60 protein-coding genes (2 of these 60 only partly in view) are annotated in these 57,671 nt (G+C 68.4%); 7 read left to right on the top strand and 53 right to left on the bottom strand.

Annotation, left to right across the window (positions count from 1 at the left end):
- Nucleotides 1-194, top strand: partial view of a 3D-(3,5/4)-trihydroxycyclohexane-1,2-dione acylhydrolase (decyclizing) gene (gene iolD, locus VFA08_09455; GenBank protein ID HYZ13815.1) — the final stretch only. 1,654 nt of this gene lie to the left of the window's left edge; 194 of the gene's 1,848 nt are visible here — the last part of the coding sequence; its start codon lies beyond the left edge, outside the window; the stop codon is at nt 192-194.
- A 1-nt stretch (nt 195) separates the two neighbouring features.
- Nucleotides 196-1,260 (top strand): LacI family DNA-binding transcriptional regulator, encoded by a 1,065-nt coding sequence (locus VFA08_09450; GenBank protein HYZ13814.1) that lies wholly within the window; start codon nt 196-198, stop codon nt 1,258-1,260.
- Nucleotides 1,261-1,266: 6 nt separating this feature from the next.
- Here VFA08_09450 and VFA08_09445 read toward each other — a convergent pair whose 3' ends face one another.
- The 3 genes from VFA08_09445 to dapA all read right to left on the bottom strand — a co-directional run bounded on the left by VFA08_09445 (nt 1,267) and on the right by dapA (nt 6,085).
- Nucleotides 1,267-3,363, bottom strand: a complete 2,097-nt coding sequence (locus VFA08_09445) for a DNA translocase FtsK 4TM domain-containing protein (GenBank protein HYZ13813.1) — start codon at nt 3,361-3,363, stop codon at nt 1,267-1,269.
- Nucleotides 3,364-3,489: 126 nt separating this feature from the next.
- The gene (locus VFA08_09440) at nt 3,490-5,217 is read right to left on the bottom strand and encodes a ribonuclease J (GenBank protein ID HYZ13812.1); all 1,728 of its coding nucleotides are present in this window, start codon (nt 5,215-5,217) and stop codon (nt 3,490-3,492) included.
- The gene (gene dapA, locus VFA08_09435) at nt 5,201-6,085 is read right to left on the bottom strand and encodes a 4-hydroxy-tetrahydrodipicolinate synthase (protein HYZ13811.1); all 885 of its coding nucleotides are present in this window, start codon (nt 6,083-6,085) and stop codon (nt 5,201-5,203) included. The genes VFA08_09440 and dapA overlap by 17 nt, the downstream gene beginning before the upstream one ends.
- Nucleotides 6,086-6,128: 43 nt before the next feature.
- Here dapA and VFA08_09430 point away from each other — a divergent pair, with 43 nt between their 5' ends.
- A complete protein-coding gene (locus VFA08_09430) occupies nt 6,129-6,728 on the top strand; it encodes a cob(I)yrinic acid a,c-diamide adenosyltransferase (GenBank protein HYZ13810.1) in 600 nt (199 codons plus the stop codon).
- 2 nt (nt 6,729-6,730) lie between these two features.
- On the opposite strand, the gene VFA08_09425 is transcribed toward VFA08_09430, so the two are convergent.
- Nucleotides 6,731-7,201 carry a hypothetical protein gene (locus VFA08_09425; protein ID HYZ13809.1) on the bottom strand — a complete coding sequence of 157 codons (471 nt, stop codon included), beginning with the start codon at nt 7,199-7,201 and terminating at the stop codon, nt 6,731-6,733.
- Between the two features lie 94 nt (nt 7,202-7,295).
- Between VFA08_09425 and VFA08_09420 the strand changes: the two genes are divergently transcribed.
- Nucleotides 7,296-7,754, top strand: a complete 459-nt coding sequence (locus VFA08_09420) for a histidine phosphatase family protein (GenBank protein ID HYZ13808.1) — start codon at nt 7,296-7,298, stop codon at nt 7,752-7,754.
- A 1-nt stretch (nt 7,755) separates the two neighbouring features.
- On the opposite strand, the gene VFA08_09415 is transcribed toward VFA08_09420, so the two are convergent.
- From VFA08_09415 to VFA08_09330, 18 genes are all read right to left on the bottom strand, one after another.
- Nucleotides 7,756-8,967, bottom strand: a complete 1,212-nt coding sequence (locus tag VFA08_09415; protein ID HYZ13807.1) for a GNAT family N-acetyltransferase — start codon at nt 8,965-8,967, stop codon at nt 7,756-7,758.
- A gap of 11 nt (nt 8,968-8,978) precedes the next feature.
- Complete coding sequence (locus VFA08_09410) at nt 8,979-9,758, bottom strand: PIG-L family deacetylase (protein HYZ13806.1); 780 nt, start codon at nt 9,756-9,758, stop codon at nt 8,979-8,981.
- A 1-nt stretch (nt 9,759) separates the two neighbouring features.
- The gene (gene dapB, locus VFA08_09405; GenBank protein HYZ13805.1) at nt 9,760-10,566 is read right to left on the bottom strand and encodes a 4-hydroxy-tetrahydrodipicolinate reductase; all 807 of its coding nucleotides are present in this window, start codon (nt 10,564-10,566) and stop codon (nt 9,760-9,762) included.
- A 46-nt stretch (nt 10,567-10,612) separates the two neighbouring features.
- The gene (locus VFA08_09400) at nt 10,613-11,881 is read right to left on the bottom strand and encodes a pitrilysin family protein (protein ID HYZ13804.1); all 1,269 of its coding nucleotides are present in this window, start codon (nt 11,879-11,881) and stop codon (nt 10,613-10,615) included.
- A gap of 11 nt (nt 11,882-11,892) precedes the next feature.
- Entirely contained in the window at nt 11,893-14,166 is a 2,274-nt protein-coding gene (locus tag VFA08_09395) for a polyribonucleotide nucleotidyltransferase (GenBank protein HYZ13803.1), read from the bottom strand.
- Between the two features lie 244 nt (nt 14,167-14,410).
- Nucleotides 14,411-14,680, bottom strand: coding sequence for a 30S ribosomal protein S15 (gene rpsO, locus VFA08_09390; protein HYZ13802.1), 270 nt, complete (start codon nt 14,678-14,680; stop codon nt 14,411-14,413).
- A gap of 55 nt (nt 14,681-14,735) precedes the next feature.
- Entirely contained in the window at nt 14,736-15,680 is a 945-nt protein-coding gene (locus VFA08_09385; GenBank protein HYZ13801.1) for a bifunctional riboflavin kinase/FAD synthetase, read from the bottom strand.
- A 17-nt stretch (nt 15,681-15,697) separates the two neighbouring features.
- On the bottom strand, nt 15,698-16,546 hold the full coding sequence (truB, locus tag VFA08_09380; protein ID HYZ13800.1) for a tRNA pseudouridine(55) synthase TruB: 849 nt from the start codon (nt 16,544-16,546) through the stop codon (nt 15,698-15,700).
- Nucleotides 16,543-17,520 (bottom strand): bifunctional oligoribonuclease/PAP phosphatase NrnA, encoded by a 978-nt coding sequence (locus VFA08_09375; protein ID HYZ13799.1) that lies wholly within the window; start codon nt 17,518-17,520, stop codon nt 16,543-16,545. The genes truB and VFA08_09375 overlap by 4 nt, the downstream gene beginning before the upstream one ends.
- Nucleotides 17,517-17,876: a 30S ribosome-binding factor RbfA gene (gene rbfA / locus VFA08_09370; GenBank protein ID HYZ13798.1), complete on the bottom strand. Its 360-nt coding sequence runs from the start codon at nt 17,874-17,876 to the stop codon at nt 17,517-17,519. Before rbfA ends, VFA08_09375 begins: the two co-directional genes overlap by 4 nt.
- Nucleotides 17,877-17,883: 7 nt before the next feature.
- Complete coding sequence (locus VFA08_09365; protein HYZ13797.1) at nt 17,884-18,177, bottom strand: DUF503 domain-containing protein; 294 nt, start codon at nt 18,175-18,177, stop codon at nt 17,884-17,886.
- Between the two features lie 68 nt (nt 18,178-18,245).
- Nucleotides 18,246-20,324 carry a translation initiation factor IF-2 gene (gene infB, locus VFA08_09360; GenBank protein ID HYZ13796.1) on the bottom strand — a complete coding sequence of 693 codons (2,079 nt, stop codon included), beginning with the start codon at nt 20,322-20,324 and terminating at the stop codon, nt 18,246-18,248.
- Nucleotides 20,321-20,605 (bottom strand): YlxR family protein, encoded by a 285-nt coding sequence (locus tag VFA08_09355; protein HYZ13795.1) that lies wholly within the window; start codon nt 20,603-20,605, stop codon nt 20,321-20,323. Before VFA08_09355 ends, infB begins: the two co-directional genes overlap by 4 nt.
- Complete coding sequence (gene nusA / locus VFA08_09350) at nt 20,602-21,774, bottom strand: transcription termination factor NusA (protein HYZ13794.1); 1,173 nt, start codon at nt 21,772-21,774, stop codon at nt 20,602-20,604. The genes VFA08_09355 and nusA overlap by 4 nt, the downstream gene beginning before the upstream one ends.
- Nucleotides 21,771-22,307 carry a ribosome maturation factor RimP gene (gene rimP / locus VFA08_09345; GenBank protein ID HYZ13793.1) on the bottom strand — a complete coding sequence of 179 codons (537 nt, stop codon included), beginning with the start codon at nt 22,305-22,307 and terminating at the stop codon, nt 21,771-21,773. Before rimP ends, nusA begins: the two co-directional genes overlap by 4 nt.
- Nucleotides 22,308-22,445: 138 nt before the next feature.
- Nucleotides 22,446-22,730, bottom strand: a complete 285-nt coding sequence (locus VFA08_09340) for a hypothetical protein (protein HYZ13792.1) — start codon at nt 22,728-22,730, stop codon at nt 22,446-22,448.
- A gap of 9 nt (nt 22,731-22,739) precedes the next feature.
- The gene (locus VFA08_09335; protein ID HYZ13791.1) at nt 22,740-24,449 is read right to left on the bottom strand and encodes a proline--tRNA ligase; all 1,710 of its coding nucleotides are present in this window, start codon (nt 24,447-24,449) and stop codon (nt 22,740-22,742) included.
- A gap of 51 nt (nt 24,450-24,500) precedes the next feature.
- Nucleotides 24,501-26,093: a hypothetical protein gene (locus VFA08_09330; protein ID HYZ13790.1), complete on the bottom strand. Its 1,593-nt coding sequence runs from the start codon at nt 26,091-26,093 to the stop codon at nt 24,501-24,503.
- Nucleotides 26,094-26,395: 302 nt separating this feature from the next.
- Here VFA08_09330 and VFA08_09325 point away from each other — a divergent pair, with 302 nt between their 5' ends.
- Nucleotides 26,396-27,931, top strand: coding sequence for an anthranilate synthase component I family protein (locus VFA08_09325; GenBank protein ID HYZ13789.1), 1,536 nt, complete (start codon nt 26,396-26,398; stop codon nt 27,929-27,931).
- Nucleotides 27,928-28,494 carry an aminodeoxychorismate/anthranilate synthase component II gene (locus VFA08_09320; protein HYZ13788.1) on the top strand — a complete coding sequence of 189 codons (567 nt, stop codon included), beginning with the start codon at nt 27,928-27,930 and terminating at the stop codon, nt 28,492-28,494. The genes VFA08_09325 and VFA08_09320 overlap by 4 nt, the downstream gene beginning before the upstream one ends.
- Nucleotides 28,495-28,507: 13 nt before the next feature.
- On the opposite strand, the gene VFA08_09315 is transcribed toward VFA08_09320, so the two are convergent.
- The 17 genes from VFA08_09315 to VFA08_09235 form a co-directional block, all read right to left on the bottom strand.
- Nucleotides 28,508-30,313 (bottom strand): S8 family serine peptidase, encoded by a 1,806-nt coding sequence (locus VFA08_09315; GenBank protein HYZ13787.1) that lies wholly within the window; start codon nt 30,311-30,313, stop codon nt 28,508-28,510.
- Between the two features lie 418 nt (nt 30,314-30,731).
- Nucleotides 30,732-31,886, bottom strand: coding sequence for a flavodoxin-dependent (E)-4-hydroxy-3-methylbut-2-enyl-diphosphate synthase (gene ispG / locus VFA08_09310; GenBank protein HYZ13786.1), 1,155 nt, complete (start codon nt 31,884-31,886; stop codon nt 30,732-30,734).
- A 20-nt stretch (nt 31,887-31,906) separates the two neighbouring features.
- Nucleotides 31,907-32,356, bottom strand: coding sequence for a secondary thiamine-phosphate synthase enzyme YjbQ (locus VFA08_09305; GenBank protein HYZ13785.1), 450 nt, complete (start codon nt 32,354-32,356; stop codon nt 31,907-31,909).
- A complete protein-coding gene (locus tag VFA08_09300) occupies nt 32,353-33,702 on the bottom strand; it encodes an ATP-binding protein (protein HYZ13784.1) in 1,350 nt (449 codons plus the stop codon). The genes VFA08_09305 and VFA08_09300 overlap by 4 nt, the downstream gene beginning before the upstream one ends.
- 19 nt (nt 33,703-33,721) lie before the next feature.
- Nucleotides 33,722-34,417 carry a response regulator transcription factor gene (locus VFA08_09295; protein HYZ13783.1) on the bottom strand — a complete coding sequence of 232 codons (696 nt, stop codon included), beginning with the start codon at nt 34,415-34,417 and terminating at the stop codon, nt 33,722-33,724.
- 78 nt (nt 34,418-34,495) lie between these two features.
- Nucleotides 34,496-35,608, bottom strand: coding sequence for a M50 family metallopeptidase (locus VFA08_09290; GenBank protein HYZ13782.1), 1,113 nt, complete (start codon nt 35,606-35,608; stop codon nt 34,496-34,498).
- Nucleotides 35,609-35,617: 9 nt separating this feature from the next.
- The gene (gene dxr / locus VFA08_09285; GenBank protein HYZ13781.1) at nt 35,618-36,778 is read right to left on the bottom strand and encodes a 1-deoxy-D-xylulose-5-phosphate reductoisomerase; all 1,161 of its coding nucleotides are present in this window, start codon (nt 36,776-36,778) and stop codon (nt 35,618-35,620) included.
- 118 nt (nt 36,779-36,896) lie between these two features.
- Nucleotides 36,897-38,426 (bottom strand): phosphatidate cytidylyltransferase, encoded by a 1,530-nt coding sequence (locus VFA08_09280; protein HYZ13780.1) that lies wholly within the window; start codon nt 38,424-38,426, stop codon nt 36,897-36,899.
- The gene (gene frr, locus VFA08_09275) at nt 38,426-38,947 is read right to left on the bottom strand and encodes a ribosome recycling factor (GenBank protein HYZ13779.1); all 522 of its coding nucleotides are present in this window, start codon (nt 38,945-38,947) and stop codon (nt 38,426-38,428) included. The genes VFA08_09280 and frr overlap by 1 nt, the downstream gene beginning before the upstream one ends.
- A gap of 35 nt (nt 38,948-38,982) precedes the next feature.
- A complete protein-coding gene (pyrH, locus tag VFA08_09270) occupies nt 38,983-39,693 on the bottom strand; it encodes a UMP kinase (protein ID HYZ13778.1) in 711 nt (236 codons plus the stop codon).
- 49 nt (nt 39,694-39,742) lie between these two features.
- Nucleotides 39,743-40,351: a translation elongation factor Ts gene (gene tsf / locus VFA08_09265; GenBank protein HYZ13777.1), complete on the bottom strand. Its 609-nt coding sequence runs from the start codon at nt 40,349-40,351 to the stop codon at nt 39,743-39,745.
- Nucleotides 40,351-41,136 carry a 30S ribosomal protein S2 gene (gene rpsB, locus VFA08_09260; protein ID HYZ13776.1) on the bottom strand — a complete coding sequence of 262 codons (786 nt, stop codon included), beginning with the start codon at nt 41,134-41,136 and terminating at the stop codon, nt 40,351-40,353. Before rpsB ends, tsf begins: the two co-directional genes overlap by 1 nt.
- Before the next feature lie 146 nt (nt 41,137-41,282).
- Nucleotides 41,283-42,269, bottom strand: coding sequence for a hypothetical protein (locus VFA08_09255; protein ID HYZ13775.1), 987 nt, complete (start codon nt 42,267-42,269; stop codon nt 41,283-41,285).
- Nucleotides 42,266-43,753, bottom strand: a complete 1,488-nt coding sequence (locus VFA08_09250; GenBank protein HYZ13774.1) for a PQQ-binding-like beta-propeller repeat protein — start codon at nt 43,751-43,753, stop codon at nt 42,266-42,268. Before VFA08_09250 ends, VFA08_09255 begins: the two co-directional genes overlap by 4 nt.
- Before the next feature lie 59 nt (nt 43,754-43,812).
- A complete protein-coding gene (locus VFA08_09245; protein HYZ13773.1) occupies nt 43,813-44,343 on the bottom strand; it encodes a M23 family metallopeptidase in 531 nt (176 codons plus the stop codon).
- 99 nt (nt 44,344-44,442) lie between these two features.
- The gene (gene whiG, locus VFA08_09240) at nt 44,443-45,351 is read right to left on the bottom strand and encodes an RNA polymerase sigma factor WhiG (protein ID HYZ13772.1); all 909 of its coding nucleotides are present in this window, start codon (nt 45,349-45,351) and stop codon (nt 44,443-44,445) included.
- Nucleotides 45,351-46,280, bottom strand: coding sequence for a tyrosine recombinase (locus tag VFA08_09235; GenBank protein HYZ13771.1), 930 nt, complete (start codon nt 46,278-46,280; stop codon nt 45,351-45,353). The genes whiG and VFA08_09235 overlap by 1 nt, the downstream gene beginning before the upstream one ends.
- An 85-nt stretch (nt 46,281-46,365) precedes the next feature.
- Between VFA08_09235 and VFA08_09230 the strand changes: the two genes are divergently transcribed.
- A complete protein-coding gene (locus VFA08_09230) occupies nt 46,366-47,736 on the top strand; it encodes an MBL fold metallo-hydrolase (protein ID HYZ13770.1) in 1,371 nt (456 codons plus the stop codon).
- An 11-nt stretch (nt 47,737-47,747) separates the two neighbouring features.
- Here the strand turns inward: VFA08_09230 and dprA (VFA08_09225) are convergent, their stop codons facing one another.
- The 14 genes from dprA (VFA08_09225) to VFA08_09160 form a co-directional block, all read right to left on the bottom strand.
- Nucleotides 47,748-48,560, bottom strand: coding sequence for a DNA-processing protein DprA (dprA, locus tag VFA08_09225; protein HYZ13769.1), 813 nt, complete (start codon nt 48,558-48,560; stop codon nt 47,748-47,750).
- Nucleotides 48,557-48,895, bottom strand: a complete 339-nt coding sequence (locus VFA08_09220) for a hypothetical protein (protein HYZ13768.1) — start codon at nt 48,893-48,895, stop codon at nt 48,557-48,559. Before VFA08_09220 ends, dprA (VFA08_09225) begins: the two co-directional genes overlap by 4 nt.
- Nucleotides 48,885-49,667: an ATP-binding protein gene (locus VFA08_09215; protein ID HYZ13767.1), complete on the bottom strand. Its 783-nt coding sequence runs from the start codon at nt 49,665-49,667 to the stop codon at nt 48,885-48,887. Before VFA08_09215 ends, VFA08_09220 begins: the two co-directional genes overlap by 11 nt.
- Nucleotides 49,561-50,082, bottom strand: a complete 522-nt coding sequence (locus tag VFA08_09210; GenBank protein HYZ13766.1) for a hypothetical protein — start codon at nt 50,080-50,082, stop codon at nt 49,561-49,563. The genes VFA08_09215 and VFA08_09210 overlap by 107 nt, the downstream gene beginning before the upstream one ends.
- Nucleotides 50,083-50,341: 259 nt before the next feature.
- Entirely contained in the window at nt 50,342-51,277 is a 936-nt protein-coding gene (dprA, locus tag VFA08_09205) for a DNA-processing protein DprA (GenBank protein HYZ13765.1), read from the bottom strand.
- A 352-nt stretch (nt 51,278-51,629) separates the two neighbouring features.
- Nucleotides 51,630-52,001 (bottom strand): hypothetical protein, encoded by a 372-nt coding sequence (locus tag VFA08_09200; GenBank protein ID HYZ13764.1) that lies wholly within the window; start codon nt 51,999-52,001, stop codon nt 51,630-51,632.
- Nucleotides 52,002-52,057: 56 nt separating this feature from the next.
- Complete coding sequence (locus VFA08_09195) at nt 52,058-53,521, bottom strand: terminase large subunit (GenBank protein ID HYZ13763.1); 1,464 nt, start codon at nt 53,519-53,521, stop codon at nt 52,058-52,060.
- Complete coding sequence (locus tag VFA08_09190; GenBank protein HYZ13762.1) at nt 53,508-53,978, bottom strand: P27 family phage terminase small subunit; 471 nt, start codon at nt 53,976-53,978, stop codon at nt 53,508-53,510. The genes VFA08_09195 and VFA08_09190 overlap by 14 nt, the downstream gene beginning before the upstream one ends.
- Nucleotides 53,968-54,240, bottom strand: coding sequence for a hypothetical protein (locus tag VFA08_09185; GenBank protein ID HYZ13761.1), 273 nt, complete (start codon nt 54,238-54,240; stop codon nt 53,968-53,970). The genes VFA08_09190 and VFA08_09185 overlap by 11 nt, the downstream gene beginning before the upstream one ends.
- A 134-nt stretch (nt 54,241-54,374) precedes the next feature.
- Nucleotides 54,375-54,596 carry an HNH endonuclease signature motif containing protein gene (locus VFA08_09180; GenBank protein HYZ13760.1) on the bottom strand — a complete coding sequence of 74 codons (222 nt, stop codon included), beginning with the start codon at nt 54,594-54,596 and terminating at the stop codon, nt 54,375-54,377.
- Between the two features lie 283 nt (nt 54,597-54,879).
- On the bottom strand, nt 54,880-55,068 hold the full coding sequence (locus VFA08_09175; protein HYZ13759.1) for a hypothetical protein: 189 nt from the start codon (nt 55,066-55,068) through the stop codon (nt 54,880-54,882).
- Nucleotides 55,046-55,957: a hypothetical protein gene (locus tag VFA08_09170; GenBank protein ID HYZ13758.1), complete on the bottom strand. Its 912-nt coding sequence runs from the start codon at nt 55,955-55,957 to the stop codon at nt 55,046-55,048. The genes VFA08_09175 and VFA08_09170 overlap by 23 nt, the downstream gene beginning before the upstream one ends.
- Entirely contained in the window at nt 55,954-57,321 is a 1,368-nt protein-coding gene (locus tag VFA08_09165) for a DUF3631 domain-containing protein (GenBank protein ID HYZ13757.1), read from the bottom strand. Before VFA08_09165 ends, VFA08_09170 begins: the two co-directional genes overlap by 4 nt.
- Nucleotides 57,318-57,671, bottom strand: partial view of a hypothetical protein gene (locus VFA08_09160; GenBank protein ID HYZ13756.1) — the 3' portion only. The gene runs 87 nt beyond the window's last position; only the last 354 of its 441 coding nucleotides appear in the window; its start codon lies off the right edge, out of view; the stop codon is at nt 57,318-57,320. Before VFA08_09160 ends, VFA08_09165 begins: the two co-directional genes overlap by 4 nt.

The following is a 57,671-nucleotide window of genomic DNA, read 5'->3' as shown; positions in this document are numbered from 1 at the left end:
TGCGTGACGCGCTGAAACGCGCTCGGACCGCCGATCGCACGAGCGTCATCGTGATCCGAACCGATCCGAACGCTTGGACCGGCGGAGACGCGTGGTGGGACGTGGGGGTCCCCGAGGTCTCCGAGCGCGACGAGGTCCGTGTGGCCAAGGCCGAGCACGAGGCGGAGCGCAAGCACCAGCGCCCGGGCGTCTGACGTGCCGTCGGGGCGCCATCCCACGATCCACGACGTCGCCGCTCGCGCCGGCGTGTCGAAGTCTCTGGTGTCGCTGGTGATGCGCGGCGCGCCCCAGGTGAGCGAAGAGCGCCGACGCGCGGTTCTGCTCGCGGCGAGCGAGCTCGGCTACCGGCCGAACGCCGTCGCCAGGAGCCTAGTTCGGAACCGCAGCAACGTCCTGGGCGTAGTGCTCTCGGATCTGCACAATCCGTTCTTCGTCGAGGTGGTGGACGGCATCGAGGAGGAAGCGATCGCCTCGCATCACCGCGCGCTGTTCAACACGGGCAGCCGGTCTCCGGGGCGTGAGTCCGAAGCGCTCGAGACGCTCCTGCAGCTCCGCGTCGACGGAGTGATCCTGGCAGGGACGGTCCTGCCCCCGCGGGCGATCGTCGCTGCAGCAGCGAACGCCCCGGTCGCACTCGTCGCACGCGCCTCACGGTGGCCGGCGATCGACTCCGTGACGAACGACGATCGGGCGGGCGCACGGCTGGCCGTCGATCATCTCGTATCGCTCGGGCATCGGCGGATCGCGCACGTCGACGGCGGTCGAGGCGCTGGCGCCGCCGACCGGCGGAGCGGATTCCTGACGGGCATTCGGCGCCACGGCCTGACGTCGGAGGCCGTCGTCGTCCCCGGCGCATTCACGGAGGACGGCGGCGCCGCAGGCGTCGACCAACTGCTCAAGCAGTCGAGGCGCGCGACCGCCGTGTTCGTCGCGAACGACCTGGCCGCTGTCGGCGCGCTTCGCGTCCTCCGAGAGCATGGCTTGGAGGTCCCTGGCGACGTCTCCGTCGTCGGCTACGACAACGTTTCGATCGCCGGACTCGACCACGTCGATCTGACGACGATCGAGCAGCCGAGGCGCGAGATGGGGGCCGAGGCGGTCCGTCTGCTGCTCGATCGCCTCGATGGCGGACGTGGGCAGAGCCGCCACGTCGTGATCCCTCCAACCCTCGTCGTTCGGGGCTCGACGGGCCCGCCGCCGGCTCGCTCGGCCCCGAGCGACACGCGTCCGTCCGAGACCGAGCGAAGAACACGGTCCTAGGCGAGCTCACCCGACTCGGCTCGGGTGTGACTCCTCCCACTCCTCTGGCGTGAGGAGCACGTCACGCGCCTTCGACCCGAGGGACGGTCCAACGATCCCCCGCTCCTCGAGAAGGTCCATGAGCCGGCCCGCGCGCGCGAACCCCACCTTGAGCTTGCGCTGCAGCATCGACGTCGAACCGAGCTGCGAGCGGATGACCAGCTCGGCCGCCTGCTCCAGAAGCTCGTCGTCGCCGCCGAGCCCACCGTCGTCGGCGTCGTCGGACGCCGCCGGCTTGGCCAGCCCCTCGACGCTCACCGCGTACTCGGCTGGGCGCTGCTCCCGGATCCACTCGGAGATCGCGCCGATCTCCTTCTCCGTCACCCAGGCGGCCTGGAGGCGCGTCGGTTTCGACACGTTCGAGGGCGCGAACAGCAGGTCGCCGTGGCCGACGAGCTTCTCGGCGCCGTTCATGTCCAGGATCACCCGCGAGTCGGCCTGCGACGACGTCATGAGCGCGATACGGCTGGGGATGTTCGCCTTGATCAAACCGGTCACCACGTCGACGCTCGGACGCTGGGTCGCCACCACGAGGTGGATGCCGACGGCCCGCGCCATCTGTGCGATCCGGCAGATCGCATCCTCGACGTCGCGAGGAGCGACCATCATCAGGTCGGCGAGCTCGTCGATCACCACGAGGAGGTAGGGGAACTCGGTGACGCGGTCGTCCTGGCCCGGCGGGATTCGGAGCGTTCCCTCGGAAAGACCCGCGCGGTAGCCGTCGAAGTCGCGTACGCCGACCATCGCCAGCACCTCGTACCGCAGCTCCATCTCACGAACGACCCACGACAGCGCCTCGGCTGCGCGCTTGGGGTGCACGATCACCGGCACGAGCAGGTGCGGCAGGTCCGCGAAGTGGATGAGCTCGACGCGCTTGGGGTCGACGAGCACGAGCTTCACGTCGTCGGGCGACGCGCGCATCAGCACCGACGTGATGAACGAGTTGATGAGGCTCGACTTGCCCGCCCCGGTGGCGCCGGCGATCAGCAGGTGGGGCATGGACGTGAGGTTCACCAGCTGCGCGCGCCCGTGCACGTCCTTCCCCAGCGCGACCGAGAGTGGGTGCGTGTCGTCTTGCGCTGCGCGCGAGCGCAGAACGTCGCCCAGCATCACGAAGTCGCGAACCCGGTTGGGCACCTCGACACCGATCGCGGACCGGCCCGGGATCGGCGCGATGATGCGCACGTCCGGCGTGGCCAGCGCGTACGCGATGTCGTCGGCCAGGCCGAGGACCTTGTTGACCTTCGTGCCGGCCTCGATCTCGACCTCGAACAGCGTGACGGTCGGCCCGCGATGCGCCGCGGTGACGTGCGCCGGTACGCCGAACGTATGGAACGTGCGCTCGAGCGCTTCAGTGGTGTGCGCCTCGTCCCGTTCGCTCCCGGCCGAGGGTGGTGACGTCCGAAGGAGCTCGAGGGACGGCAGCTCGTATCGGCCGCCGGATGGCTTCACGCGGGCGATCTCGGGGATGTCGATCGGGACGGGCGCGGGCAGTTCCTCTTCCTCGATCGGCGGCTCCTCGAGGAGCTCAACGATCGGCACCTCGGTGTTGATCACCGGGCCGTCGCGGCGCTTGGCCGTCTCGGCTGCGGGTTCAACCTCCTCGTCCTCGTCGCGCTCGAAGCTGAACGCCTCGCGCACGCGGTTCCACGCGGCCGCTAACGGCGTTCCGGTGAAGATCACCAGGCCGAGAACGATCCCCCCGAGCCACACGATCGAGACGCCGACCTTCGACACGAGCTTGCCGAGCGGCCACGCCGCGAACGCGCCGATCACCCCGGCCGCATCCCGCAGCCTCTCGTAGCCGGCGAACGGCCTGGGGTTTCCCGACGCGAGCGACATCAGCGCGAGCACGCCGATGAACGCGAGCACGAACCCGATGAGCATCCTGACCTGGTCGTCGGACGCCCCGGCGCGGAGCAGGAGCGCCCCCCAGTACAGCGCGAGGACGGGGAAGGCGATCGCCGCCGATCCGATCGTCGCGTGGAGCAGCCATTCGAGCCCGGTCCCGACCGGCCCCGCCGCGTCGAACCACAGGCCGAGCACCGTAAGCAGCGCGAGCACGACCAGACCGATCCCGGTCGCGTCTCGGGCCCACGGTCGGAGGTGCTGACGAACCGGCGTGCGTGCGCGGGCACGGCTCGCGGCTGCGCCGCGGGGTGGGCGGGGCCGAGTAGCCTTGGACGTCAACTACACCTCCAGAATGACGGGCAGGATCACGGGCTTGCGCTGGGTGACGTCGTAGAAGTACTTCGCCAGCGCCCGGCGCACGTTCTGCTCCAGGACGCCCCGGTCCACGACCTCGGCCACGGCGGACTCCCGCAGGGAAAGCATGACGCGTTCGCGCGCCTCTTCAAGGATGTCGCCCGACGCCTCGTCGAACACGAACCCTCGGTTCACGATGTCGGGGCCGGCCACGAGCTGCCCGTGGTGGGCGTCGATGGCGATGACGACAACGACGACACCCTCCGAGGAGAGCTTGCGGCGATCTCGGAGGACGACCTGGCCGACGTCTCCGATGCCGAGGCCGTCCACGAAGGTCATCCCGGCCGGGACGCGCCCCGCGAGCTGGACCTTCTCTCCCACCTCGACCACGTCGCCGTCCTCGCAGATCAGGACGTGGTCAGCGGGTATGCCCACCTCTGTCGCGATCTTCGCGTGGTGCGCGAGCTGCCGGCGTTCGCCGTGGATGGGGACGAACCAGCGGGGGCGAACCAACGAGAGCATCAGGCGTAGCTCCTCCACCGCGGCGTGGCCGCTGGCATGCACGGGGTACGCCGGCAGGTGGAACACGTCCGCGCCCGTTCGGTACAGACCGTCGATGACCCGGTGGATCGCCGGCTCGTTCCCCGGGATCAGGCTGCTCGAGAGCACCACCGTGTCGCCCTCGCGGAGCTTGACCCACTTGTGCTCTCGCGCCGCCATCAATGAGAGCGCGGAGAGGGGCTCACCCTGCGAGCCGGTAGAGATCACGACGGCGCGCGACGGATCGAACTCGTCGAGCTGTTCGATGAAGATCACGTCCTGCTCCGGCGCATGCAGCAGCCCGAGCTCTCGCGCCGCGTCGACGCTCTGGTGCATCGAACGGCCGAGGAACGCGACGACGCGCTCGTCCGCGCGTGCGGCGTTCACCACCTGTTGGATCCGGTGGATGTGGCTGCTGAAGCAGGCCACGACGACCAGCTGCGGCGCGCGGGCGATGATGTCCTGAAGGACGGGCCCGACGCTTCGCTCGCTCGCGGTATACCCGGCCTCCTCTGAGTTCGTGGAGTCCGACAGCAGCAGGTGGACGCCGCGGCCGGCCTCCTCCGCGAGTGCGTGCAGGTCGGTCGGTCGCCCGTCCAGTGGCGTCTGATCGATCTTGAAATCGCCGGTGTGCAGGATCGAGCCAAAGGGCGTATCGATCACGACGGCCATTCCGTCTGGGATCGAGTGCGCCACCCGGAGGAATCGCATCGAGAACGGCCCCACCGACGCGGCCTCCCCCGGCGTCACCTGCCGGAGCTCGGCACGGTCGCGCACCTCGTGCTCCTCGAGCTTGCGCTCGAGCAGCGCCAGCGTGAACGGCGTCCCGTAGACCGGCAGTTGCCGTTGCGTCTCGCGCAGCAGGTACGGGAGGGAACCGATGTGATCCTCGTGCCCGTGCGTGAGCACGACGGCCTCGACGTCGCCCATCCGTTCGCGGACGTACTCGAAATCGGGAAGGACGAGATCGACGCCGGGCATCTCTGCGTGCGGGAACGACAGGCCAACGTCGACGATCAAGATGCGTCCGCCGAGCTCCACGCAAGCCATGTTCCGGCCGACCTCGCCGACACCGCCGAGGAAGACGACGCGCGCCGATGTCTCAGGTGGCGCGCCTACCGCTTCGCTGCTCGAGGCCCGCAGTCCCTGGTTCGACTCAGAGGAGCGCTGCATCCACCAATGCCTTGCGGATGCGCTCGCGCTCGTCGCTGGTCGCGGGCACGAGCGGCAACCGCGGCGGACCGCAAGGGCGCCCGACGAGTGCGAGTGCCGTCTTCACCGGGATCGGGTTGCTCGTGATGAACAGTGCGTTGAACAACGGCGTGAGCTCCTCGTGGATCTTCCGCGCGCCCGTGATGTCACCGGCGAAGATCAGGTCGCACATCTGCCGGATGCGATCGCCGACCAGGTGCGACGCGACCGACACGATCCCTACACCGCCGAGGCACAGGTACCCGAACGTTGCCCAGTCGTCGCCCGAGTACACCTCGAAGTCGGGCGGTGCCTCGCTGATCAGCTTGGAGATCGCCTGGAAGTCGCCGGTCGAGTCCTTGACGCCGACGATGTTGGGGACCTCGGCCATCTTGAGCAGCGTGTCGTGCTCGATGCGGATCCCGGTTCGTCCCGGGATGTTGTACGCGACGACGGGGACGTCGACCGCGTTCGCCACCCGCTTGAAGTGCTCCAGCAGCCCTCGCTGGGGCGGCCGGTTGTAGTACGGCGTGACGAGCAGCAACCCGTCGGCGCCGAGCCGCTCGGCCTCGCGCGAGAGCTCGAGCGTCTCGGCCGTGTCGTACGTCCCGGTTCCCGCGACGACCTTGCCCTTGCCCTCGGCGGTCTCGATCACCGCGCGGAACAGGTCGAGTTTCTCCCTGTGTGTGAGCGTGGGCGATTCACCGGTCGAGCCGGCAACGACGATCGAGTCCGAGCCGTGCTCGTACAGATGCGCCGCAAGCGCGCTCGCGGCGTCCAGATCGAGCGAGTGATCGTCGCGAAAAGGCGTGACCATGGCGGTGACGACCGCCCCGAACCTACCGGCCATGTGTGCCTCCTGAGGTCGGGTTCACCGGGGCTATCCTAGCCGCGTGCCGCGCATCTACACGAAGACGGGCGACGATGGCACGACGGGGCTCTTGTACGGCGGACGGGTCTCCAAATCGGATGTCGCTACGGACGCGTACGGGACGGTGGACGAGGCGGTCGCGGCCATCGGTCTCGCCCGCGCGCTGAGCGGCGACGAAGACCTTCGCGAGGAGCTCCTCGCGAGGCAGCGTGAGCTGTTCGTCGTCGGCGCCGATCTCGCGACGAACCCCGACGAGCGCCACCGGCTGGAACCGGACGTCTCGCTCGTTACGGACGAGATGGTGGAACGACTCGAATCGTCAATCGACGAGCATGTACGGACGCATCCGCTGCCGAACGCGTTCGTCGTGCCAGGCGCGAACCCGGTCTCCGCTTCGCTCGACGTCGCGCGCGCGATCGTTCGCCGTGCCGAGCGCCGCGTCGTCGAGTGGCGAGGCGCGGCGGGGGCGCAAGAAGCGAGCCACCAGGCGAGCGTTCGCCCCCGCGAAGAGGGTGGCGGGAGAGTGAACGACGCGGTGGTGCGCTACCTCAACCGGCTTTCGGACCTTCTGTTCGTGCTCGCGCGGATCGCCGCCGGGGAGGCCGAACCGAGGAGCCGCTGAGCCTACGCGGTTCGAACGGACGCGCCGTAGTTGTCGCTGCCGAACAACAGGATGAGAAGGCCGATGTTTCGGACCTCGACCCCCTCGAACGCGACGTCGAACGTGCCAGTCTCCCCCGCGGGGATCGGCGCCGGATCGGCGACGTCTCCGGAGATCTCGGTTCCGTCGCGCGCGTCGAGGATGTAGAAGTCGGGTCGCGGCAGCTCGCGATCGGTCCCGTTCTCGACCTCCATCGTGCCCTCGTTCCCGTCGATCGTGATCGTGACGTGGAGGCCGGCGTTGACGTACTCATACGTGCCCGCCGTCGCGGATCCCGACTCGACCGGCGTCGGTCCACCGTTCGTCACGCCGGTTCCGCCGGTCGGTTCACCGGTTGCACCGTTCGGGTTGGAGCCGCCGTCGTCGCCCGTACATGCGGACAGCAGCAACGCGATACCGACGGAGAACACGATGGAACGACGGATAGGCTTCACGGGTCGCGGCATGCTACACGACGCCATGAGGAGATCAGCGTGCAGCGGGTAGCACGATGAACCAAGCTTCGGTTGCGCGGACGCCGGATCGACGATGAGGACGCTGGAGATCCGTCGCCACGCGAAACGGGATCCGGCTGCTGACCGGCTCTCCGAAGCGGGTCGCGCACAGGCCGAGGACGTCGGCCGGTCGCTCGAGCACTCCTACGACGTCATCTTCGTTTCGCCGGCGCAGCGTGCCGCCGAGACCGCGGCGTGGATGCTTCGAGGCAAGGGCGCGCAGCTGCCGCCGCATGCGGTCATTCCGGGGCTCTCGGCGCGCGACAACGACGGTTCGCCTCTGGCGATGGGCGGAGTGCTGTCTGCCCTCGTCGACGCGGTTCCCGAGGGCGGTCGCGGGCTCGCCATCTCCCACATGCCCCTGATCGAACGAGGCGTTCTCGGCCTGCTCGCGCGTGACATCGAGCCGCTCCGCGAGTGCGAGGGCGTCGTGCTGACGAAGCGAGACGATGAGTCCGCCGTGGAACTGGAAGAAGAGCTTCGCCTGCGGTAGCTCAGAAGTGGAGCATCGCCCAAGGCGGCGGGTCCCACGTGAACATCGCGTCCGCCGTCCCGATCGCACCCGCTCGCTCCTCGCTCGCACGCCCGGCGCGATGCAGCTGCGAGAGGGTGGATCCTCCGAGGTACGCGGCGGCGAGCTCGTTCGTCGTGAGGAGCAGGTCGGCGTCGTCCTCGGTCTGTTCGCACGTCGCGCCTTCAGCACCGGACTCCAGCGCATAGCGCCCTTCGTTCCACGGGCAGAACGCGTCGCGCACGTCGAACACGACACGTCCATCGGAGGAGTAGCGACGGGCGGTCAGGGCGCGGGGGATGTCGAGCAGGCGCACCCACATTCCGTCCTTCAGGCGCATGTTGAGCCTGCGCGGCTCGCGCAGCAGGTGCAGCAGCGGCTCGTCGGCGGGACGGCTCCACGCCGTGAGCTTCGACACCAGATCGAGATCGAGGACGAAGCGCCACATCTGGGCATAAACCGAAGGCGTCAGCGCGTCGAGCTCGTAGAGCTCCACGATGTTCTTGGGCACGAGGTCCCACTCGTGCTTGATCGTGTAGACGGCTACGCCGTCGCAGTCGTGCCCCGTCTCGTGCAGAGCGAAGAAGAACTTGCGCTCCTCGCCGAAGTGCTTGTCAGCGAACTCGTAGTCGAACCAGCTCGGCGTCATCTTCATCGCCCCTGGCCGCGTCAGCCGTGAGCGGTCGTACATCGATAGATATCGCTCCTTGGCCGCTTCGCGTTCGAGCAACCGGACCGGTCCGTCGCCGTCGGAGCCGGGGATGAACGCGCTTCTCGATGGCTCGATGTCGACGGACGCATCGAATGTCGCGAGGCCGTAGCCAAAGCGACCGTAGATGCCGCCCTCCGATGCGAACAGCGCCGCGATGGCACATCCCTCGTCCCGGATGTCGTCGAGCTGACGGCGCATCAGCGCCGTGTTGACGCCTCGCCGGCGGTGCGTCGGAACGACGCCGACGCCGGTGATACCGACCGTCGGGGTCGTTCCGCCGGGCACGGTCATCTCGAACACAACGGAGGAGGCGCACCCGACGATGTCTTCTTCGTCGAACGCAGCAAGACAGCGCGCCGGCTCGATCACCTTGCGCTCGTTCTCAACGTCCTCAGAACTGACATGACCACCGAACGCGCTCTCGATGGCCCGCATCCACGTCTCGAACTCGTCCTCGGCGATCGTGCGGATCTCGACGTCCATGGCGGACGAGCTTACGAGCCGGGCAACCCGTCGAACAGGCCGGTCAGCGCGGCAGCTCGAGCGTGTGACTCGGGAAACCCGACGACGAACGCCTCGGTGGCCAGGATCTCGGGCCACACCTCGAACGGGACGTCCTGCAGCTCGGCCTGCGTCCGGTGCGCCCGGAGCGCCTCGAGCTTCCCGTCGTACACGTTCGAGCAGTCGACGATCATCCCGACCGACTCGTCGGGTACGCCGCGAGGCTGGAACGGCTGCGTCGAGTCGATCGCGGGCAAGCCGCGCACGCGCAACAACTCGTTGAATCGATCGAGCCGCGACTGCGGGAAGCAGATGTGAAGGAGTCGGTGAAAGCCGTCCGCGCCGGCAGCGCGGGCGGAATGGAACGCGGCCGTCGCCGCGGCGCCGACGGCGACGTGATCCGCGTGCCCGGTGATTCCGTCCGGGCCGAACGTCACGACGACATCGGGCGCGGCGCGCTGAAGCAGGTCCAGGTACACGGCGACGAGCGACTCTTGCGCGACGTCGGCGACGCCTCCGTCCGGATAGCGAAGGAAGTGGATCTCGGGCTCCAGCCCAAGGGCAGCCCATGACGCGCGATCCTCGGCTTCTCGGACGGTGCCGAGCGTCTCTCGCGTCGCCAGGATTGGGTCGGCGATCTGGCCGGCGTCACCGCTCGTCGTCATGACCAGCGTGACTTCGACGTCGTCTCCGGCGATCGTTGCGAGCGAACCCGAGACGCCGTAGGTGTCGTCGTCCGGGTGCGCGAGCACGCACGCGACCCGGCGGGTCATGTCACCCGACGGGTGGAAGGTCGAGCAGCGGTTCCAGCCCCACCGTGAGGCCGGGCCGCGTCATGACGGCGCGCGCCGCCATCAGGACGCCGGGGATGAACGAGCTTCGGTCGGTCGAGTCGTGACGGATCGTCAGCGTCTGCCCCTGCCCGCCGAAGATGACCTCCTGGTGGGCGACGAGGCCCGGCAGCCGAACCGAATGCACGCGGATCCCGTCGAAATCCCCTCCTCGGACGCCGTCGACACTCTCGGGCGTCGGGCCGCGCCACGGCTTGGAGCGCTCGTCGTTCAGGCGGTTCACGGTGGCGATCGCCGTCCCGGACGGCGCGTCGGCCTTGTTGTCGTGATGGAGCTCGACGACCTCCACGGCGGGGAAGAACTGAATGGCCTGGGACGCGAACCGCAGCATCAGCACGGCGCCCAGGGCGAAGTTCGACGCGACGATCACGTGCGTTTCGGACCCCTCGTCGGCTATCGCTTTCTCGATCGACTGCAGGTCCTCTTCCGTGATTCCCGTCGTCCCGACGACGAGGTGAACGCCATGGTCGATGCACCAGCGAACGTTTTCCATCACCACGTCCGGGTGCGTGAAGTCGATGGCGATCTCCGCCTCGGCCTCGAGGAGCCGTTCGAGCTCGTCGCTCACGGGGATCCCCAGCTTCGGCTGGCCGATCAGGGCTCCGACGTTCTCGCCGACCTTGGAACGATCGATCGCCGCGACGAGCGCGAGGTCGTCGGCCTCGGCTATCGCCCGGCACACCATCAGGCCCATCCGACCGCAGGCGCCGATGACGCCGACGCGGATCACCCGAGCGCGCCCCCTGCGCCGGGGGTCGGCGCACCCGTCGCTTCGATCACCGCGCTGCCCGCCCGATACTCCCGTCAACGGGCCCGAGCACCGTCGTCGTCATGGGCTGCGAGAGTACCCGCTCGGCCGCCCGCATCGCGTCATCCGGAGTCACGGCGGCGATCCTGGAGAGCAACTGGTTCACCGTCAGGATCTCGCCCTGGCTGATCTCGGACTTGCCGAGGCGGGACATCCGCCCGCCGGGATCCTCCTGGGAGAGTACGAGCGAGCCCCGCATGTGGCCTTTCGCGCGGTCGAACTCGTCGGGCGACAGGCCTTTCTCGGCGACGTCCTCGAGCTGCGCGCGCACGATCGACAGGACCTGCTTGGCGCGCGCCGGCGTGGTCCCCGCGTAGGCGCTGAAGATGCCGGCGTCCGCGTACATCGAGTGGTAGCTGTAGACGCTGTAGGCGAGACCGCGCTTCTCGCGCACCTCCTGGAACAGCCGCGAGCTCATCCCGCCCCCGATCGCGTTGTTGACCACCCCGAACGCGAACCGATCATCGTCGTTGCGCGAGAGACCCGTCGTGCCGATGCAGATGTGCGCCTGCTCGGTGTCGCGCCGTTTGACCAGCGTGCGACCCGACGATTCGGGCGCGGGGCCCGCCTTGCGCACCTTCCACGCCACCGGTCCCTCGCTCCGAACCGCTCCCGTTTCCATGCCCGAGGCGAGGAGCTCGAGCACCTGCTCGTGCTGGAGGTTGCCGACGGCGACCACCACGATGTTCCGGGGCACGTAGTGCTTGCGCCAGTACCGGCGGACCTGATCGCGGGTGGCCGCGCGGATGCTCTTCTTGGTGCCGAGGATCGGCCGGCCCAACGGATGGTTCGGCCACAGCGTCTCGGTGAACAGGTCGTGGATCAGGTCGTCCGGAGTGTCCTCGTGGACGTTGATCTCCTCCAGGATCACTTGCTTCTCGGACTGGAAATCGCCTTCACGGATCACCGAGCGCTGCAGCATGTCGGTCAGGTGCTCGACCGCCATCGGAAGGTCGCGATCGAGTACGCGGGAGTAGAAGCACGTGTACTCCTTCGCGGTGAACGCGTTCAGTTCGCCGCCGATCGCGTCGAACGCCTCGGCGATGTCGCGGGCGCTGCGCGTCTTCGTTCCCTTGAACAGGAGGTGCTCCAGGAAGTGACTCGAGCCGCTGACCGGCGGCGGCTCGTCGCGTGACCCCGCGAGAACCCAGAAGCCGAGCGCGACCGAACGCACGTCGGGCATACGTTCGGTCACGACGCGCAGGCCGGAGCCGAACTCCGTTCGACCGATCGCCACCGAAGCGAGCCTCAGTCCCGCTCTCGGCGTTCGCGCGGACGGCGGTCACGATCGCGCGGACCCCGTCGATCGCGGTCCCGCCGCGGTGGACGATCTTGCGAGACCTCCGGCTCCATGCCTTCGGGGATTGCCCACTCCTCACCGACCGGCCGGAGCGAGATCTTCCCCCGATCGTCGATGTCCTGGACCTCGACCTCGATCGTGTCCCCCACCTTCACGGCCTCCTCGACGCTCGCGAGGCGCTTCCCGCGGCCGAGCTTGGAGATGTGGATCAGGCCGTCGCGTCCGGGAACCAGGTTCACGAACGCACCGAACGTCGTCGTGTTCACGACCGTTCCGGTGAAGTGCTCACCGACCGTGATCGGCCGTGGGTTGGCGATCTCGTCGATGATCCTCGCGGCCTCGTCGGCCCCGGCGCCCTCCCGTGCGCCGATGAACACCGTGCCGTCGTCCTGGATGTCGATGTCGGCTCCGGTCATCGCGACGATCTCGTTGATCCGTTTGCCCTTGGGTCCGATCACCTCGCCGATCTTGTCGACGGGGATCTGCAGCGTGAGGATGCGCGGCGCCTTCGGGTTCACCTCGGTACGAGGCACCGGTATGGCCTGCTGCATGACGTCGAGGATCTTCAGGCGAGCGTCCTTCGCCTGCTGCAACGCGCCGGCAAGGACGTCGCCGGGAAGGCCGGTGACCTTCATGTCCAGCTGGATGGCCGTGACGAAGTCCTTGGTCCCGGCCACCTTGAAGTCCATGTCACCGAGAGCGTCCTCCGCCCCCAGGATGTCCGTCAGCGTCACGAACGTTCCCTCGTCGGCGATCATCCCCATGGCGATCCCCGCGACCGGCGCCTTGATCGGGACGCCCGCATCCATCAGCGACAGCGTCGACGCGCACACGCTCGCCATCGACGTCGATCCGTTCGATCCGAGCACGTCCGACACCAGCCGAAGCGTGTAGGGGAACTCCTCCTCCGGTGGGATGACCGGAACCAGCGCTCGCTCGGCGAGCGCGCCGTGACCGATCTCCCGGCGGCGCGGCGATCCGATCCGCCCCACCTCGCCGGTCGAGAACGGCGGGAAGTTGTAGTGGTGGATGTAGCGCTTGGTGTCCTCGGGGTCGAGCGTGTCGATCATCTGGGTCATGCGCAGCATCCCGAGCGTGGTGACGTTCAGGACCTGCGTCTCGCCCCGCTGGAACAGACTCGAGCCGTGAGCGCGCGGCACGAGACCGACCTCCGCGGACAGCGGACGGATGTCTCGAGGCCCGCGCCCGTCGAGTCGCACGCCGTGCTCGACGACGCGCGCCCGCATGACCTTCTTTTGGAGGTCCTTCCACGCCGGCGCGATCTCTGACTGTCTCGCCTGATACGCCTGTTCGCCCCACGTCTCGAGCAGGTGGCCCTTCAGCGACTCCTTGATCTCCTCGAAGGCGGTCTCCCGCTCCTGCTTGTCGGGCACGATCGCCGTCTCGAGCCGCTCCTTGGCGAACGCCTCCACGATCGTCCACGTGTCGGCGCCGTAGAGAGGGCGCGGGTCGAACGGCTGCGGCTTCACGTCCAGCTTCGCGACGAACTCGAGCTGGAAGTCGATCAGTTCACCGATCGCGCGCTTGGCCTCGTCGAGCCCTCGAGCGACGACCTCCTCGGTGGGCGCGGTGGCAGCCTCGCCGGCCCCGAGGAGTTGCATCGCGTTGTCGGGTGCCTCGCCCTCGATCATGAGGATGTCGATGTCGCCCGCGTCGTTGCGGCGCCCGGCGACGACGATGTCGAACGTCGCCCCGTCCACCTGCTGGAACGTGGGGTTCACGACCCACTCGCCGTCGATCAGCCCGAGCCGAACGGACCCGACCGGTCCCTCGAACGGGATGCCGCTGATCATCGTGGCAAGGCTCGCGGAGTTCATGCCGGCGATGTCGTACGGGTTCGCCATGTCGACCGAGAGCACGGTGATGACGACCTGCACCTCGTCGCGGTAGCCGTCCTTGAAGCTCGGTCGCATCGGCCGGTCGATGAGGCGGGCGGTGAGGATCGCGGTCTCGGAGGGCCGCCCTTCGCGACGGAAGAAGCCGCCGGGGATCTTGCCGGCGGCGTACATCCGTTCCTCGACGTCGATCGTGAGCGGGAAGAAGTCGATGCCCTCCCGCGGAGCAGCGGTCGTGCACGTCGCGAGCACCTGGGTCTCGCCGTACGTGACGACGCACGAGCCTTCGGCCTGCGGAGCGAGCCTGCCGGCCTCGAACGTCAGTGTCTGATTCCCGAACTGTCGGGACAGTGTGGTGGTGGCCATCGGCCATTCCTCCTTCGTACAGCTGGGTCGCGCGGCGCCACTCGCCGCACGAGCTTGAGGAGGCGGAGCGGCCGGTTGTCAGTGGTGAACCGCCGGGGTTGTCACCGCGCGCACGACACTCGCTTCGCTGCCGTGCTAGCCCGACACCCCATCGGAGGTTCGCGACTGAGAACCGACCGGAGGTCTGCCTCCGAGACGGATCAGTGAGGTATCGGCATCCCTCCTACGAGAGCGGCGCCGATCCCTATCGCCTGAGTCCCAGGCGGGCCACGAGATCGCGGTACCGCTCGATGTCCTCACGCCGCAGGTACTCCAGCAACCTGCGGCGGCGGCCGACGAGCTTCAGCAGGCCACGGCGCGACGAGTGGTCCCTCTCGTGCGCCTTCAGATGCTCGGTGAGCGCGGAGATCCGCGTGCTCATCACGGCAATCTGCACCTCGGCGGAGCCGGTATCGGCTTCCGAGCGGCGGTGCGACTGGATGATGTCGGCTTTTTGGGTCTTCGTAAGCGTCATGACCAGCGGAAAGGCTACCAGACGCTCTCGTTCCGACTCGCAACGTGCGGGCCGGTCACGGATCCGATCCTGTCACGAGGTCGACGATGTCACGGGTCCGCCGGACGTCTTCATCGATCGCTCCGACGAGGTCGTCGGGGGTCTCGAACCGCACCTCGGGCCGAAGGTATGCCCAGAACTCCACCGCCATCTCCCGTCCGACGAGGTCGCCGTCGAAGTCCAATAGATAGGACTCCACGTGGAGCGGTTCCGTGCCGAACGTCGGATTCGTTCCGACGTCGATCGCGGCTACGTGGCGTTCGCCGCCGAACCCGACCGCGCCCGCGTAGACGCCCTGGCCGGGGAGCAGCAGTCGAGGCCACGTCTGCAGATTGGCCGTCGGATAGCCGAGCCCGCGACCCCGACCCGCGCCGCTGACGACGGTTCCGTCCAGGACGAACCTTCGACCCAACGCGACGCGCGGCCACTCGAGGTCGCCGCGCGAGAGCGCTTCGCGGATCGACGAGGACGAGATGGGGCGCTCGCCCGCCTGTTGGATCTCGACAGCCTCCGCGCGGAACCCGAATCGCTCCCCTTCGGTCGCCAACGTCGTGAACGTGCCCAGCGCCTTGTACCCGAACGTGAAGTTCGCGCCGACGACGCATCGGACGGCCTGGAGGCCGTCCCGAATGACCTCGGACATGAAGCGCTCTGCCGGCCACCGCGAGAACTCCTTGGTGAACTCGAGGACGACCAGCACGTCGATGCCGCTCTGTTGGATCAGCGCCGCCTTTCGATCGACCGTCGTGAGGAGCCTGGGGACCCGGTCGGGCGTGAGGACCTCGCGGGGGTGCCGGTCGAACGTGACCGCGACGGCGGGCACGCCTTCCTCGCGAGCGGCACTGACGGTCGCGGAGAGCACCGCACGGTGCCCCAGGTGAACGCCGTCGAAGAACCCGATCGTCGCCACCGTCGCTTGATGCGGGACGGGGAGCGCGTCAAGGCCGAGGATCCGATCCACGCGCCGGAGGGTAGCGACTACGCGGGCGCGAGCACGACCTGGGGACGGGCCTTCGCTCCCTCATCGCGGTAGATGCCGACGAGCGCCGCGTCGGGTCCGAACACCGCGTACGGGCCTTCGATGCCCGCCGGCGCCAGGACGCTCCCATGCGAGGCCGCTCGCGCCTCGTCGACCTCCAGCTCGATCCGAGGAAGGTGCGCCACCGCATCCTCGACGGGGCGCGGCGGCCCGACGGCGTCGGGCGTCACGGCGTCGTCGACGGTGTACCGCCCGATCGCCGTTCGTCGAAGACAGGTGAGATGCGCACCGCACCCCAGGGCGCGCCCCACGTCAGCGAGCAGGACCCGCACGTACGTCCCGCCCGAGCACGTCACGCGGAACTCGACGTCCGGGACCGTGTACGCCCGAAGTTCGAACGAGTCCACCCTGATCGGCCGGGGCACCGCCTCGAGCCGCTCACCCCGCCGAGCTGCGGAGTGCAACGTTCGGCCGCCGACCTTCACCGCCGAGTACGCCGGAGGCTGCTGCAGTGACTCGCCGACGAGCGCCGCGAACCCGCGCTCGATGTCCTCCGGCGTGACGTCGACCGACGTCGTTCGCACCACCACCCCCTCCATGTCGAGCGTGTCCGTCTCGACGCCGAGCCGCGCGGTGCCCTCGTACGTCTTCGACAGGTCCCCGAAGAAACGGAGCAGCCTGGTCGCGCGACCGACGCCGATGATCAGGAGCCCCGTTGCGATCGGATCGAGCGTTCCGGCGTGACCGACCTTCCGCGTATCGAGGCGCCGTCGCACGACGTCGACGACGTCGTGGGACGTCACGCCCGATGGTTTGTCGACGAGCAGCACGCCGTCGACCGCGCTCATCCCTCGGCCGCGGGTTCCCCGCGGAGCGCCGTCTTCAACCGATGGATCGTCTCCGCCAGCCCATGCTTCGACGTGTACCCCGCGGCCAGCCGATGCCCGCCGCCGCCGAACGTCGAGGCGACCGTCGCCACGTCGTGGCCGCCCTTCGAACGAACGCTCACCTTGAACCGCCCGTCTCGCTGCTGTTTCAAAACGGCAGCGACATCTGCCTCTCGCGCCGTTCGCACGATGTCGATCAGGTCGTCGGTCTCCGCGGCGTGAACGTCCGCGGCGGCCAGATCCGCCTGTGTCAGGTAGGTCCAGATCAGGTCGCCCTCGACGGTGATCCGATCGAGCGCCGTCCCTAGCAGGCGGAGGTACGCGGCCGGGTTGTCCTCGTAGAGCGCCTGTACCAGCCGTGTGTGGTCGAACGGGTACTCCCGCAGCTCCGCGGCGAGCCGCAGCGTCTCGGGCGTGACGGCCTCGTATTGAAACCTGCCGGTATCGGTGACGATCCCCGCGTACAGGCACGTCGCCGTCTCGACCGGCACGTCGCCGCCGATCTCCCGGATGAGCCGCCAGACGATCTCGCACGTCGAGCTGGCGCGCGGATCGATCAGGGGGATGGTTCCGAGCCCTTCGTTGCTCACGTGATGGTCGATCCAGATCAGCGTCTGCGCGCGTGCGGCAGAGCGCGCCAGTATGCCGAGGCGATCCATCGACGCGACGTCGCACGTCACCATCAAGGCCGGTTCGATGGGGAACTCGGCGGGTCGAACGAGCGCATCGGCCCCCGGGAGCACCGAGAGCCACCTCGGCGGCTCGAACGGTTCGTTCGGAAACGAGCAGATCGTTCGGGCGCCCCTCGCCCGGAGGAAGTTCGACAGGCCGAGGGTCGCGCCGAGCGCATCGGCGTCCGGATTCACGTGACAGGCGATGGCGACGGACTCGGCCCGGCCGAGCGCGGTCGCGGCCTTCTCGACGAGCTCGTTCATCCCGACCCCTCGTCCGGCGGCCGAACCTGCTGGAGCAACTGCTCGATGCGGTCCGCGGTCTCGACCGACTCGTCCTCCTCGAACTCGAGGTCCGGGAGCACCTTCATGCGCACCTGATCGCCGACCACCTTCCGAAGGTGCCCGCGCGCCGAGCGCAGCGCAGCGGCGGTCGCACGCCGAGCGCGTTCGTCCCCCATCGTCGTGTAGAACACACGGGCTCGCCGAAGATCGGGCGTCACCCTCACGCCGACCACGGTGACGAAGCCGATCCGTGGGTCCTTCAGCCGGGGGATCTCTTCGGCCAAGATCTCGCGGAACTCCTCGGACACGCGGCTCGGTCGTGCTCCACCGGTCATGGGCGTCTCAGTCCTCCGGCGCATGCAGCGTGAGCTGAGCGTCGATCATCTCCACCTCGGCCCACCGCTCGACGAGCCTCTCGACCTCGTGGAGCACGCGTTTGGCGTGATAGCCGTCCCCCGATGCGACGGCCACGGCGAGAGCGGTTCGCTGCCACAAGTCGTGGTGGTCGACCTCGGCGACCGAAACATTGAACTTCTGACGGATGGCGGACGTGAGCGTCTTCACGACGTGACGCTTCTCCTTGAGCGACGTGCAACCGGGGATCCGGAGGTCGAACCGTTGCAGCGCGACGAGCACGTCGCCTCCATTTCGGGGGTGGTAACTCGCCCACCTCTCTCGCTTCCGACCCCCCGGACTCCGCCGGGTCACAGCTCGCGGGCGACCTCGCGGACCTCGTACGCCTCGATGATGTCGCCTTCCTTGACGTCGTTGAAGTTCTCGATCCCGATGCCGCACTCGAAGCCCTCGGACACCTCGCGCACGTCATCCTTGAAGCGCTTGAGCGACCCAACACGCCCGTCGTAGACGACGACGCCGTCGCGGACGACGCGCGCGCGTCCGTTCCGAACGATCGTGCCGCGGATGACGTAACTACCGGCGATCACGCCGACGCGGGGAACCCGGAACAGGGTGCGCACCTCTGCGGCCCCGAGCTCGGTCTCCCTCTGCTCGGGCGAGAGCATCCCCGAAAGCGCCGACCGGATGTCGTTGATCGCGTCGTAGATCACGCGGTACAGACGAACGTCGACGCCCTCTTTCTCCGCGAGCTCGCGCGCCTGCGCGTCGGGCCGCACGTTGAACCCGACGACGATCGCGTTCGACGCCATCGCGAGCGAGATGTCGCTCTGCGCGATCGCCCCCGGTGCGCTGTGGATCACGTTCACCCGCACCTCGTCCTGGGGAAGCTTGGCGAACGCGTCCTCGAGCGCGCCCAGCGAACCCTGCACGTCGGTCTTGAGGATGATGTTGAGGACGGGCGCCTCGTCGCGACGCGCCTGCGCCATGAGCTCGGTGAGCGTTGGTGGACGCGCCGAGATCTGCTCGGCCGCGCGGACCTTGGCCTCGCGCTCCTGCGTGAGATGTCGCGCCTCGCGCTCGTCCTCGACCTCACGGACGTCGTCGCCCGCATTCGGCGTTGCCGACCACCCCAGGATCTGCACCGGCTTGCTCGGTCCGGCCTGCTTCACCTGCTGGCCGTTCTCGTCGAGCATCGCGCGGATCTTGGCCCAACTCGTTCCGGAGACCACGGTGTCGCCGATCTCCAGCGAGCCCCTCTGCACGAGGACCGACGCGACTGGTCCGCGGCCCTTGTCGAGGTGCGCCTCGAGGACGGCTCCGCGTGCGCGGCCCTCGGGATTCCCCTTCAACTCCTCGACGTCGGCGACGAGCAGGATGGTCTCGAGCAGCGTCTCGAGATTCGTCCTGGCCTTCGCCGACACGTCGACGAACTCGTACGTGCCGCCCCACTCCGCAGGAACGATCCCCTGCTCGACGAGCTGCTGACGAACGCGCGCCGGATCCGACTCCGGCTTGTCGATCTTGTTCACGGCGACGACGATCGGCACGCCGGCGGCCTTCGCGTGGTCGAGCGCTTCGATCGTCTGCGGCTTCACCCCGTCGTCGGCGGCGACGACGAGAACCGCGATGTCGGTTACCTGTGCGCCGCGCGCCCGCATCGCCGTGAACGCTTCGTGGCCCGGGGTGTCGATGAACGTCACCTCGCGACCGTCGACGTGGACCTGGTACGCGCCGATGTGCTGGGTGATGCCGCCGAACTCCTGCGAGACGACGTCGGACTTGCGGATCGCGTCCAGGAGAAGCGTCTTCCCGTGGTCGACGTGGCCCATGATGGTTACGACGGGGGCGCGTGGAACCAGCGCGCTGTCGTCGACCTGCTCCTCCTCTTCCTCTTCTTCCTCGATGCCGACGATCTCGGCCTCGTAACCGAGCTCTCGCGCGACGATCCCGATCGCGTCGTCGGAGAGCGACTGCGTCGCCGTCGCCATGTCGCCGAGCGAGATGAGGATCTTCACGATGTCGGCCGGGGAACGATCCGTTCGCTCGGCGATGTCCTGTGCCGTCGCACCCTTCACCACCCGAAGGAGGGGAAGCCCCGAGGGTTCGGGCTCCGGAGCGGGCGGCGGTACGGCCGCAGCCGCCGGCTCTGCAACGGGGGCCGGAGCGGGCGCCGCGGCGGCGGGCTCTGGTGCCGACGGCTCCTCGACGGCCTTCCGACGAGGGCGAGCTTTGGGCAGCGGCTCTTCGACCGCTTCCTTCATCTTGGCCTCGGGCACGGCCTTCCCACCGGACGCGCGCAGACGCGGCACGGCCTGGTCCGGGACGGACGAGGACGCGGTGAGCCCATCGACGCCCATCTCCCTCAGCGACGCGAGCAGCTCTTTGCTCGTGACGCCAAGCTCCTTCGCCAGTTCGTGCACCCTCATGCCTGCAGCTCCCGCTCCATCTCGTGCCTAAGCCTAGCGGCTGCGTCCGTGCTCGCTTGCGCTCGCAACGCGCGCCACAGCGCACCACCCCGGGCGAACGCGGCGGCGACGCACGCCGGGTCCCGATGCACGTAGGCCCCGCGCCCCGGCGTCCTACCGCTCGGGTCGACGAGGATCTCGCCCGACGGCGTCGCAGCAATCCTCAGCAACGATCGCTTCGACGAACGCTCGCGACAGCCGACGCACGTGCGCTCGGGCTCGCGCGCCGCCTTCACGGTCACGCTTCTGCGGCTTTGGACTCCTCGGCGGCGGGCTGCTCCGCGACCGGCCCATCGGCGGTCGGCGCCTCCGTCTGCCTGTGCGAACCTCCGTCGAGGCTCGCCGGCGCGGCCCTCCGCGATCCCCGCTGCTCGTCCGCGAACTGCGTCTCGCTCTTGATGTCGATCCGCCATCCCGTGAGACGCGCCGCGAGGCGCGCGTTCTGCCCCTCCTTCCCGATCGCCAGCGACAGCTGGTAGTCGGGGACGATCACGAGCGCCGTTTGCGTCTGGTCGTCGACGCGCGCCTCCTTGACCTTGGCCGGCTGGAGGGCGTTCGCCACCAACGTGGCCGGGTCGGCCGCCCACGGCACGACGTCGATCTTCTCGCCGCGGAGCTCCGTGACGACGTTCCGAACGCGCGAACCCTTCGGCCCGACGCTCGCGCCGACCGGATCGACCGCCGGCTCACGGGAGGCCACCGCGATCTTGGAGCGGTGACCCGGCTCGCGGGCTACCGCCCTGATCTCGACGATCCCCTCCTCGATCTCGGGTACCTCGAGCTCGAACAGCTTCTTCAGCAGTCCCGGATGCGTGCGCGAGACGACGATCTGCGGACCCTTGGTGCCCCGGCGGACCTCGGTGATGTACGCCTTGAGACGCTCGCCGTTTCTGTACGGCTCCGACGGTACCTGTTCGGCCTGCGGCAGCAGAGCCTCCACCTTGCCCAGGTCGAGCAGCGTGTACCGGCGCTCGGACTGCTGCACGATGCCGGTGACGATGTCGCCCTCGCGGCCGGCGAACTCCTCGTAGGTCATCTCGCGCTCGGCATCGCGGAGCTTCTGGAAGATCACCTGCTTCGCCGTCTGCGCGCCAATGCGGCCCTTGAACTCGTCGGTGACCTCGACCTCTTCCTCGGACAGCACCTTGGAGTCGGTCGTGATCTCGCCGGTCTCCTCGTCCTCGTGCTCGGTGACCTCGAGCTGCTGGAGCCAGACTCGGAGGTCGCCCGACTCGGGGTCGATGCTCGCGCGCACCCCGAACGACTCCTCCTCCAGCTCGGGGTGCTGCTGCTTCCACCACGACTTGTATGCCGACGCCATGGCCTCCTCGAGACCGGCAAGGATCGTCTCGAACGCGATGCCCTTCTCGCGCTCGAGCTCCTTCAGCGCCGCGATCATGTCCTGATTCATCGTCGGTTCCTCTTCTCTGCGCCCCACTCGAACTTCGTCTTCGCGGACGCGACGTCCGTGTACGGGACGCGCAGCTCTCCGCCGTCGGATGCGATCACGATCGCCTCCGCGTCGGCCGAGACCAACGCGCCCTCATGCACCCGCTGCCCATCGACGGGCACCGCCGTCTTCACCTTCAGCGTCCGCCCGATGCTCCGCTCGAAGTGGCGCGGCTCGCGCAGCGCCCGCTCCACGCCGGGCGAACTGACCTCCAGTTGGTACGGCCGATCCGAGAAGTCCTCGAGGTCGAGGCGTCGGGACAGTCGTTCCGACACCTCGGCGACGGCGTCGAGATCGACGCCGCCCTCGCGGTCGACAGTGACCCGCAGGACCGGCCGGCCCTCCTGGCCACGAAGTTCCACGTCCCAGAGCTCGAGCCCGGCCGCTTCGACCACCGGCCGGACCATCTCCTCGACGGCTCCTCGATCTGTCGCACCCACCGAGCGCACCCCCCGCGCCGCGGGGACGACGTTCGCGCGCTCCCGCTCGCCCACCTTTTTGAGCGCACCCTCCAAAAAGAAAGTGGGCGCGAGCCCACTTCGGGTGACAGCCGCTCCGTTTACTGAAAACGAGTATAGCCGACAGCGTTTCGTGAGGCGGCACCACGCGTTCGTCGCGCGGTCGGCTGTGACTTACAGCGCCCGGCGCTGCCCACCGGGGCGGTTCCAGTGGTCGCGGGCATTCATCCGGCGAACGATCCTCGCGTCGTCCCAGCCTCGGTGCATCCGCACGCCGAGCTCTCGGCACGCCGCCTCGGCGGCGTCTTCGGTGGGGAATTCGTCACGGACCCATCGTCCGTTCACGTCGATCAGCACGAGATCCCAGGTCTCCCGTCCGACGTGCTGGATAACGCCTTCGACCTCCTCGCCCATCTTGACGAAGTCGCGGAGGTGGTTCGGCGCGCGCTCGGATGGCACGAAGGGAGCCTAGGGTGCGCTCGACAGCAGGGTCACCGCCGCTTCGGCAGCATCGGTCAGCGAGGCCTGCGACCGGTCACCGCTCGCCCGCAGCTTGAGGTCTGCCGTACCCGCCGCGACGCCGCGCGACCCGACGACGATGTGCACGGGGTAACCGACGAGGTCGGCGTCGGCGAACTTCACTCCGGCGCGTTCGGCCCGGTCGTCCACCACGACGTCGACGCCGCGCGACGACAGCTCGTCGTAGATCCGCTCCGTCTCGGCCGCGACGCGGTCGTCGTCGGCGTTCGCGCTGATGACCACGACCTCGAACGGCGCGAGGGCCTTGGGCAGGCGCAGGCCCCCGTCGTCATGGAACTGCTCGGCGGCCGCGGCGAGGATGCGCGAGATGCCGATCCCATGCGATCCCATCTGATAGAGACGGTTCGTACCGTCCTCGTCGACGAAGGTCGCTCCGAGCGGGCCCGAGTATCGAGTACCGAGCTGGTAGATGTGACCGACGACGATCGACCGTCCGATGTGGAGCTCGCCCCCGTCGACGGGACAGCGGTCGCCGTCGCGGAGCGCGACGAGATCCTCGTACCGGTCGATCCGGAAGTCGCGCGGCGTGTTCGCCCCTGTGACGTGGTGATCCGCCTCGTTCGCCCCGGTCACCCAGTCGGCGCCGCCGCGAACGGAGTGGTCGGCCAGGACCGTTGCCTCGCCGTCGAGTCCCTGCGGGCCGACATAGCCACGGACGAACCCGCGCACGCGGAAGTCGTTCTCCTCGAACGGCCGGACCGGCGCCGGGAACAGCACACGCTCGAGCTTCGCCTCCTCGACCTCGCGATCGCCGGGCACCAGCACCGCGACGGTTCGTCCACCGGCGTCGTACAGCATGGTCTTCAGCATCCGCTCGGCGGGAAGACCGAGGAGCGCCGACACCGCGTTGATCGTCGCCGCGTCCGGCGTGTGCACTCGTTCCAGCGGGTGCGGGTCGACCACGTCCACGGGTTCCGGCGGCATCGGCGTGGCCGCCTTGCGGTCGGCCAGGTAGTCACCGTTCGCGCATTCGACGAAGAGATCCTCGCCGACGTCGGCACGGGCCATGAACTCATGGTTCACGCCACCGCCGATCTGTCCCGGCTCGGCCTCGACGACGACGTACGACAGCGAACATCGGTCGAGGATGCGGTGATATGCCCGCAGCATCGCGTCGTAGGAGCGCCGCATGCCTTCCTCGTCGCGGTCGAACGTGTACGCATCCTTCATGAGGAACTCGCGGCCGCGGAGGAGGCCGAACCGAGGTCGGAACTCGTCGCGGTACTTCCATTCCACCTGGTACAGGTTGATCGGAAGATCTCGGTACGACGGCAGTTCGGCGGCGACGATCTCCGTGACGACCTCTTCCTGTGTGGGCCCGAGGAGCATGTCGCGCTCGTGCCGGTCGGTCAGCCGGAACAGCGTCTCGCCGTAGAGCTCGTAGCGCCCCGTCGCCTTCCACGGGTCCGCGGGGAGCAGGATCGGCATACGGAGCTCGATGGCACCCGAGGCTTCCATCTCCTCTCGGACGATGCGCTCGATCTTGCGCATCGAGCGGAGTCCGAGTGGCAGCGTCGTATAGACGCCGGCGGCGACGGGGCGGACGAACCCGGCGCGGAGCAAGAGGCGATGCGAGGGCACCTCTGCCTCGGCGGGGTCCTCGCGCAGGGTAGGCGCGAAGAATGCCGAAAGCCTCATGGGGCGGAAAGGATAGCGTCCGGCCCGCAGCCCGCTCACGTTCGGGCGGGGTCAGGCCCCTGAAACGGTGTGGACGCTCTGCTGGAACACGTTGTTCGCCGTCGCGTACTGGTTGATGGCGAACACCACCGCGCCCTGCGTCGGGTCCCGTCCGATCGCGTTGAAGTCGCCCCATCGCTCCGGCCCCAGGCGTGCGTTGTACAGGTCGTCGCCCGCCACGAGCACCTGCTCCGATGGTTCCGTCGAGCCGGGGGGGATGGACGCGATCCACGCCGAGAGGAACTCGTCGAACGTGAAGCTCGCGCGGTTGTAGGTCACGAACAGGTTGCCGAGCACGTCGGTCGCGACGACGGGCCAGCCGATCTCAACGTCCGGTCCTCCGATCACGCCTCTGCGCACGATCGCCGCGCTCTCGAGCTCGACGCCGGGGGCGATCTCGTACCAGCGTGCGGCCGCCTCGATGTATCCATCGAATCCGATGTCCGGCTTGAAGTTCTTCCGCACCGCGTGCGCTGCGTACAGCAGGTTCCGGTCGGCGTCGTAGAACGCGTTCACCAGGCGGAAGTCGCCGGCGTCCCACCAGTAGTCGGGATCGAACGGGTTCGGCGCGCCCGCCTGGAGCGCGGCGAACGGCGGCCGCGTGGGACCCGTGGGGATCCTGTCCTTCGTCACGATCACGCCGGTCGGCGTGGGCCGAACGCGCCAGATCGTGTGGAACGAACGACGGCCGCGCGGCTCGAACGACAACAGGTACTGATCGGTCCCCAGGGCGCCGACGGTCTGCGCCGGCTGCAGCGTGAACGCCAGAGAGCCGTCGGGGTTGCGCGTCCGACGCCCGGTGATCACGTCTACTGCGACGTTCCCGTCGGTGCAGTCGTACAGCTCCGCCTTGTTGAACGAGAGGACCTGCGCGTAGCGGAATCGGACCTTGCGGCCGAACCCGAACTGGTTGGTGGTTACCGTAACGCGGTCTACCGTGTACCCGAGACCTGGGTAGTCCGCCCACTGCTCACCGTCTCCCCGCAGCTGATCACCCTTGAGGACCGTGGTGCACCACGTCGTTGTGTCTGCCGCGGTGGCATCGGGGATCGTCGTCACGATGATCCGTGACAGTTGCGGAGACACGCCGAACTCGAGGAACACCAAGACGAAGGTGTCGTTGTACTGGTCGTAGATCACCTTCGGGTCGAACAGGATGCCGTCGCCGAGCGTGGGATCGATGCTCTCGAGCGACTCCGGACCGAGCACCGGTACGCCCGTCCGGTCGAACAGCGCCCAGGACACGTTGATCGCGGTGAAGAACCAGGTGTCGCCGAGCGCGCCGGTGGGGTCCGCGGGTGTCCTGCCGTCGATGTCGCCGATCCCGTCGAACCCCGTGGCGATGGCCGGCGCTGCGGGGTGCTGCGCCGGCTCGACGCTTGGCCTGGCGAAGCTCGCGAGCTTCGCGTCGAGTCGAGGCGCTCGCGGATCGCTCAGTGACGATCGATGGAGCGGCGAGGGTTCCACGTGATCGACGGGCCGACCGATGACGCGGGCGGCGACCCGGCGGTCCCGACGGTGGTGGTCACCTCCGGAGGCGGGCGCGGCGACCACTGCGCCGATAACCACGAACAGGGCGAGGAGCAAGGGAGCCCTCGTCCTCATGTGCGTCCCGATGTCCCTGTGGCGCTCGTGCTCGGCTCCCCCGGCAGGCAGGTGACCCTAGCCGACGACTCGATTTCGCGTCCAGGCACCGGCGCAACGACGCAACGCCGTTGACGGGTTCGTCCCGGCGGTGCGACCATCGGCACCACATGAGCGTTCGAGCGATGGTCTGGTCCTGGCCCAAGGGGGTCTAGCGTCCGGCATCCTCGCTCGACGAATCCGCATCACACGAGAGCCCCGGGCGAAGTCCCGGGGTTCACCGTTTCCGGTGCCGCCCGACAGGAGGTGAGCGAGCGCTGAAGGTGCTCCCCAACCGAGAAGCGTTCGACGCCCTCGCATCTGCGGGCGCGCTCGCGCCGGTGTGGACAGAGCTGCTCGCCGACGTCTCGACGCCGGTCGGAGTCTTCCCTGCACTCGCGGGTGACGGGCCCGGTGTCCTGCTCGAGAGTGTGGAGCGTTCCGAGCGGTGGGGCCGGTACTCGTTCGTCGCTGGGGATCCTGCCGCCGTCGTCGTCCTGGATGAAGGCGGCCTCCACGTTCACGACGTCGTCCGCGATCTCGGCTTCGACGTTCGTTCGAGCGGCAACGCTCGCCGCGATCTCGTTTCTCTGGCGACACGCCTTCGAGCTCCGCGCGTCGATGGGCTCCCGTCGCTCACTGGTGGACTCGTCGGCTTCCTTTCCTACGAGGCCGCGCAGCTCGTCGACGGACATCCCGTCCCCCCCGGCGAGACCCCGGCGCCTCCCATCGGCTTGCTTGTCGTGGACCGGGCGATCGTGTTCGACCACTGGCGGCAGCGGCTGCTGCTCGTCGCGCACGTTCCGGCCGGCGGCTACGACGGCGCCGTCGACGCGCTGGAGGAGCTCTCCAACCGCGTCTCATCGCCTGCAGCTCCTTCCCCCGAGCCGCTCGGCGACGGACTCATCGACTCGGGCGGGGACGCGAACATGACGGACGACCACTTCCGCGACATCGTCCGGACGATGAAGGAGCACGTCTACGCGGGCGACGTCTATCAGGTCGTTCCGTCGCGTCGCGTCAGCTTCACCTCGTCGCGCGGCGGCCTTCCCGTGTACCGGCGTCTCCGCGTAACGAATCCGGCGCCGTACATGTTCTTCGTGCGGATGCTCGGACTGGAGCTCGCGGGTTCGTCGCCGGAGCCGCTCGTGCGCGTCGAGGGACGAACTGTCGTGAGCAGACCGATCGCGGGCACGCGGCCGCGGGGGGAAACCGAGCTCCGCGACCGTCTGTACGAGCACGAGCTTCTCGCGGACCCGAAGGAGCGCGCGGAACACGCGATGCTCGTCGACTTGGCTCGAAATGACCTCGGTCGCGTCTGCGTGCCGGGGACCGTCCGACCGACTGAGCTCATGGTCGTTGAGCGCTTCTCGAAGGTGATGCACATCGTGAGCACCGTGGAAGGCGAGCTCGCAAACGACTGTCATCCGCTCGACGCCCTGTCGGTAACGTTCCCCGCAGGTACCGTGACCGGTGCCCCCAAGCGGCGGGCGATGGAACTGATCGCCGAACATGAGCCGACCCCGCGCGGACCGTACGCGGGCGCCGTGGGGTACTGCACCTTCGCAGGCGACCTCGACTTCTGCATCACGATCCGAACCGCGGTCGTAGCGAACGGCCGGGCGCACGTCCAAACCGGTGCGGGGATCGTTGCGGACTCGGATCCCGATGTGGAGCTCGAGGAGACGAATGCGAAGGCGGCCGCATTGCTGCCGGCGGTCGTCGACGCGGAGAGCATGCGGGGCGTGCGGGGGGCTCAAGAAGCGAGCGAGCGAGAGCGAGCGAGCGTAGCCCCCCGTGACGAGGAGCGGGGAACGTGATCCTCGTCGTCGACCACTACGACAGCTTCACGTTCAACCTGGTGCAGCTGATCGAGAGCCTCGGCGAACGGACCGAGGTCGTCAAGAGCGACGCCGAGCCCGCCGCGCGTCTGCTCGAGCGCAAACCGTCGGCGGTGGTCCTGTCGCCCGGGCCCGGACGGCCTGAGGACGCCGGGTGCTTCCCCCAACTGCTGGAGATCCTTCCCCAGGAGACTCCCGTTCTCGGCGTGTGCCTCGGCCACCAGGCTCTGGGCGTTTCGGCGGGTGGCATCGTCGAGCGCGCGACGCCGGTCCACGGGAAGGCGTCACTCGTGCACCACGACGGGAAGGGCCTGTTCGACGGAGTACCGAACCCCTTCGAGGCGGCGAGATACCACTCGCTCGTGGTGAGACGGGTCGGCCTGCCCGACGGTCTCGAGCTCACGGCGTGGAGCGACGACGGCTTGGTGATGGCGACGCGCGATCGGACGCGTCCGCGTTTCGGCGTGCAGTTCCACCCCGAGTCGATCCTCACGCCCGACGGGCCGAAGATCATCAGGAACTTCCTCGCTCTGGCGCGCTAGCCGCCTCTGCCGCTCAGCAGGAGATCGTTCCGTCACCCGACTGCTGGTCGCACGTGTCCGCGCCGGGGCCGCCGAACAACTCGTCCTCACCGCGGCCCCCCAGCAACGCGTCCGCCCCATCGCCGCCGAACAGCGTGTCGGCCCGGGCCAGGCCCGAGATCACGTCGTTGCCGTTGCGTCCGTCCAGCACGTCGCGGGCGCCGCTCCCTTCCAGCTCGTCGGAGCCAGAACCGCCCACGATGCCCTCGACCCGAAGGAGCCGGTCGGCCCCCTCCCCGTGTGCCACCCCGCCGGCGAGGCTCGCGCGGATCGGCTTGGTCGCGAAGTCGAACCGGGCGAGATCGAACCCCCCACCACCGTCCAGGAAGTCCCTGCCACCCAGGCCGACGAGGTCGTTCTGGCCGCCGTTCCCGACGAGCTCGTCGGCGAACGGACTTCCGATCGCGCCCTCGACCTGTTGTAGCGTAACGACGTCCGATCCGGTCGTCGCGCTACCCACAGCGAGATCGACCGCCACTCCGGACGAGGCGTTCTCGAAGGAGACGAGGTCGATTCCGCCACCGCCGATCACCGTGTCCGTCCCGCCGCTCGGAAGCAGCACGTCGTCGCCACCCTTGCCGCAGATCACGTCGTCGCCGGGCGTTCCCTCCAAGAGATTGCCGCGGTTGCTCCCCTCGATCGTGCACGAACCGACCGGCGGTGGTGGTGGCGCCGAGCCTAGCGCCGCGATCGCCGCCGGGATGTCGAGTCGATGGAAACCGCGGTTCACGAGCCGATCGTTCAGCACGGGACCGGAGACTCGAAAGGCATTGTCGACGGTGGTCGGGTCGGCCGTCGGCGAGGCGTCGGCGATCGCTGCCACGGCCCCGGCCACGTGGGGCGCGGCTTGGGACGTGCCGCCATACGTCACGTCGGCCGCGGTAATGAGCACGCCGGGCGCCAGCACGGTGAGGAAGTTGGCGACCTGCGAGAAGCACGCGATCTTGTCGGCCGACGTGGTCCTGTCGGTGCACGCGCCGTTGCCCGAGCCGGCCGTCACCGAACCGAGGTCGGAGTCGTAGACCGCGCCGACGCTGACCGCTCCCGGCGTACATGCCGGCCGAGCGATCCCCGCGCGTTCGGAGCCGGTGCTGAATCGGGAGTTCCCGGCGGCGACGACGGGAACGATGCCCGCTGCGCGTGCGTTCGCGAACGCGGCGACGTAGGGGTTGCTCGGCCCTCCGCACTGCGATGTGTGGAACGACAGGTCACCGAAGCTGAGGTTCATCGCCCGAACGTTGTAGATCGATTGATTGGCGATCGTGAAGTCGATCGCTTCGAGGACGTCGGAGGCGAACGCGACGTTCCGATCGAACACGTCGAGCGCGAGGATCTTCGTATCGGGCGCGACCCCCACGACGGTGCCGGCGACGTTCGTCCCATGCAAGACGGGGTCGTCGAACCGACCGTCGGGGCGCGCCATCTCCTCCGAAACAACCACCGCGCACGTTTCGGCACCGGGGCCAGCCGCGCAGTCGCCGAAGTCGGCGCGTGTGTGATCGACGCCGCTGTCCAGGACGGCAACCGCGGTGCCGGCGCCGGTGTGGCCGGCCGCCACGGCGGCCGGCTGGTTGATGAGCGGGAGGCTCTCATCGAGGAACGCCCGATACGCGCCGTTCGCCGCGATCCCCACCACCGAGGGATCGGCGGCAGCGCGTTCGAGGACGGCCCGCGAGGAAACGCGGACATGCAGGATCGGGAGCGTTTGGTAGTCGTGCACGACGTCGAGCCGGGGGATCCGGGCCCGAACGGCACGCTTCAGCTGCGCGTACGCCGGCACGACGGAGCGAAGGAGCGCACGCGAATTACCGTCGGGGATCGAAGCGCGCGCGCGAGCCAGCGTCGCGTCCCCGCTCAGGACGAGGAGGGCCTCGGCACGGCCGTTCCGCGCAACCGCTAGGGGAACACGCCGATCGACGCTCGCGCCACCGGTCGACGCGGTGTCTGCCCTGAAGACCGTCGTGAGTCTCGTGGCGAATAAGGCGCGCCCGGCGGCTCCGGCGCGAGATGCGACCGCAGACGTGGATGCGCCAGAACCAACTACAAACAACAGCGAGGTCCCCGCGACGACGACGCGGCGGGCCAACGGAGCGGGCAACCGGTCTTTCTCCCCTGTCAGAAGTCAACGCATGATGTCGCGACAGACGGCGAACGACAACGACCGAACGCGTTCGCGCGCCGCGAACGACCGAGACTGTTCAGGCCTTCGAGGGGGACACCGCCGGCTCCGGAATGACTGGTCCGGCTGTCGCTCCGTCGTCGCCGACGCCGTCGTCGGATGCGCGCTCGGCCGCGATCTTCCGAGCCTCTTCGATGAGCCGATCGACGAAGCGATCCTCGGGGATCTTGTCGACGACCTCGCCGCGGACGACGAGAAATCCTTGGCCCTTCCCCGCGGCGATCCCCAGGTCGGCCTCGCGCGCCTCGCCCGGTCCGTTCACGACGCAGCCCATCACCGCGACACGGATCGGAACCTTCATCCCCTCGCGCTCGAGCGCCTCGTTCACCTGCTTGGTGAGCCCCAGGACGTCGACCTCCGCACGCCCGCAGCTCGGGCAGGCGACCAGATCAAGGCCGCGACGCCGAAGTCCGAGCGACTGCAGGATCTGGATACCCACCTTGACCTCCTCGACGGGGTCGTCGGTGAGGCTCACCCGGATCGTGTCGCCGATCCCTTCGGCCAGCAGGGCCCCGATGCCGACGGCGCTCTTCACCGCCCCGGTGGGCATGGGCCCCGCCTCGGTGACGCCGAGGTGCAATGGGTAGTCGCACGACTCGGCAAGCAGGCGATACGCCTCGATCATCACGCGGGGGTTCGAGTGCTTGACCGAGATCTTGATGTCGAAGAAGTCCTCGTCCTCCAGGATCCTCGCCTCGGCGAGCGCACTCTCGACGAGGGCGTCGGCCGTCGGCGAGCCGTGGCGTTCGAGGATCTCCTTCTCGAGCGAGCCGGCGTTGACGCCGATCCGGATGGGAACGCCCCGCGACTTCGCCTCGCGCGCGATCAGCCGGACCTTGTCCTGATACTTGATGTTGCCGGGGTTGATCCGCAGGCCCTGGATGCCCGCCTCGAGCGCCGCCATCGCGTACTTCCACTGGAAGTGGATGTCGGCGACGACCGGCACGGTCGACTTCGCCGCGATCGCACGAAGCGCGTTCGCGTCCTCCCAGTGTGGGACGGCCACTCGCACGATGTCGACGCCGGCGGCGACGAGCGACGCGATCTGCTGCAGCGTCGCGTCGACATCGGCGGTCTTGGTCGTCGTCATCGACTGGACGCGAACGGGCGCGTCTCCGCCGATCGTCACCGCGCCGATGGAGATCTGCCGGCTCTTCCGTCGTTCCGCCTGCATGAGATCAGTCTCCCAGACGGCTATACGCCGAACGCGTGGAACACCACGCGGCGTTCCTTCGGCTCGTCCATCTCGAACAGGATCAGCCGCTGCCACCGCCCGAGCATCGGCTCGCCCGACGAGACGGGGATCGCGTGCGACGTCGCCGATAGGAGCATCGAGGTGACGTGCGAGTGCCCGTTCTGCCGCTCGTGCGATTCGGCCAAGTTTTGCGTGCGCCGGTCGAGGTCGTCGTGCGCGTAGTAGGCATCCTGGGGGATCAGACGGAGAACCCGCTCGCGGAAGTCCCGAAGCGCGCCGTCCTCCCATTCGTTGATCAGAAGCGCGCACGTCGTGTGCGGACAGAACGCGACGACCGCGCCTTCGGTCACGCCAGAGTCCTTGATCGCCCGTTCGAGCTCGTCGGTGAGATCGAGGTACGTGTGCCGGCCCGGCGCGGTGACCTCGACGGCGGTGGTGGCGGATTTCAACGGCTCCTCCTTGTCTCCGGCACGTTCGCCTCGGTCGCGACCGGCAACTCGAACGTGAACGTGCTTCCCTTCCCGGGCTCGCTCTCGGCCCAGATGCGGCCGCCGTGCGCCTCGACCACTGAACGCGCGATGGCCAGGCCGATCCCCGTACCTCCCTCGTCGCGAGAGCGCGCGCTGTCCACCCGATAGAAGCGCTCGAACAACCGCGGCAGATGCTCCGGCGCGATCCCCGGACCCGTGTCCGCGACGGCGACGTCGACCGCACCGTTCCGCCCGGACGCCGTGATCGTCACGCGACCGCCCGACGGCGTGAACCGCACGGCGTTGTCGAGCAGGTTGAACAGGACTTGGTGGACGCGTTCGGCGTCCGCGTATACGAGCGGCAGGTCGTCGGGAACCCGCTCGTCGAGCTCGACCGCGCGACGCGCCCGGACGACCTCGAACTCCGAAAGGACGCGGTCGACGAGGGGGCGGAGCGAGAGCCGCTCACGCATCATCGGCACGTCGCCCGCTTCCAGACGCGACAGCTCGAGAAGCTGCTCCACCAAGCGCGTCAGACGTTCCGTTTGCGCGAGCATCATCTGGAGCGTGTGGGCATCGGGCCGCTCGACGCCGTCGAGCAGGTTCTCCAGGTGCGCTCGGAGCGCCGAGATCGGCGTTTTGAGCTCGTGCGACACGTTGGCCACGAGGTCCCGCCGGAGGCGTTCGAGGCTCTCGAGCTCGCCGCTCATCGTGTTGAACGCGACGGCGAGCTGTCCGACCTCGTCGCGCGATGCCGTTTGAACGCGCTGACGGTAGTCGCCGGTCTGCATCCGCTGCGCGGCCTTGGCCATGTCGCGAAGGGGCTGCGTCATCCCGCGGGCGAGCCATCTCGCCACGGCCAGCGCGATCGCCGCCGCGGCGATGCCGGCGACGACGAGCTGCCACCAGAATTCGAACGGGAACCTCGTCGAGGCCACCCAGAAGCCGGGCTCCTCGCGCGCGGCATAGAACATCCCGCCGGCACCCTGCTGGCGCCACGGCACGGCGGCGAACATGACCCCGTCCTGCACGCCGACGTGGACGCCGCCGTCGAACGTTGGAAGCTCTCCGAGCGGCCCTCCGATCCACCTGAGGACGCCTCCCTCCGTCCAGGCGTAGGACGTGGTGCCGTCGTCGGCGAAGGCGTCGCTGCGACTCTGTGTCTGCGCAAGACGAAGCAGCTCGACGAGGTCCGCGTCGCGGAACGAGTTCCGCAGCGCGAACCCGAGCAGGAAGTACACGAGCGCGACGGTGAGCCCGACGGCGAACACGATCACCGAACCCAGCTTGGCGCGGATCGTGGGGAGCTTTTCGAACGGTCGCATTCTCACCGGCGGCCTCCGCTCAAGCCGCGTCGTCGCGGAACGCGTAGCCGACGCCGTGCACGGTTCGAACGAACCGTGTCGTTCCGTCCTCACCCAGCTTGCGCCGCAACCTCGCGACGTGCGAGTCGACGACGCGCCCTCCCGCGTAGTCGCGGTAGCCCCACACGCGATCCATCAGCTGCTCCCGCGTGAACACCACGCCGGGGTCGCGTGCGAGTGTGAGAAGGATCTCGAACTCGAGCGGCGTGAGCTGTACCTCGATGCCGTCCACATATACCCGGCGCCGCGCGGCGTCGATCGAGAGCGCCCCGAGGCCAAGCGTCTCACCCGACGTCGCCTGCGCCACGCGCTCCGATCGTCGAAGGATGGCGCGCACACGGACGGCGAGCTCCCGTAGGCTGAACGGCTTGGTGAGGTAGTCGTCGGCTCCGACGGCGAAGCCCGCGACCTTGTCGGCCTCTTCCGTCCGAGCGGTGAGCATCAGTACGGGAACCCACCGGTCGCGCTGCAGTCGCTTGCACACCTCGAGCCCGTCCATGCCCGGAAGCATCAGGTCTAGCACCACGAGGTCGGGTGGCTCTCGCTCCGCCGCGTCGAGGGCCTGAGCGCCGTCGGCCGCGACCACGACCCGGTATCCCTCGCTCTCGAGGCGTGCGCGAACGGCCTCCGCGATCGCCTCCTCGTCGTCGACGACCAGGACGGTTTGGGGGGTCACGTTCGGAATCGTATCCGCGCGCCATGGGGAGCCCGTGGGAGCGTTGTTGAGAAATCGTGACGGCGCGATGCCGCGTGCTCAGACCGGAGGCTTCACGATGTCGACGTACACGACGGCGATCGTGAACACGATGAGGAACGCTGCGACGGCGGCGGACACCGGGACGACCTTACGCATGTCGACCGGCCTGCCGAGGAGCTTCTCGACGACGAGAAGCGCGAGATGACCGCCGTCGAACGGAGGCAACGGCAGCAGGTTCAGCACACCGACGAACACGTTCACGATGGCGAACAGGAACAAGATGTCGCCGAAACGCCCCTCGGACGCGAGGCTGCCCGCGAACCGCCCCACGCCGACGACGCTCGACACGTCCTCGTTCCGCCTGGGAGCGTCGGTGAACGCGAGCTCGAACACGCGGCCGACCCCCTCCGGTCCGAAGATGCGTCCGACGTTCTTGATCGTGCCGACGGCATGCTCTCCAACGAGGTCCGCACCCCCCGAGAGCGCGCCGATCGGTCCGCTTGTCTCGCGCCTGCCCTCGCCGAGCCGGACGCCGATCCGCGCGACCTCCTCACCGTCCACCTGGGCAGGCACCGGCACGATATCCACCGTGAACCGCTCGCCGTCGCGCTCGAACGTGAACGCGAGGGGCTCGCCGACGTGTTCCTGCGTGCGCGCCAGGACCACGTCGGTTGAGGGGTCGTCGACACCGTCGACGGCGACCACGCGGTCGCCGGCGCGAAGACCCGCCTCGACGGCGGGCGACGTCTGTCCCTCAAGTCGTCGTTCGACCGCGACGATCTGCGGACTGTTCGTGGTCGGCTGGCCGACGAAGCCGAGCCACAGCGCGAAGCAGGCGATGGCGAGGACGAAGTGCGTAGCAGGTCCCGCGACGATCACCAGCGCTCGCTGCCACTTCGGTTTCGCCCCGTACGTTCGCGGAAGATCCTCCGGAGCGATCGTCTCGTATGGGCTCATCCCCGCGATCTTCACGTAGCCCCCCGCGGGGATCCATTTGAATCCGAACTCCGTGTCGCCTCGCATCGTCGACCAGATCTTGGGACCGAACCCGATGAAGAACTCGTTCACCTTGATCCCGAACGCGCGCGCCACTGCGAAGTGCGCGGCCTCGTGGATGACGATGACGATGACAAGCGCAACGAAGAACGAGACCTGGCCGAGCGCGCCCACTGTTGGGCCTTACCGCGGCGCCTCGATGATCTCGGCGGCGCGCTTGCGCGCCCAGGCGTCGGCGCGCTCGAGGTTCACTACGGACACCACCGATGACGGCGCCTGGTGCTCGTCGACGACCGCCTGCGCGATCTCGACGATGCGGGTGAGCGGGATCTTCCCCTCCAGGAACCCCATGACCGCCACCTCGTTCGCCGCGCTCATCACCGCGGGAAACGTCAGGCCGAGCTCGCCCACGCGGTAGGCGAGGTCGATGGCCTGGAATGCCTCGCGATCGACGGGTTCGAAGGTGAGCGTGCTGTCGACGAGCGGAACCGAGCCGACGCCGGTCGGCAGCCGCTCGGGCCACGCGAGCGCGTGCTGGATCGGAAGACGCATGTCCGGCAACGAGAACTGCGCCTGCATCGACCCGTCGCGGAACTCGACGAGCGCGTGGATGAGACCTTGAGGGTGGATCACCACATGGATCTGCGAGTAATCGAGGCGGAACAGGTAGTGCGCCTCGATCACCTCGAGGCCCTTGTTCATGAGCGTCGCCGAATCGATCGTGATCTTGGGGCCCATCTGCCACACCGGGTGCGCGAGCGCCTCCTTCACCGAGGCCTTCGCCAGCTCCGAGCGGGTCCACCCGCGGAACGGACCGCCCGAGCCGGTCAGGATCACGCGCTTGACGTCCTCGCGCCGCTCGCCACGCAACGACTGCGCGAGCGCGGCGTGTTCGGAATCGACCGGGATCAGCCGCTCGGGCTCGCCCTTGATGAGGTCCAAGACGAGCTCGCCGCCGACGACGAGGCTCTCCTTGTTCGCGAGCAGGAGCGTTTTGCCCGCCTGAAGCGTGGCCAGTGTCGGCCCCAGCCCGGCCGCACCGACGAGCGCGTTGAGGACCATGTCCGCCTCCGCGTCGCGCGCCAGCGTCTCGGCGGCGTTCGGGCCGACGTGGACCTCCACGCCGCGGATGCCGGCGAGCCGCTCTCGAAGATCCGAGGCGGCCTCCTCGTCCGCGATGGCGACGTGCGGCGGCAGGAACTCGCGGATCTGACCGACGAGAAGTTCATGGTTGGTTCCCGCCGACAGTCCAACCACGCGGAATCGGTCGGGGTTGCGCCTGACGACGTCGAGCGCCTGCGTGCCGATCGACCCCGTCGACCCGAGGATGATGAGCGTGCGCACGGACTCAAGAGTACCCCGGAGCGGCTGGATTCACGGGAACCAGTTCACCGGAGCCCGGGTGCGGGTCGCGCGGTGAGCGAAGGCGAACGATCTGCGGCCCCGAGTGAAGTGCCGAGTGTTAGAGCAGCAGGACGCGCAGATACATGAACGCCGCGGGCGCCACGAACAGCAGAGCGTCGATACGGTCGAGCACGCCGCCGTGACCCGGAAGCACGCCGCCCATGTCCTTGAGGTCGAGGTCCCGCTTCAACAGCGACTCGGCCAGGTCGCCGAGCGGGGCGAAGATACTGACGACGACGGCGAGACCGACCGAGGCCGGAATCGTGTCCAGCAGCCCGACCGCCGGCGCGACGGCTCCGATCGCGATGGCCGCGACGACGAAGGTGGCGCCGATCGCCCCCTCCCACGACTTCTTGGGACTGATGTTGGGTGCGAGCGGCCGGCTTCCCCACCACGTTCCGACGACGAACGCGGCGATGTCGTACGCCACGGTGAGCCCGATGATGGAGAGCGCCAAGGCTCGTCCGTCCGTGAGCTCCAGAACTGCGAGCGCGTACCCCGCCAGCAGCGGAATGTACGCCACGCCGAGGAGCGTCAGCCCGATGTTCGACACGACGTTGCGACGATGCGGCGGCGGCACCGTCATGTACCAAAGGAACGTCGCGACGACCGTGAGTGCCAGGACGACCAGCATCGCCGCCTCGCCCCGGTAGTACGCGGCGCCGAGCATGAGCGCACCCGCCGCGAGACCGAGCGCAGTTGCCGGCTGGTAATGGCGCTTTTGCAACGCGAAGTAGAACTCGCCCTGCGCGAGCAGAACCAAGATGCTTGCCACCACCGCGAATGGCCCCGGCCCGATCGCGATCGCGCCGAGCGCGAGAACGGTGAGTACCAGCCCGGTGAGGAACGCCATCGGCACGTCGCGTCCGGCGCTGACGCGCTCGGTATCGGCGCCGACCTCGAGCGCGGTCGGTTCCTGCCAGCTGGGACCGCCGAGTCCCTCTGAACCGAGTCGCACGGTGCGTGAAGCCTCGACTCGAGCCGGTTCGACCTCTTCGTCCTCCTCGTCCCCGAGGAGGGCCGCGATCTGGATCTCCTCCGTCGCGCCGGATGGCGCGCCCACATTCACCTCGTCGCGGACCGATGCGGCGAATCGGTCCGCGGCCGCCTCGACCGACTCGAGGTCGGGGGCGCGGTCGGTAGCGGCGCTCGGTTCGTCGAGCTCGGCGACGACCGGTTCGTCGTCGTTCTCGTCGGGGCCCGGGAGGTCGACGTATGCTCCGGGCGCCCGTGACAACGCCTCCCGGGTGATCGCATCGTCATCGTCCGCCTCGGACTCGAGCAGGTGCGCGGATACCCCGTCAGCGTCGTCATTCGGCTCGTCGCGCTCGGTCGGAGGCGACGCGAACACGTCCTCCTGACCGACCGACGACGTCTCGGTTTCGTCCTCGTCGACGTCCTGGATGCGGAGCGGCTGCTCGGCTTCAGATCCGGCCGTTTCCTCCGGGCGCGGAGCGGCGCGCGATCCGGTCTCCGCCGACCGATCGTCGGTCGACTCGGGCCAGTCGACGTCTTGAATGGGCGCGAAGAACTTGTCCAGGTCCTCGAAGAGCTGTTCGCCCTGGCCCCGCTCCTCGTCCTCCGGCACTAGATCTCCTTCAGCTCGCGGTCCTTGTGCGCGACGACCTCGTCGATCTCGGCCACGTGCTTGTCGGTGACCTTCTGGAGCTCCTTCTCCGACCGGACCAGGTCATCTTGGGAGATGCCGCCTTCGCGCTCAAGCCCTTCGAGCTCCTCCTTGGTGTGCCGGCGGATGTTCCGGACGGCAACCCTGCCCTCCTCGCCGCGATTGTGGACCAGCTTGATGAGGTCCTTGCGGCGCTCCTCCGTCAGGGGTGGGAAGCTCAGCCTGATGACGGTTCCGTCGTTGCCAGGCGTGATCCCGACGTCGCTCGACATGATGGCCTTTTCCATGGCGGCGATCGCGTTCCGGTCGTACGGCGTGATGACGAGGGTCCGGGGTTCGGGAACGCTGAACGACGCGAGCTGCTGGATGGGCACCTGCGTCCCGTAATAGTCCACCACGATCCGTGAGAGCAAGGCCGGCGTCGCTCGTCCCGTCCGGATCCCGGCCAACTCGTCCTTGAGCACCGAAATGGCCTTGTTCATCTTGTCGGTTGCGTCCTTGAGCGCGGAGTCGACGGTCACGCCCCACCACCGTGGACGAGCGTTCCGATCGGTTCGCCCGCGACGGCGCGCCGGATGTTGTTCTCCGTACGGAAGTCGAAGACGATGATCGGCAGCTTGTTCTCCATGCAGAGGGTGATCGCGGTGGCGTCCATCACCTGGTAGCCCTCGCGGAGCACGTCGAGGTACTCGATCGAGTCGAACCGGCTGGCGTTCGGATCGACGTGCGGGTCAGCCGTGTAGACACCATCCACCTTCGTGCCCTTCAGCAGCGCCTGTGCGCCGATCTCGAGCGCTCTCTGCGCGGCCGTCGTGTCGGTCGAGAAGTACGGCACGCCGATGCCCGCGGCGAAGATGACCACCCGGCCCTTCTCGAGGTGCCGCGTCGCGCGGAGCGGGATGTAAGGTTCGGCGATCTGAGCCATGTGGATCGCCGTCTGAACCCGCGTCGCCACGTGGACCTTCTCAAGCGCGTCCTGCAGCGCGAGCGCGTTCATCACCGTCGCCAGCATGCCCATGTAGTCGGCACGGGAGCGGTCGATGTCGGGCGCCTGACGCCCGCGGAAGATGTTGCCCCCGCCGACGACGACCGCGCACTGGACTCCGATGTCGACGACGTCGGCGAGCTCATGGGCGAGCATCCCGGTCGCGGCGGTCGAGATGCCGTACCCGGTGTCGGCGGGAGCGAACGCGTCCCCGGAAAGCTTCAGCAGGACGCGGCGGTACATCGGCCGGGCGGCGTTCTCGACGTGAGGATCCTCCGACACCGGCCCCCCTTCAGCCCGCATCCTCGCCGAGCCTGTACCGGACGAAGCGGCGCACGGCCACCTTCTCGCCGACCTTGGTCGAGACCTCGTCGAGCAACTGCTGGATCGTCCGGCCGTCGTCCTTCACGAACTTCTGGTCGAGCAGGACGGTCTCCTCGTAGAAGGACTTCATCTTCCCTTCGACGATGTTCGCCAGGACGTGGTCCGGCTTTCCCGTCTCCTTCGCCTGCACCTCGTAGACGTGGCGCTCGCCGTCGGCGACGGCGGACGGAACGTCGTCACGCGTGAGGTACTGAGGCGCGAGCGGGCTCGCGACGTGCAGCGCGATGTCCTTCGCGAGCTGCTTGAAGTCATCGGTGTTGGCGACGAAGTCGGTCTCGCAGTTCACCTCGACGAGTGAGCCCACCGTGTTGTTGAAGTGGATGTACGACTCGATCCGCCCCTGGTTGGCGGCGCGACCGGCGCGCTTGCCGATCGAGGCCAGGCCGCGTTCGCGGAGTAGCACCACGGCCTTGTCGACGTCGCCGTCCGCGTCCTGCAAGGCGCGCTTGGCGTCCATCATCCCCGCGCCGGTCATGTCGCGGAGCTGCTTGACGAGCGCCGCCGGGATATCGGCCATCAGTCGGTCGCCTCGGTCGTCGCGGCCTGCATGGCGGGGGTAGCTGGCTCGGGCTCCGGCTCGATCTCCGGACCGGTGGCGCGGGTGACGACGGCCTCGCGCCCGATCTGCCGACCTTCGGCGAGCGCGTCGGCAACGATCCTCGTGACGAGGGCGACCGAACGGATGGCGTCGTCGTTGCCGGGGATCACGAAGTCGACCTCGTCGGGGTCGCAGTTCGTGTCGACGATGGCGATGACGGGCACGCCGAGCTTGCGCGCCTCGTTCACGGCGATGTGCTCCTTCTTGGTGTCGATGACGAAGACGGCGTCGGGAAGGCGCTCCAGGCTCTGCATCCCACCCAGGTTCCGCTCGAGCTTCTCCTTCTCGTGCCGGAGTCTGATGGCCTCCTTCTTCGGTAGGTAGTCGAAGGCGCCCGTCCGCTCCATCTCGCGTAGCTCGCGCAGCCGGAGCAGTCGCCGCGAGACCGTTTGGAAGTTCGTGAGCATGCCGCCGAGCCACCGGGTCGTGACGTAGGGCATGCCGACGCGCGTGGCGCTCTCCGCGATGACCTCTTGCGCCTGCTTCTTCGTCCCCACGAACAGCACGACGCCGTTCCGCCGGCCGACATCGCGGACGAATCCGTATGCCTCCTCTAGGCCCGACAGGGTCTTCTCGAGGTCGACGATGTAGATGCCGGAGCGTTCCCCGTACAGGTAGCGGCCCATCTTTGGGTTCCAGCGTCTCGTCTGGTGCCCGAAGTGAACGCCCGCCTCGAGGAGCTCCCGTCTGGTGACGACGGGCACGATGTTCCTCCTTCTGGTTGCATCCTCCGCCCGGATCTGCCCGCCGCGGCCCGTTGCCGGGACCCCGCGAGGACTCCTCGGACGTGTGAGCTCGGCGCCTCTGGGCGCCGGCGGAGGGCAGTCTAGCAGCGACGATGCGCGAGGGCTTACCGCCGCCCGCGCGCTCCGGCCGACGCTCGGGCCGGTTGCCGCCGCCGGGGGACGGGTTGCTCCGGCACGTTGGGCTCGGCGATCACCCACCGGTACGCGAACGCGGCCATGAATGCCACGTGAAGGACGTTGACGCCCAGCACGAACACCCACGACACCAGAGATGGATTCGCGGTGATCTCGCCCCCGCCGGGGGCGAATCCGACCACGACGGGGAGTGCCAGGAAGAAGTAGAGCGTGCACAGCAGGAGATGTCGCCCCCCCGGAAGCATCGCGGCACGTCCCGATCGCCGCAGTGACTCGGTGACGCCACGGCTTTCCCGGATCGCAGCCGCGGGGGCGAATCCCAGGAAGAACAGGCCCGCGACGAGCGCGGCCACAAAGCCGAGGAACCCGATCCCCGGCCCGAGAATGGGGAACACGATGTTCCCCGCGACGATCAGGCTGAACGACAGCACCGAGACGGCGAGCGCGGTGGGGAAGGCGCGCAGCCCGAGGATCGCACCGGTGAGCGTCACTCGGCCAGCCTCCAGCGACTCGAGGATCATGCCGGTCAGCACCGACGTGATGATCGCGCGCAGCAGCAGAGCGAGGCCGGTGAACATGAGGAACGACGAGCCGAACCCGAAGACGCTCGCGCCGGTTCCGAGGTCGAAGTACGTGCTGATCGGCGGCATCGCGAGCAGGTCCACAGTCCTGCCGGGCGACCCCTCGAAGCCGAGCGTGATCAGGCCGATCCACGCCGCGACGACGAGTGCGATGGCCAGCCCCACGAGCGCCGGCTGCGACGCGACGGCGAGGAGCCCCCGCCCTAGGGAGCGCCCGAGCGGCGGCAATGGCGACGGACCGGAGCCGAACAGCGCGCCACCGAACAGGCCTCGGGGCCGGTCGGCGGCGCGAACGTCGTCCGCATCCGTCGCGGGCGCGCGCCGTCCGTCCTTGGGGGCAGGGCCGGTTCGTCGCCGTCCTTTCCGCGAGCTCACGCTTCGTCCTCCCGCTCTTCATCCGCTTCATCGCCGGCATCGGCGGCGACGAGCGCCCGATCACCCATGCGGCGGCGGATCAGGACGCCTGGGACGAGCGCCGCGGCGAGCACGATGACGCTGGCGACCGCGATACGAGTCAGCGTCGTGCCCGCCTCGAGCTCGGTGGGCGACGGCTCGTCGATGAGTCGGCCATCGGGGTCGTTCTCGAACGCGACGAGTCCCGGGTCGTTGCCTCCCCTCACCGCCACGATCGCCTCGGACGAGGCGGCGATCGTGCCTGCCAGCCCCTCCGACGGGGCACTCTGCCAGTTGAGTCGACCGGACGCCGCGTCCACGGCCACCAGTCGGCCATCGTTGAGCCCGAGCAGCACCCAGCGATCGATGATCACGGGCGAACTGCGCACGACGACCTCGTTGAACTGGAAGCTCCATCCACGATCGCCGTCCACGGGATCGAGCCGATACAGCCCTCCGCCGATGTCCGCCACGTACACCGCGTCCTCGCCCACGGCGGGCGCCGTGAGCGGCGAGAACAGCTGAAGCGCCAGCGAGGACCACCGCTCCTCTCCGTCCTCGACGCCGAACGCGCGAACGAGCCGGTCCGCCAGGCCGACGATCACCGCGTCTTCGGTGAGCGCCGCGGATGACGCCGCCGTCGCGCTCAGCTGCGGCGTGATCTGCCACAGGCGTTCGCCGTCGTCGGCGTCGTAGGCGGCGACGACGACACGACGCGAGTCGTCGTCACGCGAGATCGCCACGGCGCGGCCGTCCGACGCCGCGATCGAGATGTCGATGCGTCCGGGCATCTCGCTCGTCCATCGCACCGTGCCGTCCGCGACGTCCACGGCGTAGAGCGTTCCGTCCTGGTCTCCGACGTACGCGACCTGGCCGTCGACCGTGACTCCGCTTCGAGACTCGGCGCCGAGCGGCACGCGCCACACCTCAGCTTGATCTTCCAGACCGATCGCCACGAGGGATGCGCCGACCGCCTCGCCCTCCTCGTCCGACGACGGTGAGGGCGACCCCTCCGTGGGCGGGGGCGACGGCGACGGTGTGGTCGAAGCTCCCCCGTCGACGTACAGCAACGTGAGCCGCCTCCCCGACGCGATCGCGGGGGACGAGACCGGTCCGTCCGCGCGAGCGACGTCCCACGCCAACTCGCCCGTCGCGACGTCGACCGCGTACACGGATGCGCGGCCAACGGAGATCGCCAGGCCGTCGACGATGACGGCGCCCGAGAGCCCCGATCCGTCCGGGCTGGTGAACGTCCACCGGGTTCGATACGGAGGTGCCGGGCCGCTCTCGGATACTCCACGATGTTCGGGCCCGCCCTGGAACTGCGGCCACTCGGCGCCACCACTCGTTTGTGCGAACGAGCTCGCGGCGGCGAGCGCATAGGAAACGACCGCGGCGACCGAAAAGACGACGACGACCGGCGTGCGCCGGCATGCATTCGCCAGGAACGAGCGCGTCCGTGACATGAGAGGTCGAGAAGCGGCTCATCCTATCGACGCGCCGTCGATCCGCGACGCGAGCTGCGTCAGGCGGCGACGTCGTCCAGCGGCGCGAGGCGGATGAACTCGGAGACGTTCGGCGGCACGAGGAACGACAGCGGATCGAGGTAGACCCCGTCCCGCCGGACGCCGAAATGCAGGTGCGCCGTTGTCGAGTCCGGATGTCCACGCCCGCTCAACGCGATGGCGGCGCCCCGGGGAACCGAGTCGCCCTTGCGGACGAGGCTGCTCGAAAGCCACGAGTAGGTGCTGGTGAGCCCTGCACCGTGGTCGAGCGTCACGAACAGCTCACCGCCGATCCTGCCGGCGAACGCGACGATGCCCGGCTCGGGAGCGATCACGACGGTTCCGACCCCTGTCGCGATGTCGATTCCGCGGTGACCCGCGCCGAACGGTGTGTCGGGTGGATCGAACGTGCCCATGACCGGTCCGACGACGGGCCACGCCCACGTCCCCGACGTCGGCGCCGCGGCGCCCAACTCCACGACGACGCGGACCGGCACGGTAACGGTCAACGCGAGCAGAAGGGGGAGGACGGAGGGAACCACGACGCCCACCCGCACCTCCTTCGAGGCATCGAACCTTAGCCTTACGGGTCTTCGGATGGTGTGACGCGCCGCACAGTGCGAACGAGCGCAATGGTGTATCGCGAAGCGTCAGTCGGTCTCGACGAACTGCAACCGCAGCTGCCCGACCGCCTTCGTATGGATCTGGCAGACGCGCGACTCCGTGACGCCGAGCACGTCGCCGATCTCTGCGAGCGTGAGCCCCTCGAAGTAGTACAGGGTCACGACGATCTTCTCGCGTTCGGAGAGCGAGTTGATCGCGGCAGCGAGCATGCCGCGCGTCTCCTGACTCTCGAGGCTCGTCGTGGGGTCGACACCGCGATCGGCGAGCGTGTCGAGGAGCGAGATCTGCTCGCCGCGATCGGTTCCCACCGAGAGCAGCTCGTCGAGAGCGAAGACCGACACGAAGGAGATCTGGTTGATGACGTCGTGCAGCTCGCGAAGCGAGACGCCGAGTCGTTCGGCGACCTCTCGCTCGCTCGGCGCGCGCTTCAGGATCGACTCGAGGTCCGCGTACGCCTTCTCGATCTCGCGCGCCTTGAACCGAACCGACCGCGGCACCCAGTCCATCGCGCGGAGCTCGTCGATGATCGCGCCCTTGATGCGGGGGATCGCGTATGTCTCGAACTTGTTGCCCCGCGGCGGCTCGAATTTCTCGAGCGCGTCGATCAAGCCGAACATCCCGTATGAGACGAGGTCGGCCTGCTCGACGCTCGACGGCAGTCCTGTCGCGACACGGCTCGCGACGTACTTCACGAGCGGCGCATAGTGGAGGATCAACCGCTCACGCGCGGACGGCGACGCGGTTCGCTTGAACTCCTGCCACAGACGGGAGAGCTCGTCGGTCGGGTCGGGCTGGGGCCGCCCGCTGCGCACGGTTGTCGACGCGGTCGATACGGTTACCGGATCGACCTTCGTCGACGCCTTCACGACGACCTTCGACGAGCCATTGCCCGCGGCCTTCGGCCGCTTCTCCGATGTGTTCGTGGCGCGCGCCATCATGCCCTCGGATGACTCTGTCGGTACGCCTCGAACAGGCGCGCACGAGAGACATGCGTGTACCGCTGGGTCGTCGCGACGCTCGCGTGCCCCAGAAGTTCCTGAACAGCCCGAATGTCTGCCCCTCCCTCCAGCAAGTGCGTCGCGAACGAATGTCGAAGCGTGTGTGGCGTCACCCGTCTCCCCGCGAGAGCGGCGCCCCCGTATCGTCCCACAAGGCGACGGATGTCGCGTACACCCAACTGGTCGTTCTTTCGGTTTAGGAAGAGCGCGGGTTGACTGTCGGCCGCCAATATCGGCCGTCCTCGTCGGATCCACGCCATCAGGGCGTCACGAGCGGGGGCCGACAGCGGTAGTTCGCGCTCCTTCGATCCCTTCCCGAACACCAGGACGCGCCCGCGCCGGAGGTCGACGCGGTCGAGCGTCAGGCCGGCAACCTCGCTCACGCGGAGTCCGGACCCGTACATCAGCTCCAGGATGGCGCGGTCCCGAAGGGCGACGGCACGCGCGACGTCGTTGTCGCTCGCCGGCTCTGGTGTCTCGACGAGGGCCGTCGCTTCGGGAACCCGCAACACGACCGGAAGGCGCGACGCCACCCTCGGCCTGCCGAGGAGCGCCGCCGGATCCACGTGGACATGATCGTTCGCCGAGGCCCATCGGTAGAAGGTGTGGATCGCCCCGACGCGACGCGCCACCGAGGCCCGCGCGTACCCCAGCGTCGAGAGTTGGGCGAGGTATCGACGAAGGTCGTGAAGCGTCGCAGAAGGGAGCGATCGACGAAGACGCACCAGGAAGCGCGCCAGCTGCGTGAGGTCGCGGCGATACGCCGTCACCGTGCCCCCGGCCAGGTGACGTTCGAACGCGAGATGCCCACAGAACGCCTCGATGAGGCGTGCGTCGCCGCGGGGAAGCTCGTCGGAGGCGGCCATGCGGTCGGTCCCTTGTACCCCCGCCCAGAGGTCCGTTCAAGACTCCGGACGCCCGCCCCCCGACCGCCCTACTACGATGCCGTGCGTGGCGGTCGAGGTACTCACGACGCCCGGTCTCGGCGACAACAGCTACCTCGTGTCGTCCGGCGCCGAGGCCGCGGTGATCGATCCACAGCGTGACGTGGTGCGGCTGCTCGGTGTGGCCGAAGCACGGGGCGTTCGCATCCGGTACGTCGTCGAGACGCACGTCCACAACGACTACGTCTCCGGTGCGCAGGAGCTCAGAGCCGCGGTCGGCGCGGACGTCGTCGGTCCGGCGCGAGCCGGATATCGGTTCGCGTACGAGCCGATGGATGACGGCGACGCGCTCAGCGTCGGCGACCTCACGCTCGTCGCGCTCACAACACCCGGCCACACACCGGAGCACACGTCGTACCTCCTTCGTGAGGCAGGATCCTCAGCGCCGAGCGCGCTGTTCTCCGGCGGAAGCCTCATCGTGGGCAGCGCGGGACGGACCGATCTCCTCGGCGACGAGAACACCGAGTCGCTGACCAAGCAGCAGTTTCGAACGATGCGGCGCCTGGCCGACCTTCCCGACGACGTGGAACTGCTGCCGACTCACGGCGCCGGGAGCTTCTGCGCGTCGACGCCGCCGGGGAAGCAGCGGACGTCGTCGATCGGAGCGGAGCGCGTGGGGAATCCGGCACTCACAGTGGTCGACGAGGCGCTGTTCGTGGCCCACCAGCTCGACGGCCTCGCGGCGTACCCGGACTACTACGCGTACCTCGCGCCGATCAACAGAAACGGCGCGCCGGTATTCGGCGACGTTCCGATCCCACCGCCGCGTTCCGCCGATGAGGTCGACGGCGCGATGCGGCGCGGGGCCTCGCTGGTGGATGCGCGCGAGGGTGCCGCGTACGCCGCGATGCACGCGCCCGGATCATTGAACGTTCCGATCGCGGAGTCGTTCGGGAGCTACGTGGGCTGGCTCGTGCCGTTCGGCGACGAGGTGGTGCTGCTCGTGCCGGACCGCCGCGCACTTTTCGACGCGGCGGCGCAGCTGTTCCGGATCGGTTACGACCGCGTGACCGGGTACCTCGAGGGCGGCATCGACGGGTGGCGGGCGTCGGGACGCGACGTCCGCTCGTATCCGACGATGTCCGCACAGGATCTCGTCGAGGACGTCGGGCGCGGCGAGGCGGGTGACGTGATCGACGTGCGTCAACGCTCCGAGTGGGAAGCGGGACACCTCGAGGGGTCGCGGCACGTGTTCGTGGGCGACGTTCCCGATCGACTCGACGCGTTCGACCGGGATGCTGTCAACACCGTCGTGTGTGCGAGCGGGTACCGCTCGGCTATGGCGGCAAGCGTGCTCGATCGCGCCGGGGTTCCGGTTCGGCTCGTCGCGCGGGGCGGCGTACCGAGAGCGCTCCGGTTGCTCGCGCGTTCCGCGTAGGGCCCGGCGCCTCAATGCTCGACGACGCCAGGTGCGGAACGCTGCGGTGCGGCTCCCGTGAGGGTCGTCTCGTAGCGTCCGCCGACGTTCCTGACGAACCCACGCAGCTCCAAGCGCATCAGCACGGCCACCACCTCCGGGACGGTCGAGCCGACGAGTGGCCCGAGCCGGTCGGGCAGGATCGGGGTCCCGAGATGAGCGAGCACGTCGCGCTCGGCGTCCGAGAGCTCGACACGATCTGCGACCTCACCGACGACGAGCTGGAGCCCCAGGTCGTTCAGGAGGTCCTCGGCACTGCGGATCATCGTCGCGCCGTCGCGGATCAGTTGGAGCGGAACCTCGGCGAGCGCGTTCGTCACGGCGCCCGGCACGGCGAACACGTCCCGGCCGAACTCCATCGCGTGCTCGGCGGAGATGAGTGAGCCGCTTCCCCGCGCGCCCTCGACGACGACCGTGGCGCGTGCGAGCCCCGCGACGATGCGGTTGCGCGCCGGGAAGCTGTAGTGGCTGGGCGGCCGTCGCGGCGGGTACTCGCTGATGATCGTGCCGGTCACCGCGATCCGTTCGACGAGACGCCTGCTGCCCGCCGGGTAGACCGAACCGATGCCCGAGCCCATCACGGCGACCGTTCGGCCGCCGGCCGCGAGCGCTCCTTCGTGCGCGGCGAAGTCGACGCCACGAGCGGCACCGCTCACGACGTCCACGCCGGCGAGCGACAGCGCACGTCCCACGTCGCGCGCGATGTCGCGGCCGAGCTCCGAGCACGACCGGGCCCCGACGACGGCCACCGCGTGGACCACGTCGGGCAGAGAGCGGCCGATCACGAAGATCGCCGCCGGCGGGTCGTGGATCGTGGTGAGTTGACTCGGGTACTCGGGCGACCCCAGTGGACGACGCGCGCTCCACAAGCCACGAGGGCGCGCTCGATCTCGTGCCCGTCGAGCTCGTTCGCGTACGCGACGTCGTTGTCGCTCCCGGCTCTTCCCTCGCGGATCCATGCGAGCGTCGCCGAAGCCGTCCGACGCTCCGCCGCGACGTCGATCAGCTTGCGCGGGGTGATGCCGCGGAGCGACGAGAGAACCAGGACGGCGCGGCGGTCCTCCGCCGTCGAGGCGAATTCCGCCGGCCACGCGCCTGCCGGACCTGCCTCAGCCCGCACGGACCAGGCCTTCGGCGGAGATCGCCGTTCGGTACGCGAGCGCCTCGACGACGTGGTCGGCATTCACGCGTTCTGCCCCGGCGAGATCCGCGATCGTCCGCGCGACCTTCAGCGCGCGATCGAAGCCGCGTCCGCTCAGCGAATGCGTCTCGACCGCGTTGGCCAGGAGCTCTTCGGCCGCCGGAGCCACTCTCATGTGTCGCCGCGCGACCGGACCCGGCAGCTGCGCGTTGCAGTGGAAACCGAGCGTCGCGTAGCGCACGCGCTGGCGATCGCGCGCCTCCTCGACGCGTCCGCGGACGGCCGCCGAGGGCTCGCCGGCCGACTGCCCGAGCAGCTCCTGTTTGGTGAGCCTGGGGATCGTCAGTCGGATGTCGACCCGATCGAGCAACGGTCCCGACAGCTTGGACCGATAGATCTCGACGCGGTCTGTGCGGCACGTGCACCGGCGCGAGACATCACCGTCGTAGCCGCACGGGCAGGGGTTCGCCGCCGCGACGAGCGTGAACCGAGCCGGGAACTCCACGGAACCGATCACACGCGTCACGACGACCCGTCCGTCCTCGAGCGGCTGCCGAAGTCCCTCGAGCGCGTCACGGCGGAACTCAGTGAGCTCGTCGAGGAACAGCACGCCGTTGTGCGCGAGTGTTCGCTTATGTCGCCCGCTATGACTTCGGTCGGTACGGCTGCCGTGCGAGAACGACCTGCGAGACCTCGGTCGCTCCCTGGCTCTGGAGAGCGAGCGCGACTTCCCGTGTCCGAAGGCCGTCAGTGAAGACGTCGTCGATTAGGAGTATCGACTGCCCAGACACCCGGTCTTGGTCGGGCACCAGGAGTGAGCGACGGAACTCTCCCTCGGCTAGGTGCCGGCGGTCCTGCCATCTCTTCTGCTCCACAAACCTCGGCGTCGGGCGCACTTGCTCTATGACGTACGGGCGTTCGAGCTGGAACGGCCAGTCGGTCTCGCTCTCATCGGCGGCTACCTGAACGATTGCTTCGGTGTGGTCCCACTCGCGCCCGCCCGAACCGACATAGGTAGGGCTCGGGGCGATGATGTCGAACCGCTTGAATGCCGCCTCGTTCTCATCGAGATAGCCGGCGAGAACGCGGCCGAAGATATCGGCCCACCGGCGAACGTCTTCGTACTTGTAGCGAAGGATCGCCTTGCGAAGAGGACCCGTCATCATCGAGATCGCGTACACGTACCGGAAACCGCGGTCCGAGAAGTTGCACACCGGGTTCTGACATAACCCCGTCTCCCCGAGCTCAAGATCGCAGACATCACACCGCAGCTCGGCGAGGGGCTCCAGACGACTGGACGCACAGGCGAAGCAGATCGCCGCAGCACCGTGATCTAGATAGGGGCAGCCGGAGCATTTGCCGAACCCTGCCGGTGGAGGATCGAGACGCTGTATATCGAGCATCGACGCGGGTTGGGTACGTCCCCTACGCGAGCTCGAGTGCGAGCTGCCTGCGCCTGTCCGATAAGTGCTCGATGACCTCTGGCGCACGAAGCAAGGGGAGAATCTCGTCGACGGTGCTGACCTCGATCGCACCGCGCTCGAGGTAGCGCCTAGCCCACTGCTGCGACGTGACCCGATCGCGCAGCAGGAACGCCTTCTTGCCCTGCTCAAGGGCTCGCCGTGCCTGGTTCCGCGCACCTGACATCCCGGTCGCCTCGATCACGACTGTCCCCTGACTCATGCCAGACGAGACGACATTGCGCATGGGGAATGAGGACTTCGTCGGGGGTGCCGACGGCCAGAACTGCGAGACGACCGCACCACCTGAGGAAACGATATCGCTCGCGAGCCCGGCGTTCTCCTTCGGATAGCACGTCCGGATTCCTGTCCCGACTACAGCGATCGTTCGTCCGCGGGCGGCAAGAGTTCCGCGGTGAGCGGCAGTATCGATGCCGAGCGCGAGACCGGACAGGACAGTGACGTCGCGTCCCGCGAGCTCCCTCGAAAGACGATCCGCCTCCTGCACGCCAAGAGCGGACGGTGTACGTGTTCCCACGACGGCAACCGAAAAGGCATCGGATCCGCGGAGCTCACCCAGGTAGAACAGGAATGGCGGGAGGTTCGCGATCAGGCGGAGATTCGAGGGATATTCGTCGTCGAGCACGGTGCACAGACGCACGCCCCCGGGGAGCTGGCGGACCTCGTCATCGACGCGCCTGGTCAGATTCCTAGGGTTCGCGAGCGCCACCGCGAGGAGCTCGGATGCTGTCCGCGCCTGATCTGTCTTCTCGGTGACCTCGGCGCGCCAGAGCCGTGCGAGGCCACCCGGTCGTTGCGCCTCCCGGGCCAGCAGGCTCCAGTTCACATTAGGGATTGCGCATAGGGCGAGGAGGTCGCGCTGCTCCTCACGCACACTCACGGTCCGCCTCCTTCTCAATCGAACGTATGTTCGCATGGGTTTGGGACGATACACGTACCCATCGACACGAGACTCGCAGCTGCTCGGGAGCGTGGCCACACCGCCAAATGCACGGGTCAACGCGAACGTAGATAACGTCAAACTGCATGACCCAGGCCGCAACTATCCGCCTCGTCGACGTCGCCGAGCTTCTCGGCGTCACCAAGCAGCGAGCACATCAGCTCGTGGGCGAGCCGGGCTTTCCCGCTCCAGTCGCCGAGGACGTTCGAGGGCGCGTATGGAATAGACGAGAGGTCACGACGTGGGCGAGGACATGGCGGCAGGCCAAGCCCTGGCGGTAACGGATGCGTCCTCACCCGGTCTCCCTGGCGTAGTGCGCGACTTGCCAGCCGGCGTCGCAGACGGCGCACTGCACCAACCAATAGGTTCCACCCGCGCCCTCCTGGACCCTCAGGACGAGCCGGAGGACGGAGGGCTCGGTCTCGCCGGCGAACTCGCACTCCGGCATGTGACGCGACGTCTTCGGATCGAGCGGATCCTGCCGAGGACGTTTGTCGGTGATGGGCTCACGCCAGAACTCGTGCGTGCACACGCACTCTGCCTTCCAGAGCCCGTCACCGACATAGGACCAGGGGATCTCGACGTTTGGATCGGCCTTCCAGATCTTGCAGTCGTCGGTGTGGATGAACACCGTGTCGGGACCCTTCTTCTTCAGACCGAACATGTCATTTCTCCTCTCGTTTCGCGACTGTAGGACGGCTGCATGACGATGCGTTCCTGCTATCCGACCACCTCCGGCGGCGTGCTCCCCGACTCGACCCATGACGGCAGGATGACTCGGAGGTCGGCAGCGGGTTCGAAGCGCGCGACCGTGTCGAACGCGATGATCGCGGCGAGCGCGGCCGCCACCGGCTGGCCCTCGGCGACGTCCAGGTCCGGCCGCGGGCCCGAGGGTCCCGAGATGAGCGAGAGGTTCCCGACGTGGCGCGCGAGCACAGGGTCGCCGTCGTGCGTCACGCGCTTCTCGGTGACGGCGTCGAAGAACACCTGCCACTCCGAGGCCAGCCGTTGAGGAGAACGCGGGACGGCCGCGACCGGCAGACCCTCCTCGGCGAGTGAGAGCAGGACCCAGGACCAGTCCCGTTGAGAGCACACGAGGTCGCGCACGTCGTACCGACGCCACACATCGCGGAGCTCCTCGGCGACGTCGTTCGGATCGACCCGGTTGGAGTCTTCCCAGATCTTGATGGGGAAGATGTGCGGGTCGTCCACGGTGCAGCCGACGATGGCGACGGCGTCACGTTTGCGCGCGGCGACGAACGCAACCACGACGTCCGTGCCCTCGGGAATGGTCGCTCGCGAGCGATCTTTCGCGGCGTCCCACACTCCGGACGTGAACGCGACCGAATGCGTCGCGGTCCACTGGCCCAGCCGGAACCGCCGGAACTCGTTCTCGTCGGTGGACGCAAGGGCAGCGGCGAAGTCTTCCGCGTGAAGGAACGCGCCGAGCGACGGGTTGGCCTCGGCCCACACCTTCGGGTCGGTGTGATCGGCGTCGACGTCGGACGGCTCATAGGCCTTGAAGTAGAACGTCGGGTCCTCGATCTCGCCGGCGTCGATCTTCTTGCCGTGCATGTACAGCTTGTATGCGAGCGAGTCGCGCTCCCATCCCGGTGTTGAGATGCCGACGAGCATCGGGTGTTCGCGCGATCCGGAACCGAGCGACATCGCGTTCCACAACCGATCGTTCGGTTGCACCGCGACCTCGTCGAACACGGTGAACGATGGCTCGAGTCCGAGCTGCAACCCGGCGTCTGCGGATAGCACTCGAAGGACCGTGCCCGACGACGGGATCTCGGCCGCGTGTTTGTAGAACGTGAACAGACCGCGGAGCTCGTCGTCGGCCTCGGCGATCTTGCGGATCTCACCGAAGGCACGCGACGCCTGCATCCGGTCGCCAGCGACGAAATAGACCTCGCCCCCCATTTCCCCCACCACGGCCTCGTACAGGGCGACACAGGCCATCAGGAACGTCTTGCCGTTCTTCCTCGCCATCTGCACATAGGCGCGTCTGTAACGGCGCCGCGACACATCGAGCGCGAACAGGTCGGTGATCAGGTCCTTCTGCCACTGCAAGAGATGCACGCGCTCGCCCGCGCGTGTGCCCTTGGTCAAGCAGCAGTGGCGCTCGATGAACTCGATGACGAACGCACCCTCAGAGGTTGCGTTCCTACCCGAGGTCACGCTGCCTCCGTTGCATCAGGTCGGCCAGACCGGAGAGCTTGCGCACCTCGGTGAGTCCGAGTCGGGCGCGGTCCGACGGCGACAGACCGAGCAGCGACATCACGGTGATCATGGCCGCCTCGAGGCGGCGAACCTCACTCACTCCGGGATGCACGCGCATGGTCTTGTGGGCCGTGGTGTGCGTCAGTCCCTCCTCGTCGACCAGGGCGAGCCACCGGGCGCGCTCGTCGGCGAACTGCGCGAGCAGCGCGACCATCGGGACGTCCGAAGGCGCCAACCACTCCGAGGCCTCGGACCAGATCGTGCGCCACAGATCGCGGCCCGCTCGATCGAGCGGCACGGGCGCCCGAGGAATGCCGTCGACGGCAGGAACGATCGCGACGGGCTTCGGCAACGCCCGCTTGCCGGGGTTGCCCGCGCGGCGCTTGCGTTCGACGGGCTTGGGCCTATTCGGCATCGGGCTCCTCCCACGACGGGCCGCCTTCCCAGCCGGGGCGGCCGTCGAGGAACCGGCGCAGAGCCTCGCGGATCTCGTCGGCCTGCTCGGTCGGCCACATCATGGCCTGCATGTACCGCTGGCCATCGGGCGCGAGTGCCGTGGCGAACATGAACATGCCGTCGAGCTCGTCACCTGGACGCGTCAACGCCCTTTGGACGGCGGCCGCCACGTCGTTCAGGGCCTCATCGCTCGGCGGTGGGACCTTCGGTCGATCGCTCACGTCATCTGCTCCTCTCCGGTCGTTCTAGGCCGTTCTGGGCGGTTGCTGCGTTTGAAAACGGCGGCGGGGAAACGCGGCGGCGCCTCCCGCCGAAGATTGCCGCTCTTGAACACGCCGCGGGAAAAAATGCGAGGTCATCTCGCCGCTCGCTTCCGCCGACGCGCGTCGGTTCGATCGCGGACGGTCTTCGCTGCGTGGCAGGCCGAACAGAGGGCGGCCAGGTTGGCTCGATCGTCCGTCCCACCGTTGGCTCGGGCCAAGACGTGGTCGACCTCGGTGCTCGGTCCCCCGCACGATCGACACCGAGGCTCCTCGAGGAGTACCTGGGCCCTGAGTCGGGACCAGCCTCGGGGCATGGGGTGGGTGCCCAGCCAGGCCCGCCCGCCGTGCAACTCGCATCGTCCACGACCGGGGATCGCCCGACGGGCACATCGTGGCTCAGCGCACTGGACCGGCAGGACGCTGCTCATGTTGCTCGCCTCGTGAGGTGCCAGGCCTCACACCCTGGACAGCGATAGGCGCGGACCGGCAAGTTCTCGCGGCGAGGTGCTTTCAGCGCGAGCTCGATCAATCGCCGCATGGCCTCGGCCTCGCTCCCGAAGGCGACCTTGTGGCACCGAGCCTCAAGGACCGAGCCGCTCACGCTGAGCCTCCATCGATAAGGGCGTCGCACTCCGGATGCAAGAACACGAGCTCAACCTCCTCGCCCGCCATGAACCGCTCGGCAAGGGACGTGAGCACTTCGGCCGAGGGCGACGGACCGAAGATCACGGCATCTCCCACTGCGAGGCCCTCGCCGCAGAACTCACAGCGTGCGCGCGGGATCACGCCGCGTTCTCCTCGATCGGTAGGCCTTCTGCCGGCAGGCCGGCGAGCAGTAGCGAGCGTCGGAGCGGCCAGCGTCGATCACCTCGTCGCAGACCTGGCAACGTAGCCCGAGCGCGTTACGGCTATCGGTACGCCGCGCGCGAGCGGCATCGACTTTCGTAACGACCTCGCACTCGTCCGAGCAGTACCCGACGCGGTCTTCCCAGCGACGGCGACTGAGGTAGCCGCGGCCACATGCTGTGCACTCCCAGATCCGCTCGCGGACCTCCCTCCGGAAGCACTCGAGCAAATGCTCGTCGCACATGGAGCGGTAGTAACGCGGGGACCGCCCGGCGCAGAAGCCACAGGGTTCCTCGTCGTGGCCGGCGCCGTCCTTCGCCCGCCACATAATCCATTGCAGCGCGTTCGGCATGTCGACCCTCTTGTGAGGGATCGGCTGGTCCCACTTGATCGCGCGCTCCAGCGTCGTGACGGCTTCCAGTGACACAGCGACCGCGCGAGCCGTATCCGTGACACTTCCCTCGCGGAATGCATGGATCCGGCGACGAGCCTCCTCCATCTCCTCCGCGCGTTGTCGGACTCGAGCGGCCCGTTCCTCCTGGCGGCGTTCCTGTAGTGCGCCCTCGAGCCAAGTCGCCCACGTGGCGCCCCATAGCCGCCCCTCCTCGTCCAGCCCGATCGTCAGGCCGTCGAAGCGCTTTCCATCGACCTCGTGCCAGAACTCGTATTCGGAGCTCTGTCCGGTGACCAGGGCTCGGAGCGCGATGACCCGGGACTCGTAGTCCAGCTGCGAAGGCTCGAAGCCCGGCAGATTGGGTTGACCTTTGTGCCCGTTACGGCTGCTGGCGTCGCCGCGCGCGCGACGGTCGCTGTCCGTAACGGCGCTCACGCCGCACCTCCGGGCCAGACCGAGACATGGGCGCCGAGGTGATCCGGCCCATACCGCGCGCACCGAACGCACTTCGGAGCCTCGGCCTCCTCTGCCTCGTTTGGGTGGGGGGACGCAACAGACGCAACAGACGCAACGGTGCTGGCCAGGGGCGTTGCATGTGTTGCATCCGTTGCGTGGGGGGACCCAAACCCCAGATAGGCCGCCCACGCCGCCTCGAAGTCATCACGGTGATAGCCGCGGGGGGTCGATCCATCGGGCATCCGGATCACGCCGGGCTTGATCGGCTTGCCGTCCGGCTTTGGGAACGCCTTCAGCTTGCGAGCCAGGTCGGCCGCGGCCGCACGAGGGGGGCCATCGCGGTTTAGCTCGGTGCTCCACCAGCGGCCCCATGGGCCCTCCTCGTTCGCGGCCAGGAGCTCGAGCAGCTCTGCCGTGGGGAGCCGGTCGGCGTCGCGCTCGGTGAACGCGCGGAGCACATGTGAGAGCAGGAGCACGCCGACCGAGTAGACGGACTCGTCGTCATCACCTACATGGAGCGCCACCGCGGCAGCGCGTGCGGCCTCGGGCCAGCCTTCCCCAGCGAGGTCGGCGATCGCGAACAAGTTCCACCAGACCTCGACGTGGCGATCACGGAGCTCGGCCGGGTAGAAAGGAGAGGCGTCCCGGAGCGTGTCGATCACGTCCGGCGTCGCCCACGCCTCCAGACGCTCTGCGATCCGGTTGGCTGCCGGTTCCACCTTGAACGACAGGAACCGCTCCAGGCTCCCGCGCGGCTTCCGGGGGAGCACGATCGGGATGCACCGTGACTCCGTCGTCGGCTCGAGGTAGCCGATGCCGGCGATCGCGGCCGGGCCGAAGCACTTGAACCCACGCGGCTCGAAGCTGCGGCCCTCGGTCCGGTACACCATCGCCGAGTCCCGGTATCCGGCGTTCACGATCGAGAGCAGGTCGCGCGCCGAGTCGTCCTGGCGTTTGGCGAGGCCGTTGTCGGTCTCGTCGAGCAGGAGCGCAACCGGGCCGACCTTCTCTCTCAGTCGGTACACCACCGACGGCGAGACCGAGACGGCGTTGATGCCGCGTGTGCGGAGCAGCTGGTGCAGCACCTCGAGCAGCGTCGACTTGCCCGACTCCTCGGCAGCCGACCGGATCCGAAGATAGGCCGCGATCGCGGCGGCACTCACGACGTAGCAGTGAGCGACCCACAATGCGATGGCGATCGGAGCGTGGTCCGACGTAAAGCCGATGAACCGGTTCACGTGCGAGCGGATATCGTCGAGAAGACCGGCCAGAGTCTCCCGAGGGAGTCCTTCCGTTACCTCGGCGACGAGCTCGAGGGTGGCGCGGTCGTCGTCGGGCGTCATGCCGGCCTCTTGTTGTAGTTGTGGATGAGTTCGCGCCAGTGATCTAGCTCGTCGTGATCGGGGAGCGGCCGCAGGCACGTGGGGCAGGCGTCGCGGCCTTGTCGCCGAAGCCGGCGAATAGCACCGATGACGTCGGTGGGGACGCGGATGTCCTCCTCGAACAAGTGGCCGCAACCGCGCCAGATCGCATGCTCGAGGAAGCTGGCGATATCGGACCGCCGCGCCCTGGCCGTCATCTCGAGGAGCGCGCGGCACTTGGCTCGTAGCGAGAGGGCGGGATCGTCTGCGACCAGACGCGCCGCACGTTCCCACCGGCGGATCTCGGCGATAGCCTTGTCGGCCGCGTCCGC

It is taken from the genome of Actinomycetota bacterium (assembly GCA_035640355.1).
GTDB lineage: Bacteria > Actinomycetota > UBA4738 > UBA4738 > HRBIN12 > CALGFI01.
The sequence above is the reverse complement of the archived record's forward strand: the minus strand, read 5'-3'. Positions and strand labels throughout refer to the sequence as shown.

Coding starts and splice junctions, on each gene's coding strand:
- pyrH (HYZ13778.1), bottom strand. CDS start 39,693: ATGTACCGCCGCGTCCTGCTGAAGCTTTCCGGGGACGCGTTCGCTCCC.
- VFA08_09300 (HYZ13784.1), bottom strand. CDS start 33,702: ATGCGACCGTTCGAAAAGCTCCCCACGATCCGCGCCAAGCTGGGTTCG.
- nusA (HYZ13794.1), bottom strand. CDS start 21,774: ATGAATCAGGACATGATCGCGGCGCTGAAGGAGCTCGAGCGCGAGAAG.
- ispG (HYZ13786.1), bottom strand. CDS start 31,886: ATGCAGGCGGAACGACGGAAGAGCCGGCAGATCTCCATCGGCGCGGTG.
- truB (HYZ13800.1), bottom strand. CDS start 16,546: ATGAGCGCGGTCGACGGCGTGCTGCTCGTCGACAAACCATCGGGCGTG.
- VFA08_09420 (HYZ13808.1), top strand. CDS start 7,296: ATGAGGACGCTGGAGATCCGTCGCCACGCGAAACGGGATCCGGCTGCT.
- VFA08_09165 (HYZ13757.1), bottom strand. CDS start 57,321: ATGACGCCCGACGACGACCGCGCCACCCTCGAGCTCGTCGCCGAGGTA.
- VFA08_09415 (HYZ13807.1), bottom strand. CDS start 8,967: ATGGACGTCGAGATCCGCACGATCGCCGAGGACGAGTTCGAGACGTGG.
- infB (HYZ13796.1), bottom strand. CDS start 20,324: ATGAGGGTGCACGAACTGGCGAAGGAGCTTGGCGTCACGAGCAAAGAG.
- VFA08_09440 (HYZ13812.1), bottom strand. CDS start 5,217: ATGCAGCGCTCCTCTGAGTCGAACCAGGGACTGCGGGCCTCGAGCAGC.
- VFA08_09395 (HYZ13803.1), bottom strand. CDS start 14,166: ATGGCCACCACCACACTGTCCCGACAGTTCGGGAATCAGACACTGACG.
- VFA08_09235 (HYZ13771.1), bottom strand. CDS start 46,280: ATGGCCGCCTCCGACGAGCTTCCCCGCGGCGACGCACGCCTCATCGAG.
- VFA08_09180 (HYZ13760.1), bottom strand. CDS start 54,596: ATGCCCCGAGGCTGGTCCCGACTCAGGGCCCAGGTACTCCTCGAGGAG.
- tsf (HYZ13777.1), bottom strand. CDS start 40,351: ATGGCCGATATCCCGGCGGCGCTCGTCAAGCAGCTCCGCGACATGACC.
- VFA08_09210 (HYZ13766.1), bottom strand. CDS start 50,082: ATGATGACGGGTCCTCTTCGCAAGGCGATCCTTCGCTACAAGTACGAA.
- whiG (HYZ13772.1), bottom strand. CDS start 45,351: ATGGCGCGCGCCACGAACACATCGGAGAAGCGGCCGAAGGCCGCGGGC.
- VFA08_09335 (HYZ13791.1), bottom strand. CDS start 24,449: ATGAGGCTTTCGGCATTCTTCGCGCCTACCCTGCGCGAGGACCCCGCC.
- VFA08_09190 (HYZ13762.1), bottom strand. CDS start 53,978: ATGCCGAATAGGCCCAAGCCCGTCGAACGCAAGCGCCGCGCGGGCAAC.
- VFA08_09250 (HYZ13774.1), bottom strand. CDS start 43,753: ATGTCACGGACGCGCTCGTTCCTGGCGAATGCATGCCGGCGCACGCCG.
- rpsO (HYZ13802.1), bottom strand. CDS start 14,680: ATGACGCTTACGAAGACCCAAAAAGCCGACATCATCCAGTCGCACCGC.
- VFA08_09375 (HYZ13799.1), bottom strand. CDS start 17,520: ATGAACGAGCTCGTCGAGAAGGCCGCGACCGCGCTCGGCCGGGCCGAG.
- frr (HYZ13779.1), bottom strand. CDS start 38,947: ATGAACAAGGCCATTTCGGTGCTCAAGGACGAGTTGGCCGGGATCCGG.
- rbfA (HYZ13798.1), bottom strand. CDS start 17,876: ATGACCGGTGGAGCACGACCGAGCCGCGTGTCCGAGGAGTTCCGCGAG.
- dapA (HYZ13811.1), bottom strand. CDS start 6,085: ATGGCCGGTAGGTTCGGGGCGGTCGTCACCGCCATGGTCACGCCTTTT.
- VFA08_09330 (HYZ13790.1), bottom strand. CDS start 26,093: ATGAGGACGAGGGCTCCCTTGCTCCTCGCCCTGTTCGTGGTTATCGGC.
- VFA08_09200 (HYZ13764.1), bottom strand. CDS start 52,001: ATGTTCGGTCTGAAGAAGAAGGGTCCCGACACGGTGTTCATCCACACC.
- VFA08_09410 (HYZ13806.1), bottom strand. CDS start 9,758: ATGACCCGCCGGGTCGCGTGCGTGCTCGCGCACCCGGACGACGACACC.